This is a genomic window from Phenylobacterium sp. GW823-FHT02A09 (assembly GCF_058797775.1).
Genome location: NZ_JBXAJZ010000001.1, coordinates 926,120 through 981,454, shown reverse-complemented (window position 1 = coordinate 981,454; position 55,335 = coordinate 926,120). Strand labels below are relative to the sequence as shown.

Here is a 55,335-nt window from a genome sequence, read left to right as displayed (position 1 = left end):
GCTGGCGGTATCGCGCGTTGCCCGCTACGAGGGGCGCATGATCCGAACCCTGTTGCTCACCGCCGCCGTCCTGGCGATGGCGGCTCCGGCCGCCGCCCAGGCGCCTGCCGCAAAGTCTCCCACAGTTGCGCCCGCGCCGTCGGCTGCGGATTGGCGCGCGCCTAATCCGGACGACCTGCTGGTCATCGACACCAACAAGGGCCGGATCATCGTCGAGATGCTGCCGGAGGCGGCTCCCGCCCATGTGCAGCGGGTCAAGGAACTGACCCGCGCGGGCTTCTATGACGGCCGCAGCTTCTTCCGGGTCATCGACGAGTTCATGGCTCAGACCGGCGATCCCGAGGACCGCGGCACCGGCGGAAGCGACAAGCCGGACCTGACGCAGGAGTTCCTGTTCCGTCTGGGCCCTGACGCCGGCTTCGTCCAGGCGGCCGACCAGAACGTCGCCCAGGTCGGCTTCATCAAGTCCCTGCCGGTGAAGAGCCAGAGCCCGATGCTGATGGCGATGACCGCCGACGGCAAGGTGTCCGCCTGGCCGCTCTACTGTCCGGGCGTCGCCGCCATGGCCCGCGGGCAGGGCGAGGACAGCGCCAACAGCCAGTTCTTCCTGATGCGTCAGACCTATCCGTCGCTGGAGCGCCGCTACACCGGATGGGGGCGGGTCGTGTCGGGCCTCGACGTCGTGCGCGCGATCAAGGTCGGCGAGCCGGTGGCTCCGCCGCAGGACAAGATGGACAAGGTCCGCATCCTGGCCGATATCCCCGCGTCTGAACGCCCCAAGGTGCGCGTGATCGATCCCAACAGCGCCTGGTTCAAGGCCGAGATCGAAAGCGTCCGCGCCCGAATGGGTGAGAATTTCTCGGTTTGCGAGATCAAAGTCCCATCGGAGGTGAAGTGATGGACCCGGAAAACACCCTTATCCTGACCCTCGACACGGGCCCGGTGACGATCAAGCTCCGCCCCGACCTTGCGCCCGGCCACGTCGAGCGCATCAAGGAGCTGTCGCGCGAGGGCTTCTACGACGGCGTCGTGTTCCACCGCGTCATCGACGGCTTCATGGCCCAGGGCGGCGACCCGACCGGCACCGGCACCTCGGGCTCGGACAAGCCGAACCTGCAAGCCGAATTCTCGCGCGAGCCGCACGTGCGCGGCGTCTGTTCGATGGCCCGCACCTCGGCGCCGCACTCGGCCAACAGCCAGTTCTTCATCTGCCTGGATGACGCCACCTTCCTCGATGGCCAGTACACGGTCTGGGGCGAAGTGGTCGAAGGCATGGACGCCGTCGACGCCCTGCCCAAGGGCGAGCCGCCGCGCGCTCCGGGCAAGATCCTGTCCGCCCGCGTCGCCGCCGACGCCGCGTGACGCCGACCCTGGAAGCGGCGTATGCGCAGCCGCATCGCCGCTACCACACGCGGGCCCACATCGAGCAGTGCTTGGCGCTGCTCGATCAGGTCCCCGACCTCACTGACACCGAGCGCCAGATTCTGACCTATGCGATCTGGTGGCACGACGCCGTCTACGACCCGGCGGCCGCGGACAACGAGGCCAAGAGCGCGCAGATGGCCAAGGCCGATCTGCGCGACTTCGACGTTTCGATCCACGCCCGTGAGGAAGTCGCCCGGCTGATCCTGCTGACCGCAGGCCATGAGGTCGAAGACGAAGATCGGCTCGGCGAACTGCTGGTCTCCATCGACCTGGCGATCCTCGGCGCGCCGGCCGACCGCTACGACGCCTATGCGCGTGCGGTCCGTGAAGAGTACGCCCACGTCCCGGACGACCGCTGGCGCAAGGGCCGCGCCGGCGTGCTGCAACGCTTTCTCGATGCGCAGGTTATCTTTCCCGATCCGGCGTTCGCCGAATGGCTGGACGCCCAGGCGCGGGACAACCTGACGCGGGAACTCGCGTCGCTCAGCTAGGAGGCTCCGGTGGCGCGACTGAAGGTCTTCGTCACCTCGGACGGCTTTACCGACTACGTCGTGGCGGCGACCTCGCGGGCCAAGGCGCTCGCGGCCTGGGGTGCGCATCAGGACCTGTTCCAGACGGGCGGCGCGCGCGAGACGGATGATCCCGACCTCGTGACCGCCGCCAGCGCTCAGCCCGGCCAGGTGCTGCGCCGGCCTTCGAAGGTCACGCCGCTCATCCCCAAGCGCCAAGCGGCTGCGAAACAGCCTGCGCCGCCGCCCAAGCCCGCGCCGCCGAAGAAGCCCCGAGGGCCGACGCCGGCGCAACTGCGCAAGGTCGCCGACCTCGAGGCCGAGCTCGAGGGCGCCGCCGAACGCCACGCCGCGGAGCTGGCGCAGATCGCGGCCGAGAAGCGTGCGCTGGAACTGCGGCGCGACGACAGCGAGAGCAAGTTCCTGAACCGCCGGGCGGAACTTCGCGAGGCGCTGCGCAAGGCCCGACTAGCCCTAAGGTGACGGCGCCAGGATGACGATCACCGGATAGTGGTCCGAGCCCAGCAACGGCCCGCGTTCGACCCGGACGGTGCGCCATCCCGGCCCGGCATAGACATGGTCGATCGGCAGCAGCGCGAATGGCAGGCCCATACCCGCTGGGCCGCGGTCGGCGGGCCAGGTGAACAGCCCGCGGGTCCGCCGCTCCAGTCCGAAAGCCGCGTCCTCGCGCCGACGGCTAAACGACCAGGGCGTGGAGTTGAAGTCGCCCGACAGGATCAGGCGGTCCTTGGGGAAGCGGCCGAGCAGTCCGGCGATGACCCGGCCCTGGGCCTGCTGCCAACCGCCATAGATCGGCCAGGTGTAGTGCGTGCCGAAGACGCTGAACTCGCCGTACTCGTCGCGAAAGGTGGCGCCGGCGATCGGCGGGCGGATGTTGTCGGCCCCCGGCGGAACCGGGACGTCGTTGGCGACGGGCTTGGCCTTTGACAGGATCATCACGCTGCAGTCGCCGCAGCTGACGTGATAGCCGTCGAAGGCGCGCTTGAGGACCGGAGCGATCACGCTGGCCTCTTCGACCACCAGGATGTCTGGGTCCTGCGCGCGCAGCCACTGAACGGTCTCGGCTTTGCGGCTGTTGCGCTCCCAGGCGTTGAACTGGATCAGTTTGATCTGTCCGGGCGCGTTGCTGTCCGCCGGCGGGCTGACGGGCCGCAGATATTCCGGGACGATCAACGCGGCAAAGGCGGCGATTGCGATGGTCGAGACGGCGGCGAGGAGCAGCCGCGCGCCGCGCCGCTCGAACAGCAGGCCGTAGACGGCCGGGACCAAGGACAGCGCGAGCAGCATTGGCGCGAAATGCGTGAGGACGTCGAGCCGCACGCTCCAGCGGCCGCCGTGCGCGGCCAGCGCCCAGGCCGCGCAGCCGAATGCGGTCAGGGCCATCAGGCTGGTGATCAGCAATCGAAGCGAACGCATCGGCTAGTTCTGCTTTGGAGCCAATACGGCCACGACAGGATAGTGATCCGAGCCCAGGCGCGGACCTCGGGTGACCGAGACCGTGCGCCAGCCCGGTCCGGCATAGACATGATCGATCGGCAGCAGCGCAAGGCCGAACGGGCCGTTCGCCGGATAGGTCGCCAGCGCACGCGTGCGACGCTCCATGCCGAGGGCGGCGTCTTCGCGGCGGCGGGAGAACGACCACGGCGTGGAATTGAAGTCGCCGGCCAGTATGAGCCGTTCGGGCGGGCGGTCTTTCACGAGTTCCTGGAGACGGGCGCCGTTCTCGGCATGGGTCCGAAGGTCGGTCGGCCACACATAGTGGACGCCGACGACGGTGAAATCGCCGTTAGCGTCGTCCAGGTGAGCGATGGTCACGGCGGGGCCCAGCCCCTTGCGGCCGCGCCGCGGCGCCTCGATCTGCTTGGCGGGCGTGCGCGTGAAAATCGCCACCTCGCAGGTCTTGCCGCAGGCCATCTGCCGCCCAAGCCGTTGGGTGACCGCCGTCTGGAACACAGCGCGCGAATCCTCGACGACCAGCACGTCTGGATCCTCGGCCGCCAGCCACGCCAGGCGCTGGTCCAGACCCTGGCTGTCGCGGGCGGCGTTGAACTGGATGAGCTTGATCTGGCCCGCAGAGCCCGGCGGCAGGATGGGGCTCTGCGGGCGCATGAACTCCGGCAGCATCAGCGCTAGGCCGCCGATCACCGCGGCGGCCCCGAGCAGCGCCGGCGCCAGCCGCCGATGCGCGAAGATCGCCGCCGTCAGCGTCAGCGCGCCGCCGGCCAGATAGAGCGGCGCAAAGTGTGTGAGGACGTCGAGCCGGTCGCTGAAACGACCGCCTTGCGCGGCGATGGCCGCTGCCGCGGACAGCGCGCCAAGCGGTAGGACGACGCCGCGGAGGACGAATCGCACGAGGCTCATGGCGCGAGCTTACACGCGGCCACGCTTGACGGGTGCGCTGGCCCGTGCGCTTCAAGCGCGTCCATGCAGCTCTCCGACTTCGACTTCGAACTTCCCGACGACCGCATCGCCCTGCGGCCGGTGACCCCTCGCGACTCCGCACGCATGCTGCTGGTGTCGCAAGGCGCGCCGCTACAGGACCTGACGGTCGCTGATCTGTCCGCGCAACTGCGCGCGGGCGACGTGCTGGTGCTCAACGACACCCGGGTGATCCCAGCGCGGCTCAAGGGGCGGCGCGTCCGCGAGGGCTCGAACGTGGCGGTCGAAGCCACCTTGCACAAGCGGTTGTCGCCCTCGCGATGGTCGGCGTTCATGAAGCCCGGAAAGAAGCTTGCGCCAGGCGATCGGGTGCGGTTCGGCGCGACCGACGACCGCGCCTGCCTGTTGGGCGTCCTCGACGCCACGGTGATCGAAAAGGGCGAGGGGGGCGAGGTGACCCTAGGCTTCGACTTGGCCGGGCCCGACCTCGACGCCGCGATCGCCGAGCGCGGCGCCATGCCGCTGCCGCCCTACATCGCCGCCAAGCGCGACGAAGACGCCCAGGACAAGGCTGACTACCAGACCGTCTATGCCGACGAGGAAGGCTCCGTCGCCGCGCCGACCGCAGGCTTGCACTTCACCCCGCGGCTGCTCGACGAGCTCAAGGCGATGGGCGTCACGCTGCAGTTCGTGACGCTGCACGTGGGGGCCGGCACGTTTCTGCCGGTGAAGACCGAAAACCTGTCGGAACACCGCATGCACGCCGAGTACGGCGAGGTCGGCGAAGCCACGGCCGCGGCGCTCAACGCGGCCAAGGCGGCAGGGGGCCGCATCGTCTGCGTCGGGACCACCTCTCTGCGTCTGATCGAGAGCGCCACCGGCGAGGACGGCGTGGTGCGGCCCTTCGCCGACGAGACGGCGATCTTCATCACCCCCGGCTATCGCTTCCGCGCCGCCGACGGGCTGATGACCAACTTCCATTTGCCGAAATCGACCCTGTTCATGCTGGTCAGCGCGTTCGCCGGCCAGGAGACGATGCGGGCGGCCTACGCCCACGCCATCGCCGATGGCTACAGGTTCTATTCCTACGGCGACGCCAGCCTGCTCTGGAGAGCCAACTAGTGGCCGCATTCCCCTTTGAGATCGCCGCGACCGACGGCGCAGCGCGCACCGGCGTGCTGAAGACCTCGCGCGGCGATATCCGCACCCCGGCCTTCATGCCCGTCGGCACCGCCGCGACGGTGAAGGCGCTGACGGTCGATCAGGTGCGCTCGACCGGCGCCGACATCATCCTGGGCAACACCTATCACCTGATGCTGCGGCCCACGGCCGAGCGGGTCGCGCGCCTGGGGGGCTTGCACAAATTCATGCGCTGGGACCGGCCGATCCTGACGGATTCAGGCGGCTTCCAGGTCATGTCGCTGTCGAAGATCGCCAAGGTCACCGAGGAGTCGGTGGCGTTCCAGAGCCATATCGACGGCTCCAAGCACGTGCTCACGCCGGAAAGATCGATCGAGATCCAGGCCGATCTGCTGGGCTCCGACATCGTCATGCAACTCGACGAATGCGTGGCGTGGCCGGCGGAGGAGGGGCGTGCGCGCCAGGCGATGCAGCTCTCGGCCCGTTGGGGCAAGCGTTCGAAGGACGCGTTCGGCGCGCGTGACGCTCAGGCGTTGTTCGGCATCCAGCAGGGATCGACCTTCGAGCACCTGCGTAAGGAATCGGCCGAGCGCCTGATCGAGATCGGCTTCGACGGCTATGCGCTAGGCGGGCTCGCGGTGGGCGAGGGGCACGAGGCGATGTGCGAGGTGCTCGACTACGCGCCGGCCATGCTGCCTGCCGACCGGCCCCGCTACCTGATGGGCGTCGGCAAGCCGATAGATCTCGTGGAAGCAGTAGCCCGAGGCGTCGATATGTTCGACTGCGTGCTGCCCACCCGTTCGGGCCGCCATGGCCAGGCCTGGACCTGGGAGGGCGCGATCAACCTGAAGAACGCCCGCTTCGCCGAGGACGACACGCCGCTCGACGAAGCCAGCGACTGCCCGGCCTCGTCGCACTATTCGAAGGCCTATCTGCACCACTTGGTGAAGGCCGAGGAGATCCTCGGCCAGGTGCTGCTCTCCTGGCACAACATCGCCCACTTCCAGGCCCTGACCGCGGCCATGCGGGCGGCTATCGCCGAAGGGCGGTTCGAGCAGTTCCGCCGCGACTTCAAGGCCCGTCAGCGCACCGGGTAGCGGGGCTTCAATTCCTGGGACTTCACCGGCGTGCCCGTGAGCGTGTGCGACGGCGTCGCCGGCGGCGGGCAGCCCCGGGCCTCGCCCAGACCCTTCAGATAGGCGCGGCGCACGCCGCCGGCGGTGATGGCGGCCGTGACCATGCTGTCGTGGCGCTCGGCGCCGGAGAGCTTGCGCACCCATCCTCGGAAGGGAATCACGTCGGAGGCCAGGCCGGCCATGGCGCCCAGCGCCGCGCCTTTGCCGCGATCCATCAGGTCGTCTTCGTCCACGGCGGGTTCGTCCAGATCCGCGCCCAGCGCGCCGTTCAGCGGCAGGACGGCTGCGGCGATGGCTTCGCACGTCGCCGCGTGAGGCCGCTGATAGGGGTCGGCCATCGCCTCAAGCAGCACGGTCGGGATCTTCGTCTGCAGCAGGTTGACGTCGCGCAGCGGCGCCGAAACGGCCCCCTGCATGCTTTCGCGTTTCGCCTCGGACGTCGTCTGGATCTTGGCCGAGCCGTCCGCCGGCGCGGTGACGCAGCCGCCGACAAGCAGAAGCGGAATCAGGGCGGGAACAAAGTTGCGCATGGCGGCGATGCTAAGGGCAGGGAGAACCTGTTGGAAAGCTGCAGCAGCGCTCTTGCTCCGGGCAGGCCGCCCGCATATGGTCCGCGCCTCTTCGCAGCCGCCCCCTGGGCCGCGGCGACGTGGGCCGGTAGCTCAGTGGTAGAGCATTCGACTTTTAATCGAATGGTCGTGAGTTCGAACCTCACCCGGCCTACCAATCTCTCCGCATCCTTACCGGTCGCCTGCACGCGCTCAGGCCGTGCGTGCTCAAGCCTGCTCAGGCTTTCGCTCGGCGGTGTAAGAAAAACTATATTGTCGATGGGGGCGCTGGGAATTAGCCAGACGCCCTGACCGGACGCAGCGAACTTGGCGTCTCGGCGTTAATGCGTCTGAACCGGGGCTGTAACGATGACGGCGACCACGCCGACCGAACGCGTCGCGTCACGAGGGCCGCTGATCCGGCGGCGCTCGGCGATTCCCGGTTTCTCCCTCACGATGGGGCTGACGCTCGCGATCCTGTCGCTGATCGTGCTGATCCCGTTGTCGGCCGTGGCGCTGAAGGCCTCAGAGCAATCGGCCTCGGAGTTCCTGCAGGCGGCCTTCAACGAACGGGCCCTGACGGCCTATCGGCTGTCGTTCGGGGCCGCGCTGATCGCTGCGCTGATCAACGGCGTGTTCGGGCTGCTGACGGCCTGGGCGCTGGTCCGTTATCAGTTTCCCTTCAAGAGCCTGGTGAACGGGATCATCGATCTGCCGTTCGCCCTGCCGACTGCGGTCGCCGGCATTGCGCTCGCCACGCTCTATGCGCCGAACGGCTGGATCGGGGCGCTGCTGGTCCCGGCCGGGATCAAGGTCGCCTACACGCCGCTGGGGGTGATCGTCGCCCTGACCTTCATCGGCCTGCCGTTCGTCGTGCGGACGCTGGAACCGGTGATGCGCGACCTCGCCGCGGACGTCGAGGAAGCCGCCGCCAGTCTCGGCGCCACACGCTTCGATACGATCGCGCGGGTGATCCTCCCGGCCCTGGGCCCGGCCTGGCTGACGGGCTTCGCCCTGGCCTTCGCGCGCGCGGTCGGTGAGTACGGCTCGGTGATCTTCATCGCCGGCAACATGCCCTACAAATCCGAGATCGCGCCGTTGCTGATCATCATCGAGCTCGAACAGTACGACTACGCCGGCGCGGCGACGATCGCGGTGGTCATGTTGTCGGTCTCGTTCCTCATGCTGTTCGTCATCAACGCCATCCAGGCCTGGGCGCGGAGGCTCGCCGCATGAGCCGGCTACGCCACCCGACCGAAGATCCGCCCTGGGCGAAGGCGCTGGTCCTGGCGATCGTCGCCGCCTTCCTCGCCTCGGTGCTCGTGCTGCCGATGGTCTCGGTGTTCTTCGAGGCCCTGCGCAAGGGACTGCCCGCCGCCCTGGAGGCGATCGGGACCGAGGACGCCCGCGCGTCGATCAAGCTGACCTTGATCACCGCGGCGATCACCGTGCCGTTCAACATCGTGTTCGGGGTCTGCGCCTCGTGGGCGATCGCCAAGTTCGAGTTCCCCGGCAAGCCGTTCCTGATCACCCTGATCGACTTGCCGTTCTCGGTGTCCCCCGTGGTCGCCGGCCTCATCTACGTGCTGGTGTTCGGCGCCCAGGGCTGGTTCGGGCCCTGGCTGATCGATCACGACATCAAGATTATTTTCGCAGTGCCCGGCATCGTGCTGGCGACGATCTTCGTGACGTTCCCCTTCGTCGCCCGCGAGCTGATCCCGCTGATGCAGGAACAGGGCGTGGACGAGGAGGAGGCCGCGGTCTCGATGGGCGCCTCGGGCCTGCGGACCTTCTGGAGCGTGACGGCGCCGAACATCCGCTGGGGCCTGCTCTACGGCGTCCTGCTCTGTAACGCCCGGGCGATGGGCGAGTTCGGGGCGGTTTCGGTGGTGTCGGGGCACATCCGCGGCCTGACCAACACCATGCCCCTGCATGTGGAGATCCTCTACAACGAGTACGATTTCGTCGGCGCCTTCGCCGTCGCGGCGTTGCTCTGCTTCCTGGCGGTCGTCACCCTGGTGCTGAAGACCCTGCTTGAAATCGCTCAGCCGCCGTCGCGGCCGGGCCGTCATTGATCGCGAGACGCTGCAAATGACCATTTCCATCCGTTCGGTGGAGAAGACCTTTGGGCGGTATCCGGCGCTCAACAGCGTCAGCCTCGAGATCGCCGACGGCGAACTGCTGGCGCTGCTCGGCCCGTCGGGCTCGGGCAAGACCACGTTGCTGCGCGTCATCGCCGGTCTCGAGTTCCCGGACAGCGGTCAGGTTCTCTACGGCGATCAGGACATGACCTATGCCGGCGCCGCTGAGCGCCGGGTCGGCTTCGTGTTCCAGCAGTACGCCCTGTTCCGGCACATGACGGTCGCCAAGAACGTCGCCTTCGGCCTCGACGTGCGCAAAGGGGCCACCAAGCCGAGCAAGGCCGAGATCACCCAGCGGGTGGATGAATTGCTGCGGCTGGTCGAGCTCGGCGAATTGGGCAAGCGCTATCCGGCGCAGTTGTCGGGCGGCCAACGCCAGCGGGTCGCCTTAGCCCGAGCCCTGGCCGTGAACCCGAGCGTGCTGCTGCTCGACGAGCCCTTCGGCGCGCTCGATGCGACCGTCCGCAAGTCGCTCCGCAAGGAACTGCGCCGCATCCACGACGCCACCGGCGTCACGACCATCTTCGTCACCCACGACCAGGAAGAGGCGCTGGAACTGGCTGACAGGGTCGCGATCCTCAATCAGGGCGCAATCGAGCAGGTCGGGACCCCGCAGGAGATCCACGACAATCCGTCCGGCGCCTTCGTCGCCGGCTTCGTGGGGGAATCCAACCGCATCGAAGGCGAGGTGAAGGCCGGCCGGTTCCGCAATGGCGACGTTCAGTTCGCCGTCGCCGGCGTCGCCGACGGCGCGGCGGTGGCCTATGTGCGGCCCCACGAGCTTGTGCTGTCGCCGGCGGAGGACGAAGCGAGCTTCGGCTTCGTCGCCAACCACATCGCCCCGCAGGGCGCCGTCGCGCGGATCGACGGCACCACGCCGGGCGGCCTGCGGCTGGAGGCGGCCTTCGCGCGACAAGCGGTGGCTGAACTGAGGCCCGGCGCGAAACTCAATCTCTCGGTCGGCCGCGCCTACGTGTTCCCAGGCTAGCGGCGATGGGCGAGCCGTTCGTTCGCCTCTTGGGATCCGGCGACCTGGCCGTACTAGGGCAGGTCGCCGTCGACGTGTTCGACAAGGCGGTCGACCCGGCGCTCTGGGCGGAGTTTCTCGCCGATCCCAGACACCACCTGGCCGTGGCGATCGATGGCGATGTGGTCGTGGGCTTCGCGTCGGCGGTGCACTACGTACACCCGGACAAGCCGCCCCAACTCTGGATCAATGAGGTCGGCGTCGCGCCGACCCATCAGCGGCGAGGCCTGGCGCGGGCCCTGCTGGACGCGTTGCTGGCAAAAGGCAGAGCCCTGGGCTGCTCCGAGGCCTGGGTGCTGACCGACGAAGACAACGCCGCGGCCAGGGCCACCTACCGATCCGCGGGCGGGGACGAAACCACCGGCGTGGTCATGGTGACCTTTCCCTTCGACTGACCGGCTATTGCTGCTGTTGCTGCTGTTGCTGGTCGTAGGCGGGGACGCCGGCCGGCCGTCGTCGGCCGCCGCGCGCGAAAGAGGGTTGCGCCATGCGGATGAACTCCGGCTCGGTCGGCGCAGTGCGGGCGCGTCGCACGGAGACACCCACCGCGAGCTGGCTTTCGGCGTCGCCCTTGTAGACCCCGCGCGAGGGAGGCACGTCGTTGTAGTCGCGGCCGACGGCGGCGGCGATGTGGCGCTCGCCCGCGAGCACGTTGTTGGTCGGATCAAAGCCGATCCAGCGCAGCGACGGCAGGAAGACCTCCACCCAGGCGTGGGTGGCGTCCGGGTCGGACCGGTCGCCAGCCTGCCGGTCGGTGAACAGGTAGCCGGAGACGTACCGGGCCGGAACGCCCCAGCCGCGGCAGATCGCGATCATGATGTGGGCGAAGTCCTGGCAGACGCCGCGCCCGGCGCCGAGCGCCAGGTCGATCGGGCTGTCGGCATGGGTGACCCCAGGTTCGTAGTCGAACGAGGTGTAGATGGTCTCCGACAGCGCGCGCACCGCGTTGAGCGGATCGCGCCGCCGGAGCTCGTCCAGGCCGTGCTCGGCGGCGTAGGTGCGCAGCGCGTCGGTTTCCACCGCGAAGCCGCCGAGCGTCAGGAAGTCGAAGTTTTCGCCGCGCACGAAGTCGCTGCGCAGACGGTCCCATTCGCCATGGTCGAGCGCCTCGGGCAGGGCGGGCGGCGCCTGCGTCTCCACGGCGGCGTTGGCGACGATGCGCAGCCGGTCATGTGGATGGGGGACGTCGAAATGGTAGACCGCGTTGCCGAAGGGATCGGCGTAGGAGAACAACTGCGCGGCCGGATCGATGTCGAGGTCGAAGGAGACCAGGCGCTGGCGGGCGGCCTTTTGCGGCTGCATCCAAACCTCCATGACGCTTTCGCGCACGGGTTCGGCGTAGTGATACTGGGTGACGTGCCGGACTTCGAGAAGCATGCAATGGGGTCCTAGGCCGGCAGCCGGGTTTCCAGGGAATAGGCGACGAAGGTGTCGTAGATCGACTGATGCAGAGCCGCGCAGTCTTCCAGCACGCTGGAGATCAGCCCGCTGGCGCCGTCGTGCTCGTCGATGTCCGCGTACTGCAGACGCGCGCGCAGGCGGCCGGCCAGGCGCTCGGGCGGAGAATGTCCCCCAGCGTCCGCATGACGCGCGGCCGTGCTGAGATACTCCTCGATCCGCGCGGTGCAGAAGCGCATCGAGCGCGGGAACTCCTCGTCGAGCAACAGGAACTCCAGCACCTTGCGCGGCTGCACGTCGGCCGTGAAGCGGCGCAGGTACGGCTCCAACGCGCAACTCATCCGCAGCACCCCCATCAGGGCCATGTGGTCTTCCGGGGCGCGGCGCAGACCGAAGCAGGCTTCGAGCAAGCGCCCGATGAGTTGAGCGCGTTCAAGGTACACGCCGAGCAGCAGGAAGCGCCAACCTTCGCCATGGCTCATCGTCGCGTCGGCGGCGCCCTTGAACAGGTGCAGGTCGGCGATGATGTCGTGCATGAAGGCCGAGGGGCCGTCTCCGAACGCCCGAGTCGCATCGCCGGCCGTGACCCGGAGGTGCAGCATGTTGAGCCGCTCCCAGGTTTCGGTCGTGATCTGGTCGCGGACCTGCCGGGCGTTTTCTCGGGCGAGCGCCAGCGACGAGACGATCGAGCCGCCGTCATGCCGGTCGAGCGCCAGTGCCAGGGCGAGCTGGTAGGGATCGTCCGCCCGGTGCAGCTCGGTGTCGCCGACGGCTGACAGCACGATGCGCGAGACCAGCCCTGCGGCTTCGTTGCGATCGAGCGTCGCGTTGAGCATGACGTCGCTCAGGCGGCACAAGTGCTCGGCCCGTTCGACGTACCGACCGATCCAGTAGAGACTGTCGGCCACACGGGCGAGCATCATGGCTGGGCTCCTGTCGGGGTGGATTCCAGCACCCAAGTGTCCTTGGAGCCGCCGCCTTGGCTCGAGTTCACGACCAGCGACCCCTTCTTGAGGGCCACCCGGGTCAGGGCGCCTGGCGTCACCACGATCTTGTCGCCCGACAGGATGAAGGGGCGCAGGTCGACGTGCCGCGGCTCGATCTCGCCATCGACGAGGCAGGGCGCCGTCGAGAGCTGGATCGTAGGCTGGGCGATGTAGTTGGCGGGGTCGGCGGCGATGGCCGTGGCGAACGCTTCGCGCTCCTTGCGGCTGGCGTGCGGTCCGACCAGCATGCCGTAGCCGCCCGATGCGCCGACCGCCTTCACCACCAGCTTGTCGAGATTGGCCAGCACATGCGCCAGCTGAGTCGGCTCGCGACAGAGATACGTCTCGATGTTCGGCAGGATCGCGTCCTCGCCGAGATAGTAGCGAATGATCGCCGGGACGTAGGCGTAGACCGCCTTGTCGTCGGCGACGCCGGTGCCGGGCGCGTTGCAGATCACGACGTTGCCGGCCCGGTAGGCGTTGAACAGGCCGGCCGACCCAAGCGCCGAGTCCCGGCGGAAGGTCAGGGGGTCGATGAAGTCGTCGTCGACCCGCCGATAGATCACATCGATCCGTCGCAGACCGGTCGTGGTGCGCATGTAGACCATGTTGTCGTGCACCACGAGGTCGCGGCCCTCGACCAGCGGGCATCCCATCAGCCGGGCGAGATAGGCGTGCTCGTAGTAGGCCGAATTGTAGACCCCGGGGGTCAGCACGACGATCTGCGGGTTGGGCCGCCAGTCCGCGGCCATGCTTTTCAGCGTGCTGAGCAGCAGATCCGGATAGCGGTCGATGGATCGCACGCCCGCCTCGCGGAACGAGCCCGGAAAGGTGCGCCGCGAGGCCTCGCGGTTGGCCAGCATGTACGAGACGCCCGATGGGACGCGCAGATTGTCCTCCAGCACCGCAAAGGCGCCGTCCGGCTGGCGAATGAGGTCGGATCCGCAGACGTTGGCATAGGCCTCATGCGGCACGTAGAGGTTCTGCATCTCCCGTCGATAGGAGGGCGCGCCCAACACCAGCTCGCGAGGCACCACGCCGTCCATCAGGATCTGCTGCGCGCCGTAGATATCGGCCAGGAACATGTTCAGCGCGCGCAGGCGCTGGGTCAGTCCGGCCTCGATCCGCTCCCATTCGGCGCCCGGTATGATCCGCGGCAGCAGGTCGGTCGGGATGATCCGCTCGGTGCTGCTCTCGCCGCCGTAGACGGTGAAGGTGATGCCCTGGAGCAGGAAGTAGCGTTCCAGCGTGCGCTGGCGCTCGGCCATTTCAGCCGGGGCCAGAGTCGCGATGCGCTGATGCAGGCCTGCATAGTGGTCGCGCACGCCGCCGCCGCCGGTGAGCATTTCATCGTAGGGAACCGCGGGCGGTTGGACCGCCGGCGCGCCCGTTGTGCAATCAGGGTCCTGGGTCGCCACGCCGTACTCCACCCGCCAGCCCTTTCCTGCAGTTCGCTGGGAAAAGCTTAGGAAAGGCGGGCGCGATTGAAGCGCGAAATCCGACCCAGCCGTCGCGCCCCGCGTGGGCGCCCACGAATTGTGCAGATTGGCGCCTGCGCGTGTGGCGCCTTCATCTATCGGTGGTGGGTGACAGGCGAGCGCGACGCGGGCTACACCGATGGACGGGGCGCATGTGAAAGGATTGGCGTGGGACGATTGGTCGTCGCGGTCGCCGCCTCGGCGGCCATTTGTGCGTCTGGAACGGCTCGGGCCGAGTCTCCGCGCGCGACCATCGAAGGACAACTCGACGGCGACCTGCGCGAGGCGATCGTCCGCGCCGTCGGCGAAACAGACAAGCCGATCTCCAACCGCTTTGAAGCCCGACGCCGGGCCAATGAGGCCGGTGAGGACGCGATCGCGGTGCTGCGGTCCGAGGGCTACTACGCCTACGAGGTGGATCCCGACGTGGGCGATGGCGACCCGCCGACGGCTATCGTCCGGGTCACGCCCGGCCCGCTGTTCACCCTCTCTGATCCGCAGATCGACTGGATTGCGCCGGAGCCGATCGAAAGCGTCCGCCAGTCCGGCGAGGTGGTGATGGGCCTGGCCACCGGTGCTCCCGGTCGCGCGGTCGACGTCATCAACGCCGAAGGCCGCATCGTCGCGGCGGTCCAAAAGCGGGGTTATGCCGACGCGGCGGCCCAACCGCGAGAGGTCATCGTCGATCACGCCGATCGTACCGTCCAGCCGACCTACAAGATCGCGGCGGGCGAACTGGTGCACCTGGGCGGGCTGAAGATCGTCGGCGAGCGGGGGCGTAGCCGCCCGGGCTGGCTGGAGAGCTTGGCGCCGTGGAGGCCGGGCGAGGTCTACGATCCCGAAGACGTCGGCGAGCTGGAGCGCAGGCTGCTAGACACCGGGGTCTACGACTCCGTCACCGTCTCGTTGGCCCCCAAGGATCAGGCCGAGCCCGATGGGCGGCGACCGATCCTGCTCAGCTTGGCCGACCGCAAGCCACGCACGCTGGAACTGGGGGCCAGCTATTCGACCACCGAGGGTTTCGGGGCCGACGCGCGCTGGACTCGCTACAACGTCCTTGGCCGGGCGGACACGCTGGCGCTGCTGGCTCGGGTCTCAAACATCGATAGTCGGTTGGGGGCCGAGTTGACCCTGCCGCATTGGCGACGGCCGCAGCAGACGTTCAAGGCGGGGGGCGGGGCCTATTCTAACCGCACCGACGCCTATGACGAAACCGGGGTCGGCATTCGTGCTGACGTCACCCGGCGCTTCAGGAAGACGTCGTACCTGACGCTTGGCGGGTCGCTCGACTACGGCTCGGTCGAGGAGAAGCAGACCATCCAGGTCTCTTCTCTGGGAGATCGACTTCTCACTGTGGCGGGCCTGGCCGCCGGCGCCCTCGATCGTTCAGACGATCCGCTGGATCCCAAGCGTGGCTGGCGTCTCGACGTGCGGGCCGAGCCGACCTACCTGATCGGCGACGAGAGCATGGCCTATCTGAAGGTCCAGAGCCAAGGCACGGTCTACGTGCCAGTGGACGCCAAGGCGCGCACGGTGATCGCGGGGCGCGTCAAGGCCGGGGCGATGATCGGCGGCAGCATTCCCGAGGTGCCTGCGTCCCGCCGGTTCTACGCCGGCGGCGGCGGCTCGGTGCGCGGCTACGCGTTCCAGGCCATCGGCCCGCGCGACATCGACAACACGCCGGAGGGCGGCATCTCGCTGCTGGAGACGTCGCTTGAGCTGCGCCAGAAAGTCGGCGAGCGCTGGGGCGTCGTCGCGTTCGTGGACGCCGGCGCGGTCGGGACCAACGAGTTTCCCACCGGCGACGACTTCAGCGTCGGCGTCGGGATCGGCGTTCGCTACGATCTCGGCTTCGGCCCGATCCGCGCCGACATCGCCGTGCCGCTCGACAAGCGCGAAGGCGACCCGGCGTTCCAGATCTATCTCAGCATCGGGCAGAGCTTTTGACCGAGACGCCGAACGAGATCGAAGAGGCGCCGTCCGCGCCGAAGAAGAAGGCCCGCCGGCGATGGGGCCTGGTCGTGCTTGTGGCGTGCGCTCTGCTCGTCGCCCTGGCCGCCGCCGCCCTGCTCACAGGACGCTACGGAGCGCTGTCGCCGCAGGGTCGGTCGATCATCGAGACGCGGGCCAACGGCCTGAAGGTCGGTCGGTTCGGAAGGCTTTATCTCGAAGGACTGAGCGGCGACGTATGGCGCGACTTCAGTGTCCGCAAGGTCGAGATCCGCGACCCCAAAGGGGTCTGGCTCGAGGGCCGCAATCTCCGCCTCAAGTGGGTGTTCGGCGATCTCCTGCAGCGGCGATTCCACGCCACCGACGTTACAGCCGCACATCTGGTCGTCTATCGACGTCCGGTGACCGAGCCCAAGCGGCCCTCGGAGGGCATGCCGATCGACATCGTCATCGACCGTGCAAGCGGCCGGGTCGAACTGATGCCGGAGTTGGCGCGGACCCGCGGGGTCTACGATGTCGAAGCCTCGATTGAGCTCATGCGCCGCAATGGCGGCCAAAAAGGCGCGGCGAAGGCGGCCAGCGTTCTGCACCCCGGCGATCACCTGGACGCTAAGTTCGACTTCGGGGGCGGCCGGCCGCTGGTGTTGGAGGCCGACGCGCGCGAGGCCCAAGGCGGCGCGCTGGCCGGGGCGCTCGGTCTTGCGCCTGATCAGCCGTTCCTGCTGCACGTCCGCGCCAAGGGCGAAACTTCGACCGGCCGGTTCTCGGCCATCGCCGAGAGCGGCGCGACCCGGCCGGTGGACGCGTCGGGCGTCTGGGGTCCGGAAGGCGGTTCGGCGCAAGGGCGCGTCGAGCTGGCCGCCTCGACCCATACGCAGGCGCTGGTCGCGAGGCTCGGCCCCCAGGTTCAGTTCGTGGTGACGGGCGCCAAGGCCGAGCAAGGCCTGTTCGACCTGCAGGCTGAGCTGACCTCCGACAACGTGGCGGTGACCGCCAAGGGCAAAGCGAACATCGGCGAGCGCCGGACGGGGCCGCAGGGCGTGGCGCTGACCGCCTCGGCGCGGGAGCTGTCGAAGGTTACCGGCGGCCCTTCCATGGGCCTTGGCCGCGTCGATGGCGTGCTGACCGGGACGCTGGACGATCTGTTGTTCGCCGGAACCGCCGACGTCGCCCGTCTGAAGCTGGGACAGTACGACCTCGATCGCGTCTCTGGGCCGTTCCAGTTGACGCGCAAGGACAAGGTCCTGGCGATCGAGGGGCGGCTTGCCGGCGCAGGCGGGCGCGGCTCAGGGCTGGCCGCGGCGCTGCTGGGCGCGCGGCCGACGGCCGTGATCGACGGGGCGCGGCTGGCGGACGGCCGCTTGATGCTGCGCAAGGTCGAGGCGACCGGCGCCGGGCTCAAGGTCGACGCCAGCGGCGGCCGCAGCCTGCTGGGCGGCCTCAACTTCAAGGGCACGGCGGCGTTCTCGAACCTGGCGGCGGCGCGGGCCGGCGCCAGCGGCGCGCTCGCCGCCGACTGGTCGGCGAGCCAAGGCGGGGCCGGCAAGCCGTGGGCCCTGAGCCTTGACGCCAAGGGCGCGCGGTTCGCGTCCGGATTCTCCGAGCTCGATCGGTTGCTCGGTCCCACGCCTAGCCTACAGGCCCGTGCCGACGTCGCCGGCCGAAAGGTCTCGATCACCCGCGGCGCGCTCGACGGGGCGGCGATCAACGCGACCACCGCTGGGGTGCTCGACGAGGCGGGCGACATGCGCTTCAAGCTCGACTGGTCGGCCAACGGGCCGTTCCGCGCCGGCCCGGTCGAGATCACCGGCAAGGCCAGCGGGACGGGCGCCGTCACCGGCAAGCTGTCGTCGCCGCGCGCGGACCTGCTCGCGGACATCGAGGCCATCGACCTGCCGCGGCTGCCGCTCAAGGACGCCAAGCTGACCCTGAGCTTCATGCGCGGGACGGGCGCCTCCAGCGGCGTCGTCTCGCTGAAGGCGGCCAGCGAGTTCGGCCCAGCGGCGGCGCACTCGGCCTTCAGCTTCCCGCGGGGCGGGGTCGACCTGTCGGACCTGTCGGTGGACGCCGGCGGGCTGACCGCCAGCGGCGCGGTGTCGCTTCGCAAGGCGACCCCTTCGGCGGCGGATCTCAAGGTGCGCGTCGTCAAGGGGGCCTTCCTCGATGGCGGGGTGATCGCGGGGACGGTGAAGATCGTCGATGCCTCAGGCGGCCCACGCGCGACGCTGAACCTCACCGCCAACGATGCGGTGCTGCCGGGCTCTCGCTTCGCGGTCCGCAACGGAGCCATCACCGCGGACGGACCCCTGGCGCGACTGCCCTATCAGGCCCGTCTGCAGGGCGTGTCGTCCAGCGAGCGCTGGCGCCTCGAGGGCGGCGGCACGCTGTCGGCGCAAGATCCGGGCTACGAACTGACCTTCGCCGGCGACGGCGCCTACGGCCGCCGGAACATGAAGACCGTCGAGCCGGCGGTCTTGCGCTTCGGCGGCGCAGAGCGCAGCGCGCGTCTGCGGCTGGTCGCTTCGGACGGCGGGCGCATCGATCTCGATGCGAGCCTCGAAAAGGACGCCGCTGACATCCGCGCGCACGTGCAGAACCTGGGGCTCGGTCTGGTGAACGCTGACCTCACGGGCCGGGCCGACGGCACGCTGACCCTGACCGGGCGTGGCGGCCAGCTGGACGGAACGCTGGAAGCCAAGCTGGACGACGCCCGGGGTCGTGGATCGCCGCGCGAGCAGGGCCTGGACGGCGTGCTGAAGGCGAAGCTGTCCGGGGATTCCCTCGAACTCGACGCCGCGATGACCAACGAGCATGGCCTGCGCGCCAACGCCGAGGTGGTGCTTCCGACCGAGACCAGCGCCAGTCCGTTCCGCATCGCCATCGCCAGAACGCAGCCGATGCGCGGCAAGTTCTTCGCGGACGGGGAGGTCAAGCCGCTCTGGGACCTGCTGGTCGGCGGCGAACGCGAGCTGGCCGGCCACGTGCAGATGCAGGGCACGCTCAGCGGTACGCTCGCCGACCCGCGGGCCGTGGGGCAGGCCGAGGTCGACAACGGCCGCTTCTCCGACGGCGCGACGGGGCTCGTGCTCACCGACGTCACGCTGCGCGCGACGCTGGCCGACAATGCGGTCAACATCGTGCAGGCGACCGGGGCGGACGGGCATGGCGGCTCCCTGGCGGGATCCGGCCGGCTGAGCCTGCTCCGCGACGGGGCCTCGACCTTCAAGCTCGACCTGAAGAATTTCCGGCTGATCGACAATGATCTCGCGACTGCTTCGGCGTCGGGTCAGGCGACCCTCGACCGCGCCGCCGACGGCAAGGTGCGGCTGGCGGGCGACCTGACCATCGATCGCGCCGACGTGGCGGCCAAGCTGACCGGCGGCTCCGGCGTCGTGAACATGGACGTCATCGAGCGCAACAAGCCGGTCGACATCTCCGGTTCGCTGCAGCCGGTGGCGAGCCGCGGGCCGGCGATGACGCTCGACGTCACGCTCAAGGCGCCGCGACGGATCTATCTGCGTGGCAAGGGCCTGGACGTCGAGCTGTCGCTCGACGCCAGGGTCGGCGGCACAACGGCGCGTCCGACGCTGTCGGGCACGGCGCGGGTCGTGCGCGGCGAGTACGACTTCGCCGGCAAGCGCTTCGAGTTCGACGACCGCGGCGTGGTCTATCTGGCGACATCGCCGCAGGCGATCCGGCTGGACCTGTCGGCGACACGGGACGATCCCTCGCTGACCGCCGTGGTGCGCATCCGCGGAACGGCGGCCAAGCCGGAGATCACCCTGACCTCGGTGCCGACCCTACCCAACGACGAGGTGCTGTCGCAGGTGTTGTTCGGGCGCTCGGCCTCGCAGCTTTCGCCCCTCGAGGCCGCGCAGCTGGCGTCTGCGCTGTCGTCGCTCGCGGGCGGCGGCGGTTTCGACGTCGTTGGCAACCTGCGCACGTTTGCGGGTCTCGACCGTCTGTCGCTGGCCGGCGGCGACGAGTCCGGCGTCACCGTTTCTGGCGGCAAGTATCTGACCGACGACGTCTATCTCGAGATCACCGGGGGAGGGCGCGACGGACCGTCCGCCCAGGTGGAGTGGCGACTCGGCCGCAACCTGTCCATCATCTCGAAGCTGGCCAGCCAGGGGGACGGCAAGCTCGCGGTTCGCTGGCGCAAGGACTACTGACGATGCGACGGCTGATTTCGGTTCTTCTGGCGCCCCTGGTGCTGACGGCATGCGAGAAGCCGCTCACGGCGCCAAGCAATCCGGGTGTCTGCTGGCGCATGGTCGAGGGCATGAACGGCAAGCCCGACTTTCGGCCGATCGCGCCGAACATCGACACGCTGGAGAACTGCGCGGTTCGCCTTGAAGGCCTGCGGATGACGACTGGGCTGCCGATGACGGGCGCCTTCCAGGGACGCTTCATCTACGTCACCGACGAGGAGATCAGCGTCGCCTCGGGCCCCAAGGCGCAGCGCTATCGCGTGTTCACGCCCGCGGCGCGACTCGAGGTCCAGAAGGGCATCCAGACCCTGCTGGACCGGGAGAAAGCCGGCGGCTAGCCGGCCGCCTGCCGACCGCCGCGCTCCGCATAGGCCTGCGTGCCGCAGGTGAAGATGCGGTCGCCCGGCGCCATCGCGTCGATGGCGATGTCCTCGGCCCCGTTGAGCCGTGCGTAGATCGCCGAGAAATCGGCCAGCGTCGTCTCGCGCAGCGCCTTCAGCGAGGGGATGACGAAGTAGACCTGCTGGAAGTCGTCGATCCGGTAGGGGGTGCGCATCACCCGCTCCAGGTCGAAGCCGATCCGGTTGGGGGAGGGATCGTCCAGCGCGAAGATCGATTCAGAGCGGCTCGAAACGATGCCGGCCCCGTAGATGCGCAGGCCTTGCGGAGTTTCCATCAGGCCGAACTCGACCGTGTACCAGTAGAGCCGCGCCAGATTGTGCAGTTGCCCGCGGCCGAGCGCCTTCAGCCCGCCCTCGCCATAGGCCTGCATGTAGTCGGCGAAGATCGGGTCGGTGAGCATCGGCACGTGACCGAAGACGTCGTGGAAGACGTCGGGTTCCTGCAGGTAGTCGAGTTCGTGCGGCTTGCGGATAAACCGGCCAGCCGGAAAGCGCCGGTTCGCCAGGTGGTCGAAGAAGACGTCGTCCGGCGCCAACCCGGGGACGGCGACCACCGACCAGCCGGTCAGTTTGCGCAGTTCCTCGTTGATGCGCTCGAACTCGGGGATGCCGCCGCGATGCAGGTCGAGCGCGTCCAGGCCCTTCAGAAAGGCGTCGCAGGCGCGGCCCGGCAGCAGCTGCGCCTGGCGCTCATAGAGCGTCGTCCAGACGTCATGCTCGGCCTGGGTATAGCTCGCCCAGTCCTGGTCGATGGTCCAATCGGCCCGGGCTCCGGGCGGCGGGGTGGTGTTGAAACCGTCAGCGCTCATGGCCCGTACAATGGGCGCGTCGGCGCGAAACTTCCGTTCGAACTATGCCGAAAAATCGGGGTTCGGCGGATAAAGATTGCGTGCGGGAGGTGTCGAGTGGAACGCCCTTGCCGTCAGGCTAGTGGCTGATCCGCGGGCGCAGCACGTAATGCCCTTCCTCGAAGGATTCGAAGATCAGCGCCGCCTGCGGGTGGCCCACCGGCTCGCCGCTGTCGTCGGGCATGAGGTTCTGCTCCGAGACATAGGCGACGTAGGCGTTCTCCTCGTTCTCGGCCAGCAGGTGGTAGAACGGCTGATCCTTGCGCGGGCGGATTTCCTCGGGGATCGACAGCCACCATTGCTCGGTGTTGGCGAACGTCGGGTCGACGTCGAAGATCACGCCGCGGAACGGATAGTGCCGGTGACGGACCACCTGTCCGATGGCGTACTTAGCCAGACGCGCTTCGGTAAGCACCGCCGGAGGCGCCACCAAATCTCGTCCGCTTTTTTCGATTCGAGCGTCCATAAAACCGACTCTAGACCCCGGCGCCTAACTGGGAGGTGAACGTACTGTTCCTCGATCGCAGTGCAAGTGCGCGCCTTCCGAGAGGCGAGCGGCCTTGCTACAGTCGCCTGTGAAACGAGGCGCCGGCGTCGGCGCCTGCTAGGGACGGATGTCGGTCCATGAGGGTGGCGCTGTTGAGCGCGTTCGGGCGGAACGTGCTCCAAGGCCTTGAAAAGCAAGCGTTTTGGTCGCCGTTCCGGTGACCGCCACGCTTGATCGGATTGCGGATTCCGGTTCCCGGAAAACCCAGGTCGCGCCCTCGGCGGATTCGCCGTGCTACGGCGCGCTCGATCTGGGTACGAATAATTGCCGCCTGCTCATCGCGACCCCTATGGGGCGAGGTTTTCGCGTCGTAGAGGCCTATTCGCGCATCGTTCGGCTCGGCGAAGGCCTGTCGCAGACGGGGCGACTATCTGACGCAGCCATGGAACGCGCGCTCGCCGCGCTGAAGGTCAGCGCCGAGAAGGTGCGCCGCCGCAAGGTGGTCAAGATCAAGGCCATCGCCACCCAAGCCTGCAGGGCCGCGGACAACGGCGCGGAGTTCGTGGCGCGGGTCGCCGCCGAGACCGGCCTGAATCTTCAGATCATCACGCCGCGGGAAGAGGCGCACCTGTCGGTGGCGGGCTGTCTCAACCTGCTCGACCGCCAGGCGCAGGCCGCGCTGGTGGTCGATGTCGGCGGCGGTTCGACGGAGCTTTCCTGGGTCGACCTGACCGCAGGCGGTTTGGAAACCGAACTCGGCAAGTTCTCGGCCTCGCAACTCCCGATCAAGGCGTGGCTGTCGATTCCGATCGGCGTGGTCACGCTGGCGGAGCGCTTTCCGGAGGGCGAGCGGGCGACCGAGGCCTGGTACCGGGGCATGGTCGACGCCGTGAAGCGCGAACTGGCGGAATTCCGGCACGCGGACGAGTTGCGGCCGGTGTTCGACGCCGGCGCTGCGCATCTGGTTGGGACATCCGGCGCGATCACCAGCCTGGCGGGGATGCACCTTGGCCTGCGGCGTTACGATCGCAGCGTCGTCGACGGGATCTGGATGAGTCGGGCCGAATGCGACGCCGCAGCCCAGATGCTGCTCGAGCTCAGTCCCGAGGAGCGTGCCGGACAGCCCTGCATCGGGCCCGATCGCGCTGACTTGGTGCTGGCCGGCGCTGCGATTCTGCAGGCCGTGCAGGAACTCTGGCCGTGCACGCGCGTGCGCGTCGCCGACCGCGGCCTGCGAGAAGGCATCCTGATGTCGCTGATGTCGGGGGCCGGGAAACGCAAACGCCGGCGCCGCCGTCGGCGCGGCCGTGGATCGGGCGCGGGTTCCGCTGTAAACGCTTCCGAATGAGCGAACCTCCCCGCAAGCGCATGGTCAAACCGCCGTCCGGCGGACTGGAAGAGGGGCGGGGCAAGCCCGCTCGCCTGAAGACGGCCAAGGATCGCACGCCGTCCCAGCAGGCTTGGCTGAATCGCCAGATCAACGACCCGTTTTCGGCCAAGGCCCGCGCGCACGGTTATCGCAGCCGCGCGGCCTACAAGATGACCGAGCTCGACGACCGCCTGAAGCTGCTGAAGCCTGGCGCGCGGGTCATCGACCTCGGCCTGGCGCCCGGCGGCTGGACGCAGGTGGCCATCGAGCGCGGCGTCACCAACATCGTCGGCGTCGACCTGTTGCCTGTCGATCCGCTATCGCCCGCCCACATCCTAGAGATGGACTTCACCGATCCGGCGTGCGGCCCCAAGCTCATCGAGTTGCTGGGCGGGCTGCCGGACGTCGTGCTCTCGGACATGGCTCCAAACACGGTGGGCCATAAGCGCACCGACCACTTGCGGATCATGGGCTTGATCGAAGCTGCGGCGGAATTCGCGATCAGCGTGCTGAAGCCCGGCGGATCCTTCGTCGCCAAGGCTTTTCAGGGCGGAGAAACGTCCGAGGTGATCGCCGAGCTCAAGCGGCACTTCACCGATGTGAAGAACATCAAGCCCAAGGCCAGCCGTGCGGACTCTTCGGAAGTCTATCTCGTGGCGACGGGGTTCAAGGGCTAGGCGGCGGCTGCGTCATGCCGCCCTCCGCGGCCAACCACTGACGAAACTGCTCGAGTGGACGGCCGCCCGCGCCCGGGGAAGCGATCATCGCGAAAGCGCTCTCCGCTCTCCGGAAGCCCATCGGCGCGACCAGACGGCCTGTGCGGACATAGTCGGCGACCAGCGGCCAGGAGATGACCGCGGCCCCCAAGCCCGCGATCGCAGCGTCGATGGCGAAGTGCAGGTGCGCGAAGGGCTGCTCGGGGGCAGGGGCAAGCTCGACCCCGGCTAGCGCCGCCCAGATCGCCCAGCCTTGCGGATGGGTCTGGGCCATCAGCCGCGGGGCCTTCAGGGGATCGGCGGCGAAGCGTTCGGCCAGGGCGGGGGCCAACACCAGCCCGAGGTGATTAGGAATGAAGGCGGTCGTCTCGGGCGTCGACAGGCGGCTGGTCGGCACGATCCGAACCACGGCGTCGGCTCCACGGTAGGACGTCGCGTGCGACGGCAACTCCGCCAGTTGCAGGTTCACGGTCGGGTGCGCGGCGCTGAACCGCGCCAGCCGCGGGATCAGCCACTTCACTGAGACGCTGGCGTTGACGGCGATCAGCAGGTCCTCGCCGCCGGCCCGGACCTGCCCGACGGCGGTGGCGATCTGATCGAAGGCCGAGGTCAGCGCCGGCAGCAACCGGCGACCCGCTTCGGTCAGTTCCAGCCGATGCTTGGGCCCGCTGAACAACCGAACGCCGAGTTGGTCTTCGAGCGCCTTGACCTGGCGGCTGACCGCGCTGTGGGTGACGCTCAACTCGTCGGCGGCCAGCGTCGCCCGGCCGGTGCGCGCCATCGCCTCGAAGGCCCGCAAGGCGTTCAGCGACGGAATAGCCCGCGATGTGAGATTTTCGAACATCGGGGGTCGAATATATCGTTTTCCTCAAAAGGCCAATTGCTTCAGAAGCTCGCCATGTCAGGAGAGCCCAACCAGTCGCGACCGCCGAAGCTGCTCGTCACGCTGATCTTGGGCCTTGGCCAGATCGTCGCCTTCGCCTCCAGCTACTACCTAATGGGCGCCCTGGGCGACCCGATCGCCCGCGATCTTCATCTTGCTCCGACCGTCTTGTTTGCGCTGACGTCAGCGTCGCTCGCAGTGTCGCCGATCCTCTCGACCGCCGCCGGCCGCTGGATCGATCGGCGAGGCGGCAAGGTCGTTCTGCTGGCCTCGAACGTGATCTTCGCGCTAGCGCTGGCGCTCCTTGGATGGGCGCCTGACGTGATCGGCCTTGGCCTGGGCATGGCGGTGCTCGGCCTGGGCATGACCATCGGCATGTACGGCACGCCCTTCGCTATTCTGGTGTCGCTCTATGGCGAGGAGGCCCGTCGGCCGATCACCGGCGTGGCGGTGCTGGGCGGATTGGGTTCGGCCGTCGGTTGGCCGGTCACCGCCTGGCTCGCTGAAACCTGGGGATGGCGAGGCGCCTGCCTGGCCTGGGCGGCTGTGCACCTGCTGGTCTGCCTGCCGCTGGTCGCCGTAGTCACGCCGAAGATCCTTGCGCACGCCCGTCATGCGACTGACCAGCCCGCTGAGCCCGTAGTCTGGGATCGGCGGATGATCCAGCTCGCCACGATCTTCGCCTGCGCCTGGTTCATTTCCAGCGCCATGGCCAGCCATCTGCCCAGGCTGTTGGCGAGCTTCGGGCTCACCCCCGGGCGTGCGGCCATGGTCGCCGGCTTGGTCGGCTTTGCGGCCGTCGGCGTGCGCCTGGCCGAGTTCACAGTCTTGCACCGCGTGCCGATCCTGATCTCCACGCGGCTGGCGACCCTGCTGCATCCCACGGGCGCATCGTGCCTGGCGGCCCTCGGCGCCAAGGCCGCGCCGCTGATGGCGCTGGGGCAGGGCGGCGGCAACGGGATGATCACCGTCGCCAAGGGCGTCTTGCCGCTCACGCTCTTCGGGCCCGCAAACTATGGCTACCGCTCAGCCCTGTTGTCGCGCCCGGCGCTCGTATTGCAGGTGGCCGGCCCGGCCCTCTACGGCCTCGCGCTGGCCGAGTCGCCGACCTTGGCCCTGGCGCTGTCGTCGGGGCTCTGCCTGGTCATGTTCGCCATGACTTTCGGCCTTCAAACCCGATCCCAACCCCAAAAGGAGCACGCTGCGGCATGATTACGCTCGAACCGGCCCTTGCCGGAAGCGCCCGAGAGGGCTTATACGCGGCTCGCAAAATGGAGCCTTACATGGACATTCGCGAAGGTCTCACCTTCGACGACGTTTTGCTGGAACCGGGTGCGTCCGACGTGATGCCTACCCAGGTGGACACCGCCACCAAGTTCACTCGCGAAATCAGTCTCAACATCCCCCTCGTGTCCTCCGCCATGGACACGGTCACCGAAAGCCGCCTAGCCATCGCCATGGCCCAGGCCGGCGGTCTGGGCGTGCTGCACCGGAACCTCACGGTCGAGGAGCAGGCCGATCAGGTCCGCGAGGTGAAGCGCTACGAAAGCGGGATGGTCATCAATCCGCTGACCATCAATCCGGAGACCACGCTGCGCGAGATCCGCGAGATCAAGGCGCGCCGCAAGATCTCGGGGTTCCCGGTCGTCGAGCCGGGCACCGGCAAGCTGGTCGGCATCCTGACCAACCGCGACATGCGCTTCGAAGGCCGCGACGACATCCCGGCCCGCGAACTGATGACCAAGGACAACCTGATCGTCGTCCGCCAGGGCGTCAGCCAGGCTGAGGCCCGTGAACTGCTGCGCAAGCACAAGATCGAACGCCTGATCGTCGTCGACGACGACTATCACGCGGTCGGCCTGATCACGGTCAAGGACATGGAGAAGGCCCAAGCCTATCCGTCCGCGGCCAAGGACGCCCAGGGCCGCCTGCTGGTCGGCGCGGCCTCGACCGTCGGCGACGCCGGCTACGAGCGCTCCATGGCGCTGGTCGACGCCGGCGTTGACGTGGTGGTTATCGACACCGCCCACGGGCACAACGCCGACGTCGCCAAGGCCGTCGGCCGCCTGAAGCGCGAAACCAACCGCGTCCAGATCGTCGCCGGAAACGTCGCCACTTACGAAGGCGCGCGGGCGCTGATCGACGCTGGCGCCGACGCCGTGAAGGTCGGTATCGGTCCGGGTTCGATCTGCACCACGCGGATCGTCGCGGGCGTCGGCGTGCCGCAGCTGACCGCCATCGCCGACGCCGTCCGCGCCGCCAAGGGCACCGACGTCCCGGTCATCGCCGACGGCGGGATCAAGTACTCCGGCGACCTCGCCAAGGCGCTCGCCATGGGCGCCCACGTGGCCATGATGGGCTCGGCCTTCGCCGGCACCGAAGAGGCCCCAGGCGAGGTGTTCCTGTACCAGGGTCGGTCCTACAAGGCCTATCGCGGCATGGGTTCGCTGGGCGCCATGGCCAACGGCTCGGCCGACCGGTACTTCCAGAAGGAAGTCTCGGCGCTGAAGCTGGTGCCCGAGGGCATCGAGGGCCAGGTCGCCTACAAGGGGCCGATCGGGGCCATCCTGCACCAGATGGTCGGCGGCCTGCGGGCGGCGATGGGCTATGTGGGCGCCGGCGACCTCGAGACCTTCCGCAACAAGGCGCGGTTCATCCGCATCACCGGCGCGGGGCTCCGTGAGAGCCACGTCCATGACGTGATGATGACCCGCGAGGCGCCGAACTATACGAGCCCGGTCTGATGACCATGGCCGTCGAACTGCAGCTGCTGGGCGTGGCCGTGATCATCGGTCTCATCCAGATGCTCTGGGCGGCGGCCGCGGCTCGGCGCCAGCAGGGCCTGAAGTGGGCGGCCGGATCGCGGGACGAACCGCGGCCGATCGCCGGGGCGGCGGCGCGGCTCGACCGCGCCTTCGCCAACTTCAAGGAGACGTTCCCGCTGCACGCCGTGGCGGTGATCGTCGCCTACCTGGCCGCCAAGCTGGGCGACCTGACGCTGTGGGGCTCAAGCCTCTACGTGGTCGGGCGCGCCCTGCATCCGATCGCCTACGTCCTCAACGTCCCGTACCTGCGGACCCTTGTCTGGTCCGTCGGGTTCGCCGGCACCCTGGCGGTCGTGGCCGCCATCTTCCTTTGACCGTGAGAACAGCCCTTGCGTGACGGCGGACGCCTCTCCGCAGCCATCGAGATCCTCACCGACGTCGAGACGCGCCACCGGCCTGTGAAGCTGGCGCTGAAGGCGTGGGGGGACGCCTCCCGGTTTGCGGGTTCGAAAGACCGCGCCTGGGTCTCGGGCCTGGTGCTCGACGTCCTGCGCCGCCGCCGTTCGCTGGCCTGGCGCATGGGCGACGACAGCCCCCGGGCGGCGGTGTTCAGCGCTCTGCACGTGCTGTGGAACTGGCCGATCGAGCGGATCGCCGAGGCCGCCGCCGACGCGCCGCACGGACCTGGCGAGCTGAGCGAGGCCGAGCGTTCGGCCCTGGTGCAGCCGCGCGATCTGGCCGATGCGCCGCCGTCGATCCGCGGCGACTATCCGGAGTGGCTGCAGCCGTCGTTCTCGCGGGCCTTTGGTCACAACGCAGCCCTCGAGGGGGCGATGCTGTCGGAGCGCGCGCCGGTGGACTTGCGGGTCAACACCCTCAAGACCGACGCCGATCAGGCGCTGAAGGCGCTCGCGCCGCTCAACGCCGAGCCGACCGGCGTGCTGCCCAACGCCCTGCGCATCGCCGCGCCCGATCCTAGCCAGCGCAGCCAGTCGCTGGAAGCCGTTCCGGCCTTCTCCAAGGGTTGGTTCGAAGTCCAGGACCTGGCCTCGCAGATCGCCGCGCAGGCGGCAGGAGACATCGCCGGCAAGCAGGTCCTCGACCTCTGCGCAGGGGGCGGGGGCAAGACCCTGGCCCTGGCCGCGGCGATGGCCAACAAGGGCCAGATCTACGCCTACGACAGCGAGGCGCGGCGGCTGGCCGACACCGTTCGCCGCTCCGAACGCGCCGGCGTGCGCAATCTCCAGGTCCGCTCGCCGATCTACCCGGATGCGCTGAAGGGCCTCGACGGCAAGATCGACGTGGTCTTCATCGACGCGCCCTGCACCGGCACGGGCGCCTGGCGGCGCCATCCCGACACCAAGTGGCGGCTGAAGCCGGCGACCTTGGCGCAGCGCACGGCCGACCAGGACGCGGTGCTCGATCACGGGGTCCAGTTCGTGAAGCCCGGCGGGCGGATCGTCTACGTCACATGCTCGGTGCTGCCCGAGGAGGACGAAGACCGCGTCGCGGCCTTCCTCGAACGCTGGCTGGATTTCCGCGTGATCCCGGCCACCCAGAACCCGCATCTCGCCTCCCACCTCACGGCGGAGGGTTACCTTCGCCTTTCGCCCCGCAGCTCGGCCACCGACGGCTTCTTTGTCGCCGTGCTTGAGCGCGCCAAATGGACCCCGCAATGACCCAGCCCGCCCACGAGAAAGTCCTGATCGTCGATTTCGGCAGCCAGGTGACCCAGCTCATCGCTCGCCGGGTCCGCGAGAGCGGCGTCTATTGCGAGATCCACCCCTTCGACAAGATCGACGAGGTGCTCGGCGGCTTCTCGCCCAAGGCGGTGATCCTGTCGGGCGGCCCGGCCAGCGTGCACGAGGACGAGAGCCCGGCGGTTACCAAGAAGGTCTTCGAGCTGGGCGTGCCGGTGCTGGGCATCTGCTACGGCGAGCAGACCATGTGCGCCGAGCTGGGCGGCCGGGTCGAACCGGGCACGACCCGCGAGTTCGGCCGCGCCGAGATCGAGATCGTCAAGGAGAGCCCGCTGCTCGACGGCCTGGGCGGGATCGGCCACCGCGAGGTCGTCTGGATGAGCCACGGCGACAAGGTCACGGCCCTGCCGATGGGCTTCGAGGCGGTGGCGGTGTCGGAGGGCTCGCCCTTTGCGGTGATCGCCGACGAAGGCCGTCGCTACTACGGCATCCAGTTCCACCCGGAAGTGGCGCACACGCCGCGCGGCGCGCTGATGCTGCGCAACTTCGTCCACAAGATCGCCGGCCTGAAGGGCGATTGGACCATGGCGGCGTTCCGCCAGGAGATGGTCCAGAAGATCCGCGACCAGGTGGGCGAGGGCAAGGTGATCTGCGGCCTGTCGGGCGGGGTCGACAGCTCAGTCGCCGCGGTGCTGATCCACGAGGCGATCGGCGATCAGCTGACCTGCGTGTTCGTCGACACCGGCCTGCTGCGCAAGGACGAGGCCACGCAGGTCGTGACCATGTTCCGCGATCACTACAACATTCCGCTCGTACACGTTGACGCTGGTGATCTTTTCCTCGGCGAGCTGGCCGGGGTTTCGGACCCGGAGACCAAGCGCAAGACCATCGGCAAGCTGTTCATCGACGTCTTCGACAAGGAGGCGGCGAAGATCGACGGGGCCAACTTCCTTGCCCAGGGCACGCTCTATCCGGACGTCATCGAAAGCGTCTCGGCGCGCGGCGGGCCGTCGGCGGTGATCAAGAGCCACCACAATGTCGGCGGTCTGCCCGACTACATGAAGCTCAAGCTGGTCGAGCCGCTGCGCGAACTGTTCAAGGACGAGGTGCGGGTGCTGGGCGTCGAACTGGGCCTGCCGCCGCAGTTCGTCGGCCGCCATCCGTTCCCCGGCCCCGGTTTGGCTATCCGCATTCCGGGCGAGATCACCCGGGAAAAGGTCGCGGTCCTGCAGCAGGCCGACGCCATCTATCTCGAGGAAATCCGCAAGGCCGGGCTCTACGACAGCATCTGGCAGGCGTTCGCCGTATTGCTGCCGGTTAAGACGGTAGGGGTGATGGGTGACGCGCGGACTTACGAGGACGTTCTGGCCCTGCGGGCGGTGACCTCGACCGACGGTATGACGGCCGACTTCTTTGAATTTCCTTGGGAAGTTCTCGGCCGCTGCGCCACCCGGATCATCAACGAGGTGCGCGGCGTCAACCGCGTCGTCTACGACGTGACCTCCAAGCCGCCCGGCACGATCGAGTGGGAATAGGCGGCGAGCGGCAGGTTTAGCCTGCCGCCCTCCACAAAGGCGCCGTCAGCTCGGTTTCGACCAGGTTGAGAGGACGACCTGCTGCTCGGCCTGCTCGTCGTTTCGCAGCGTCAGGGTCCAGGTTCCGGCCGCGACCGCCCGCTTGGCGTAGATCGACCGGAACAGCTGGCCGGCCGCGGGCGTATCCTTGAGGTTCTCGCCCACGACTGCGCCCTGGTCGTCGCTGAGCGTCGCCGACACCGCGCTCGCCGCGATGAAGGTCATACCGAAATCGCTCGCCGCCTTGACGGGGAGGGCGACCCTCAAGGTCTGGCCGGGCGCGAGCTTCACGATCTTCGAAAAGTCCGGCGCGAAGGCGTCTGTCTGGTCGGCGGCGTCAAAGCTGAAGGCGGCCGCGTCGAGCGCCGAGAGCTTGATCGGCTTCTGCCTTGCCGGTCCGATCGCGAGGCGCGGTTTGGCGAACGAGGAGAACACCTCGGCTGTGGCCATGTCGGTGTGGAACACGCTCTGCTGTTCGGTGTCGGTGATCGCCCAGGTCGCCGACGGCACGGTCACCACGCTGTCGTTCTCGTCGTACATGTAGCAGACGGCGGGAAGCGGATTGCCGGCGAGGATCGAGAACTCGACGCCTTTGCGTTCGGTGTGAACGGCGTTGAACTGCGCCACCACGCTCGGCCGCAGTTCACGCAGCGCGTCCATTGACTGGCCGGCGGTCTCCAGCGGCGCGCTGATCAGGTCGGCGCAGCGACTGCCCATGTTGGGAGTGCCGAGCATGACCAGATGGGCGACCTGCGGCTTGCCGTCGGGATAGGTCGGCATGGTCGCGTGGATGTAGCGCCGGCTGATCAGGCCGCCCATCGAGTGGGCGACGATGTCGACGTGCCAGGCGTTGCGGTCGCGCTGGGCGTACTTCACGTACAGGCCGAGCTCGATGGCGTTCTGGGCGATGGTGTTGGTCGGATCGGTATTGGCGAGCGTCTCGCCGGTGCGCATCCGGCCATGCTCGGGCTTCTCGCCGACCGGAAAGGCCTTCCAGTCGTAGGAATGGCTGACGGTCAGAATGTTCTGCCAGACTTCCCACGCCCTCCAGGTGGACCACAGGCCGTGCACGAGCACGAGCGGCTTGGGCGCGACTTTCAGGTTCTGCGTCTTGTCGTCGACCTTCTTTCCGGCGTCTTCGAGTTCGGTCCTGATGCGCTGGACCAGGCGTGGCCGGCCGTCGTCGTACCAGGCGTAGCCGGAGGAATCCCACTTGAACGACACTTCGGCCTGCTCGCCGGCCGGGACCATGACCGAGAGCTCTTCGATCAGGCTGTCGGGCTTGGCGCCGTCCCACCTGTCGCCCTTGTAGGTCTCGCGGAACTTGATCGTGGCCGACTTCTCGTCGGGGCCGTCGTTGGCGACGGTCGCCGTCACGCGGACGATGTTACCGTCGATCGTGCCCCGCTGCTCGACGATCTCCTGCCAGGCGTCCCAGGTCGGAAACTTCATGTCCTCGAACTTGACGTCGACCAGGCGCAGCGCGCCGCCGCAGCGACGCAGGTTCCATCTCAGGGTCTCGGTGACGCCGTAGGCCGACGTCGAGTAGCTGCCGTTCAGTCGGTCGGGATCCGAGGTGAGGACGCGATCCTTGCCGCTGCTGCCGAAGCTGTAGCCGTTTATTGTCGTCGGCATGTCGGCGATCGACTGGTTCACGCCCTGCTTGGGCGTGCATTGGCCGCTGTAGCTCGACGAGTTCGAACCCGACACGGTCCCCTGGATGTCCGGCAGGCCGACGCTGACGCGATAGGTCCCGTCGGAATCCAGGCCGACATGCACGTCCGCCTCCAGTCCCGCGGCGTTTCCTTGGGTCTTGGTCTCGCTGACGAAGTTGCCGGACATGGCGCGAGGGGTGCGCTCGTGAGGACAGATGTATCGATCCTGGGCGGACTTCGTTTCGGTCGAGACCGACGTCAGGCTGATGGCGGCCTTGCCGACGCTGTAGTCCGCCTCAGGCGCCGGGCGGACGGAGACTTGGGCGACATAGTCGTAGGTCATCGACCAGTTGCGGGTCTCCGTGCCCTTGCCGGTGACGCGCTGCTCGGTCTTGGCGTCGCTGTTGGCCTGGTTGCGCGTGTACTGGATGGTCCCGGCCCATCCGCTCGAGCATTGGGCGGCTTGCGCGGCCAGCGGGATGGCTGTCGACGACAGCAACGATGCGATTGCGAGGGCCGGCAAGATACGCAAGGCGCTTCTCCAGGTTTCCGTGTCCGCCGCATCGCGCGGGCGGCTGGGAAGCTGAAGCGGCGTTCTACGAACTGGGCGATCGGCGGGACGAAACCGCCCAGCGCCGACGAACGGCGGGCGAAGGTTCAGCCCGCAGGCTTGCGGCGGGCAGGGCGCTGCTGGAGGACGTTGCGCATCGCCAGGCTGGAATGGATGCGAGCGACGCCCGGCAGCCGCGAGAGGATGTCGGTATGGATCGCCTCGTAATCGGCGGTGCTCGCGCCGGAGACCCGCAGGATGTAGTCGACGTCGCCGGTCATCAGGTAGCACTCCTCGATCTCGGGATGCTCGCGCACGGCGGCTTCGAAGCGGCGTAGGTACTCCTCGGTCTGCTTCTCGAGGGTGAGGCGTACGATGGCGATGATCCGCCCCTCGGACTCCGGGGCGGCGACGATCGCGGTGTAGCCGCGGATGACGCCGCGTTCTTCCAACATTCGGATGCGGCGCAGGCAGGCCGACGCCGACAGCCCGACCTCGGCGGCCAGTTCGCTGTTGGGCCGGCGGCCGTCCAGCCGAAGGAGTCGGATCAGGCTGCGGTCGATGTCGTCGAGAGCGATGGTCATGTGTTGCTTGGCCGTGCAAGAAAGGTGCGCAGATCGCTGTGTAGTCGTCGAACATACGACGATGAGGCGAAACGTTCGAATAATCTTCGAGTAGCCTCTAGCGCGCCGACAGACGGGAGGCGAGCGATGGCGAATTTGGAGGATCCGGCCGAGGCCCTGGCGGGCGGGCGCCTGACCATCGACCTCGCCGCCTTGCGCGCGAACTATGTGCTGATCGCAGAGCGCGCTGCGCCGGCCCGCGCCGCCGCGGTCGTGAAGGCCGACGCCTATGGCCTCGGCGCCGAGCATGTCGTCCGCGCCTTGGCGGAGGCCGGCTGCCGCGACTTCTTCGTGGCGGTGATCACCGAAGCCCTGGATCTAGCGCGCCAGCTGCCGACGGATGCGTGGCTCTATGTCCTCAACGGCTTGCCGCCGGGCGCGGAAACCGCCTGCGCCGCAGCCGGCGTCGTGCCCGTGTTGAACTCGGTCGGCCAGGTCGAACGCTGGCGCGCGGAGGCCAAGCGACGCGGGGTTCGGCTGGCGTGCGTCGTCCAGGTCGACAGCGGCATGTCACGGCTGGGCCTGGCGCCCGGCGACATCGACAAGCTTCCCGCCGGCCTGACCGACGACGTCGAGGTTTTGCTGGTGATGAGTCACCTGGCCTGCGGCGATACGCCGGGCGCGGCGACGAACCAGGAGCAACTGGCGCGTTTCGAGGCCCTGGCCGATCGCATTGGGCCCGGCCTGCCGCGCTCGCTGGCCAATTCCGCGGGCGTGTTCATCGCTCCGGAGTTCCGCCAGGACCTCGTGCGCCCGGGACTGGCGCTGTACGGCGCGGCGCCGATCGAGGGTGCTGCGAGCCCCGTGCGGCCCGTCGTGCGGCTGGAGGCGCGGGTGATCCAGCTAAGGGCGGTCGAAGCCGGCGCCGGCGTGGGCTATGGCCTGACCTATGTCGCGCGGGAACCGCGGCGGCTGGCGACCGTCAGCGTCGGCTATGCCGACGGCTGGCCGCGGCGGCTGGGCGGCCGGGCCGCAGCTTACTTCGGCGACGTGCGGTTGCCGATCGTCGGTCGGGTGTCGATGGACAGCATGACCCTGGACGTCAGCGATCTGCCGGACGGGGCGCTGGCCGAGGGCGACTATGTCGAGCTGATCGGGCCGCGTCAGACGTTGGAGGCTGTGGCGGCCGGCGCTGAGACCATCGCCTATGAAATCCTGACCGGGCTGGGGAAGCGCTGCTCGCGCACCTACCTGACCCAAGACGCGCGCGCGGAGATCGACGCATGAAGGTGGCAGTCCTGGGCGGCGGCGTGATCGGCGTCACCTCCGCCTACTATCTCGCCAAGGCCGGTCACGAGGTGACGGTGCTGGAGCGCCAGCCGGGCCCGGCGCTGGAGACCAGCTTCGCGAACGCCGGCGAGATTTCGCCCGGCTACGCCTCGCCGTGGGCCGGGCCGGGCATCCCGGCCAAGGCGGTGAAGTGGCTGCTGATGGAGCACGCGCCGCTGATCCTGCGGCCCAAGCTCGACGCGGCGACGATCGGCTGGCTGCTGTCGATCCTGCGCAACTGCACCGAGACGCGCTACGCCCTCAACAAGAGCCGGATGGTGCGGCTGGCCGAGTACAGCCGCGACCTGCTGGTCGCGCTGCGGGCGGACACCGGCATCGCCTATGACGAGCGCAGCCGCGGCACGCTGCAGCTGTTCCGCACCCAGGCGCAGATGGACGGCATCGGCAAGGACGTCGAGGTGCTGAAGTCCTATGGCGTGCCCTACGAGGTGCTGGATGCGGCGGGCTGCGCCGGCGCCGAGCCCGGCCTGATCAACGCGCTGGAGCCGATCGTCGGCGGCCTGCGGCTGCCCCATGACGAGACCGGCGACTGCTTCAAGTTCACCAATGCGCTGGCCGACCTCGCCAAGGGGCTGGGCGTTGAGTTCCAGTTCGACACCGCCATCGCCGGACTGCGCAAGGAGGGCGACAAGATCGCCGCCGTGCGGACCAGCCACGGAGAGATCACCGCCGACGCCTTCCTGGTGGCGATGGGCAGCTATTCGCCGGCCCTGGTTCGGCCGTTCGGGATGAAGCTGCCGGTCTATCCGGTGAAGGGCTATTCGATCACCGCCCCGATCCTCGACCCCGAGCGCGCGCCGGTCTCGACCCTGCTGGACGAGAGCTACAAGGTGGCGATCACCCGGCTGGGCGATCGCATCCGGGTCGGCGGCATGGCCGAGATATCGGGCTTCAACAACGACCTGCACCCGCGCCGGCGGCGGACGCTGGAGCACTCGATGCAGAGCCTGTTCCCCGGCGCGGGGGACGCCGCGGGGGCGAGCTTCTGGTCGGGTCTGCGGCCGATGACCCCGGACGGCACGCCTGTGGTCGGTGCGACGCCGATCGGCAACCTCTACCTCAACACCGGGCACGGCACGCTCGGCTGGACGATGGCCTGCGGATCAGGGCAGGTGATCGCCGACGTGATCAGCGGCGCGGCGAGCGCCATCGACACCCGGGATCTGGCGATCTCGCGATATTCAAACTGAGAAGGAAATGAGCCCCATGGCGATCGAACGCATCGAAGCCGGCCCCCGCATGAGCCAGGCTGTCGTCCACGGCGACACCGTCTATCTGGCCGGCCAGGTCGGCGCGCCGGGCGAGAGCGTCACCGTCCAGACCCAGCAGGTGCTGGCCCAGATCGAAAAGCTGCTGGCGCAGACCGGCACCGAGAAGTCGAAGATCCTGACCGCCACCATCTGGATGGCCGACATGGCCGACTTCGCCGAGATGAACGCGGTGTGGGACAAGTGGGTCGACGGCAAGGACGCCCCGGCCCGCGCCACCGGCGAGGCCAAGCTGGCGACCCCCGACTACAAGGTCGAGATCATCATCGTCGCCGCCCGCTAAGGCGCCGCGATCGTGACGCGAGGCCCGGTGGAGCGATCCGCCGGGCCTTTTCTTTTGCGCGGCGACCGGACGGGGTTAAGTCGGGCGGATCAACTCCAGCGCGGATTCGAACGATGAGCACCACGATCTACGGCATCAAGGCGTGCGACACGATGAAGAAGGCGCGCACCTGGCTGGACGACCATGGCGTGACCTACGGCTTCCACGACTACAAGGCGGTCGGCATCGACCGCGCGAGCTTGGAGCGCTGGGCCGGGCAGGTCGGTTGGGAGGTGCTGCTGAACCGCTCGGGCACGACGTTCCGCAAGCTGCCCGACGCCGACAAGGCAGACCTGAACCAGGACAAGGCCATCGGGCTGATGCTGGAGCAGCCGTCGATGATCAAGCGTCCGGTCCTGGACGTGGACGGCGAGCTGCTGGTGGGCTTCAAGCCCGACGCCTACACGGCGAAGTTCAGTTAGATTGAGGCGGGGGCCAACATGAAGAACATTTCATGCGCCCACCTGCATCCGTACGCTTAGGCCGGCGCCTCTTCCCATCAGAACGGGGCCGATGAGCCACCCGCACTGAGAGAAGGAAGAGCACAATGGAAGGCATCCTGGTCCCACTAGGGTTCTTCGCAATGGTCGCCGCGATCGTCATCGTGCCGCGATATCTGAAGAGCCAGGAGCGTCAGAAGCTTCAGGAGACGCTGCGCGCGTCGATCGAGAAGGGTGCCGAGCTGCCGCCCGAGGTCGTTCAGGCGTTGACCAGCGACGTGAAGGCGGCGCCCTCGCCCTATCGCGATCTGCGCGCCGGGATCATCTGGCTGGGCGTGGCGGTTGGATTTGCGGCGCTGGGGGCGGCGGTGTCGTTCGAGGAGCCGGACGCGCTGTACCCGATGCTGGGCGTGGCGGCGTTCCCGGGCTTCATCGGCCTGGCGCTGATCGCGCTATCGTTCATCTCCCGCGGCAAGTAGCCGGCGAAGGGGAGGGGAAAGCCCCTGATGTCGGGCTCTCAAAACAACAGGCTGACAAGCGCCCACGACGTGGAGCTGGCCGCGCTGGCCGCGGCGGGCGACCGCGCGGCGTTCGGCGAGTTGGTCCGCCGGCACGGCTCGGCGGTGCGCGGCCTGCTGCGCCGGATGGGCGCGCCGCCGGCCGAGGCGGACGACGTGGCGCAGGACGCGTTCCTGACCGCCTTCGAACGGGTCGGCGAGTTCCGCGGGCAGGGCACGTTCGTCGCCTGGGTCCGCAAGATCGCGGCGCGGGCCTATCTGCGCCGGCTGCAGCGTGAGCGGAAGATCGCGGCGCTGACCGCGGCGGACGATGCCGAGGACGTCGCCGCGACGCCCGACGCCGCCGGCCGCATGGACCTGGACGACGCCTTGCGGGGGCTGGGCGCGGCGGAGCGGATCTGCGTGTCGATGTGCTACGGCGCGGGATTGTCGCACGCGGAAGCCGCCGACGCCTTGAATCTGCCGCTTGGAACGGTCAAGTCGCATGTCAAACGTGGTCTGGAGAAGCTCAGAGCGCGACTGGCGCCGGCCGACGGCGCTCCGCTTGAAGGGAGGCGCGGGAATGGCTGAGCTCGAATTCGAGCGGCGTCTTGAACGCCTCTTCGCCGAACCGCCGGCCTTCTCGGACGAGAAGGCCTTCGCCGTGTCGGTGGAGCGCAAACTGAACCGAGGCTGGAACATCCGGCGCTGGATCATCGGCGCGGCGGGCTTGGCCGGCGGCGTCATCGGCGCGAGCCAGCTGATCATGTCCAACTTCGTCCATCAGGTGGAGAACGCGTCGGAAGGATCCACGCGCCTGCTCCAAGCCGGGGTGCAGCAATTGGCCCCGCGCTCGGATCTGCTGGCAGCGCTGCCGGCGGGCTCATCCGTGGTATGGATCGCCAGCGGAATGGCGGTGCTCGCCATCGGCTTCGTGGTGACCCGAGTGTTCGAGGAGTTCTAGCCATGTCGGCTCAGCGTCAGGAAACCGTTCGGCGGATCGCCGCCCCAGATATCGCCGCGCGCAAGGGCGGGGTGCCCGTGGTGTGCCTCACCGCCTACACCGCCCCGATGGCCGAGCTGCTGGACGAGCACTGCGACCTGCTGCTGGTCGGCGACTCGCTGGGCATGGTCGTGCACGGCTTGCCCAACACGGTCGGCGTGACGCTGGAGATGATGATCCTGCACGGCCAGGCGGTCATGCGGACGTCGAAGCGGGCGATGGTGGTCGTCGACATGCCGTTCGGCTCCTACGAGGGCTCGCCCGAAGTCGCCTACGCCAATGCGGCGCGGGTGATGAAGGAGACCGGCGCCCAGGCGATCAAGGTCGAGAGCGGTCCCACCGTCGTCGAGACCATCGACTATCTGGTCAAGCGCGGCATTCCGGTGATGGGCCACGTCGGCCTGCGCCCGCAGGCGGTGCACGTCGACGGCGGCTTCAAGGCCAAGGGCAAGGGCGGCGACGAGCGGGCCCGCATCCTGCAGGAGGCCAAGGCCACCGCCGAGGCCGGCGCCTTCGCGGTCGTGGTCGAGGGCGTGGCCGAGGGCCTGGCTCGCGAGATCACCGAGGCGATCTCGGTCCCGACCATCGGCATCGGCGCCTCGGCCGGCTGCGACGGCCAGATCCTGGTCACCGACGACATGCTCGGCCTGTTCGACTGGACCCCGAAGTTCGTGCGTCGCTACGGCGACCTGCGCGGGGAGATCAGCAAGGCGGTCGCCGGCTATGCCGACGACGTCCGCGCCCGCCGCTTCCCGGGACCGGCCGAGATCTACTTCGCCAAGGCCGGCTAGAGCCGCCTCAGACCCGACACGTCCAGCCCCGGTTCGAACAGGATCCGGGGCGAGACGTGCAGCGCGGTGATCAGCGCGTGCATCTGCGTCGAGGGCAGGCGCAATCGGCCGTGCTCGGCCATCGACAGCTGCGCATGCGGAATTCTCGCCCGGTCGGCGAGATCGTCCAGCGCCAGGCCCCTGGCCTCGCGGACGGCTTTCAGTCTCCGGCCGACGGCTTCGAGGTCCGCGCTGACCGGAGGCAGCGATATGATCATCGCCGGTCCTCCCTGATGGGTGGAGCTTAGGACCAATCAGGCGGCCGGCCCAATCAACTTATCCTATTGAATAGATAGATGGTTTCAATGCTGCGGCGCCGTTCTGTCGCGGCATGCCTGGCCGGAATGGTGCGTTATGGCGAGGCTTTGAACTGTCGCAAAAACAATTCGCTACGTTCGAATGCTAATGTGAAGCGCATTGCGGGCGACTGACGCCGAACGGACAGGCGATGTGTGCTTGCGTCCTCGCAGCAATGCGAAATCCGGTTTCGCGGGCGCCCGAACGCGCTCTAGTTTCAGGCCGATGGCCAAGCTTCTGAACGTGATCCGGGCGGCCGGCGCCCAGACGACCGTGCGTATCCTGCTCGCGCTGGTGGCCGGCCTGATGGTCGGCGCCGCGCTGGCCGAGCATCCTTCGATCGACAAGATCATCGCCGTCGCCGATCCGATCGGCGGGCTGTGGCTCGACGCCCTGCGCATGACCATCGTGCCGCTGGTGTTCTCGCTGCTGGTGGTCGGCGTGTCCTCGGCGGCCGGCACCGCGGCGGCGGGCGGCACGGCGGCGCGGGCGCTGGGGCTGTTCGGCGCGCTGCTGCTGACCAGCGCGCTGTTCTCGGCGCTGGCGGTGTCGGGCGTGCTGGCGGCGTGGCCGGCGCCGCAGGCGGCGGTCGCCGGGCTGCGCGAGGCGGCGGGCCATTCGGCCCAGAAGGTGCCGGACTTCCCGACCATGGGCGCGTGGCTGCGCGCCTTCATCCCGACCAACCCGATCGAGGCCGCGGCCGAGACCAACATGGCGCCGCTGGTGGTGTTCGCACTGCTGTTCGGGCTGGCGCTGACCCGGATCCGCACCGAGCTGCGCAGCGGACTGACGAACGTCTTCCAGGCTGTGATGGACACCATGCTGGTGCTGGTCCAGTGGGTGCTGCTGGTCGCGCCGATCGGGGTGTTCGCGCTGGCGCTGATCGTCGGGGCCAAGGCCGGGTTCGGCGCGGCCGGGGCGCTCGGCCACTACATTCTGATCCTGTCGGGGGTCTGCATCTCCGTGGGGCTGCTGTCCTATCTGCTCGCCCTGGCCGCCGGCGTGCCGCTGCTGGCCTTCGCGCGGGCGGCGGCCCCGGCCCAGGCGGTGGCGTTCTCGACCCAGTCCTCGATCGCCTCGCTGCCCGCGATGATCGCCGGCACGCGCCAGCTGGGCGCGTCCGAGGCCAGCATCGGCGTCGTGCTGCCGCTGGCGGTGTCATTGTTCCGGATCACCAGCCCGGCGGCGAACCTCGGCGTGGCCATCTATTGCGCACATGTCTTCGGCGTGCCGCTGAATGCGGCCTTGCTGGCGGCCGGGATCGGCGTGGCCGCGGTGATCAGCCTGGCCTCGGTGGGGCTGCCCGGCCAGATCACCTTCTTCACGACCACCGGGCCGATCTGCCTGATCATGGGCGTGCCGCTGGAGCTGCTGCCGATCCTGCTGGCGGTGGAGACCATTCCGGACATCTTCCGCACCGTCGGCAACGTGACCGCAGACATGGCGGTGACCTGCCTGGCCAAGGGCGTCGAAGGGGGCGCCAAGTGACCCGGGCGGTGAAGCCGGCGGCGCCGGCGCGCGGGCGGCGCAAGAAGGGCGAGGGGCCCGATCTGCGCAAGGCGATCCTCGACGGCGCCGAGCAGCTGTTCGCCGCGCATGGCTTCTATGGCGTGACGACCCGTCAGGTGGCGGCTGAAGCAGGCGTCGATACGGCGCTGATCCACTACTACTTCGGGGCCAAGCGCGACCTGTTCGACGCGGTGTTCGCGCGGCGCGCCGAGATTCTCAATGCGGTCCGAGTCGAGGCCATGGCGGCGTACGAGGCGCAGAGCGGCGGCGCGATGACCCCGCGCGGCGTCGTCGCGGCGTTCATCGAGCCGTTGATCGAGATGTCGCTGACCGGCGAGCCCGGCTGGAAGAACTATTTCCGGCTGGTGGCGCTGGTGAACAACACCCCGGCCTGGGGCGGCGAAACGATGCACCACTATTTCGATCCCGTGGTCCACCAGTTCATCGACACCCTGCGCCGGGTGATGCCGCAGGCGCAGCTGCCGGATCTCTACTGGGGCTACCAGTTCCTGACCGGGTCGATGATGTTGGCGCTGTCGGAGACGGGCCGGATCGATCAGCTGTCGGAGGGGCTGTGCCGCTCGACGGATCTGGCGGCCGTGCGCGCGCGGCTGTTCGACTATTGCGCGGCCGGCTTCGAAGCGATCGTCGCGCCGCGGCCCTGAGCGCGGCCTGCGGCGACGGTCCGCCGTTGCAGCCGCGCGCCCACCGCTATAGGTTCCGCCGCTCTGAACACTAACGCCTATTCGCGCGGAGTCCCCCGACGTGGTCGATGTCTTTGATGAAGTCGAGGAGCAGCTTCGCTCCGAGCGCTACAAGTCGATTGCCCTGAGGGTCCTGCCGATTCTCGGCGGCGTGCTGGTGGTGGCGCTGGTCGCCGCCCTGGCGGTCTGGGGCTATCAGCATTTCCGCAGCCAGGCGGCGGCCGAAGCGTCCGAAAAGTACGCGCAGGCGATCGAGGCGTTCAACGCTGGGCGCCGCGACGACGCGATCCGGCTGTGGGGCGAGGTGGGGCAGGGCTCCTCCAAGGCCTACAAGTCGCTGGCCCTGCAGCACCTGGGCGGCCTGAAGATCGCCGACAACAAGACCGCCGAGGCGGTGAAGCTGTTCGACGAGGCCGCCGAAGCCGCGCCGAACAACATCATCGGCGACGCCGCCCGCCTCAAATCCGCCTTCGCCTTGCTCGACACGGCTCCCTACAAGGATATGGAGGCGCGCCTGACGCCGCTCACCGAAGAAGGCCGTCCCTACCGCGCCGAGGCGCGCGAGGCGTTGGCTTTTTCCAAGCTGATGGCCGGCGACCTGGCCGGCGCGCGCAGCGACTTCACGGTGATCGGTCTGATGGCCGACGCCGGAGAGGCGTCGCGCCAGCGTGCGGAAGCGGCCAAGGCCCTGATCGATTCCGGCTCGGCCAAGGCCCTGCCGGCGACCGTGAAGGCCGCCATGGCCCTGCCGCCGCCGGTGCAACTGCCGCCCGGCGCCGTCCCGCCGGGGCTCGCGCCCCAGGGCGCCCCGCAACAGGCCGCCCCGCAACAGTCCGCCCCCGGAGCCCAATGACGTCCATGCGCCGTACCAGCCTCCTCGCTCTGTTCCTGGCGGCGAGCGTCGCCGTGACCGGCTGCTCGACCGTCAATCGGCTCAATCCGTTCAATAAGGGCGATGAAGGCCCGCAGGAAACCGCTTCCGAGGGCGAACGCATCGCCATCGTCGCGGCCGACCAGACCCTGGAAGTCGCCGAGGCCCTGAAGGGCGCCGACTTCTTCCTGCCGACTCCGGAAGTGAACACCAGCTGGTCGCTGCCGGGCGGGTCGCCCGAGCAGTCGATGGGCCATGTCGAGGCCGGCGGCAGCCTGTCGATCGCCTGGAAGCGCGGCTTCGGCGCCGGTTCCGATCGCGGCGCGCACGTGACCGCCACCCCGGTCGCGGCCAACGGCAAGATCTATGTCATGGACGGCGAAGCGTCGGTCTCGGCGTTCGACGCCCAGTCGGGCGCGCAGCTGTGGCGCACCAACCTTCGTCCCGATTCCAAGCGCGACAAGGAAGCCTTCGGCGGCGGCCTGGCCCTGGCCGACGGGAAGCTCTACGTGACTTCGGGCTATCGTTTCGCGGCCCAACTCAACGCCGACACCGGCGCCGTGACCTGGCGCACCAGCACCGAGCAGCCGATCCACGCGGCCCCGACCGTGTCGGGCGGCCGGGTGTTCACGGTCGCTGTCGACAATACCCTGCTGACCTTCGATGCGGCGACCGGCGCGACCGGCTGGACCTACCAGGCGCTGTCGGAATCGGCGCGGATCCTGGCCGCCTCCAGCCCGGCGGTGTCGGGCGACACGGTCGTGGCCTCGTTCGGCTCCGGCGAACTGGTGGCGCTGCGGGCGGGCAACGGCAACGACCTCTGGAACGAAGCGCTGAGCCGCGCGAACCGCAATAACGCGCTGTCGGAAATCCGCGACATCCCGGGCCGTCCGGTGATCTATCAGGGCGACGTGTTCGCGGTCAGCCACTCGGGCGTGTTCGCCGCGACCGACCTGCGCTCGGGCCAGGCGCGCTGGAGCCTGCCGGTGACCGGCATCACCTCGCCGTGGCCGGCGGGCGACGTCGTCTACGTGGTCTCCAAGGCCGGCGAAGTGATCTGCGTGGCGCGCGAGAGCGGTCAGATCTACTGGATCACCGACCTGGGCAAGGACCGCGAGTCGAACGGCGGCGGCTTCATGGGCATCGGCAAGAAGAAGTTCACGACGCGGCCGATCTGGTCGAGCCCGCTGCTGGCCTCCAACAAGCTGATCGTGGCCGGCTCGACGGGCGAACTGGTCGCGCTCAACGCCAAGACCGGCGCCGTCGAGAACACGGTGAACCTCGGTTCGCCGACCCTCATCAGCCCGATCGCCGTCGCTGGCACGGTGTATGTTGCGACCGACAAGGCGCAACTGATCGCGCTGCGCTAAGCGGAACCTGATCTAGATGCCTATGCGGCTCGCTATCGTCGGACGGCCCAATGTCGGCAAGTCGACATTGTTCAACCGACTGGCGGGTAAGAAGCTCGCCATCGTCGACGACCAGCCCGGCGTCACTCGCGACCGGAAGTTCGCGCTTGGCCGGATTGGCGACATCGACCTGGAGCTCATCGACACCGCCGGCTTCGAGGACGTCACCGACGACAGCCTCGAATCGCGCATGCGCCAGCAGACCGTGACCGCCATCGAGGAGGCGGACGTCGCGCTGTTCGTCGTCGACGCCCGCGAAGGCGTGACGCCGATGGACGAGGTGTTCGCCGAGCTGCTGCGCAAGCACGACAAGCCGGTGATCCTGGCCGCCAACAAGGCCGAGAGCAAAGCGTCGGAAATCGGCGTCAACGAGGCCTTCGGCCTGGGCCTCGGCGAGCCGGTGGCGATCTCGGCCGAGCATGGCGAAGGCATGGCCGACCTCTATCAGGCGCTGCTGGCGGTCTGGCCTGAGGTCGACGACGAGCACGAGGACGAGGACGGCGAAAAGCCGATCCGTATCGCCATCGTCGGCCGCCCGAACGCCGGCAAGTCGACCCTGGTCAACAAGATGATCGGCGAAGACCGCCTGCTGACCGGTCCCGAAGCCGGGATCACGCGCGACGCCATTCCGGTCGACTGGACTTGGGAAGGCCGCCCGGTGCGGCTGGTCGACACCGCCGGCCTGCGCCGCAAGGCCAAGGTCCAGGAGAAGCTCGAGAAGCTGTCCACCGGCGACACCATCCGCGCGATCACCTTCGCCGAGGTGGTGATCCTGGTGATGGACGCGACGCACCCGTTCGAGATCCAGGACCTGCAGATCGCCGACCTCGTCGAGCGCGAGGGACGCGGCTTGGTCTACTGCCTGACCAAGTGGGACCTGATCGAGGACCAGGGCGCGACCCTGAAGGCGCTGACCGAGGAGGCGGGCCGGCTGCTGCCGCAGCTGCGCGGTTCGCCGGTCGTGGCGCTGTCGGCGGAGACCGGACGGCACCTGGACCGGCTGATGCCGGCGGTGTTCAAGGTGCACGGCGACTGGTCGACCAAGGTGAAGACCCGCGACCTGAACGACTGGTTGAAGATGGCGCTTGAGCGGCACCCGCCGCCCGCCGTCGGCGGCCGCCGCGTGAAGCCGAAGTACATGGCGCAGATCAAGGCGCGCCCGCCGACCTTCGTGCTGTTCGCGAGCCGGGCCGACCAGCTGCCGGACCACTATCGCCGCTATCTGATCAACTCGCTGCGCGAGAGCTTCGAGATGCCCGGCGTGCCGATGCGGCTGACGGTCAAGTCGAACAAGAACCCCTATGCCGAGGGCGAGGAGAAGGGCGGGCCGGCGCCGAAGTCGTCGGTGCCGACGTTTGCGCCCAAGCTGGGCAAGAAGGTGGTGACGCCGAAGGGCGTGGCGGCTGTGCGCGCCAAGGCGGCGGGCGCGGCTGCGGCGGTCGAGGTCGTCGACAAGCCGAAGCCCAAGGTGAAGCCGAAGACCAAGCAGGTGGCGCCCGGCAAGGCGAAAGTCGGCGCGGGCCCCACGCCGAAGGGCCGCGCCGCCAAGCTGAACCGCCCCGGCGTCAAGCCGAAGCGAGCGTCCCGGCCGACTTCCACTCGTCGAAGCAAACATTAGCCTTGGGCAGGCCCAGCTGGGCCTGCGCCAATTCCACGATCAGCGGACCGATCTCCGACGGGTGCGGCAGATCCATCGGGTCTTCGCCGGGCATGGCCTCGGCGCGCATCTTGGTGCGCATGGCGCCCGGATCGATCAGCGCCGCTCGGACGGACGTGTTCTCCAGCTCGTCGGCCCAGGTGCGCACCAGGTGCTCGACAGCGGCCTTGGTCGCCCCGTACGCGCCCCAGAACGCCTTCGGGCGCTCGACGCGGCCGGACGTGAAGAACAGGCCGCGACCGGCGTCGGACTCGCGCAGCAGACGTTCGGTCGAACGGATCAGACGATAGGTCGCCGTCAGGTTGGCGCTGACCACGCGGTCCCAGATCGGCGGGTCGATGTGCGAGACCGGCGTCAGGCCGCCGAGGATCGCGGCGGCGTGCACCAGGATGTCCAGGCGCTGGAAGCGCTGGTGGATGGCCAGGCCCAGGCCGTCGATGTCGTCGCCCTTCAACAGGTCGAGCGGCACCAGGGTGGCCGGCTTGCCTGTGGCTTCCTTGATCTCGTCGTCGAGCGATTCCAGCGCGCCTTGGTTGCGTCCGACCGCGATGACGTGAGCGCCGGCCTTGGCGAGCGCCAGGGCGCACTCACGGCCGATGCCGCGGGTCGCGCCGGTGACCAGGGCGATGCGACCGTCGAGGGGAAGGGACTCAGTCATGACTTGGCTCTTGAAGCGGACGTTGGGCGTAGCGCTGCGCCAGCACGGCGCAGAGCATGAGTTGGAACTGGTGGTACAGCATCACCGGCAGAAGCACGAACCCTACCGTGGCGGCCGGGAACAGCACGCCGGCCATCGGCACGCCGGCCGCCAGGCTCTTGTTGCAGCCGGCGAAGGCGATGGCGATCTCGTCTTCCTTGGGGAAGCCGCGCACGCGCGCGATCCAGATCATGAAGCCCAGCGAGATCGCCAGCAGCGCGATGCAGACCAGGATGATGCGGGCGAGGTCAAAGGCCGAGACCTTCGACCAGATGCCGGCGACCACCGCGCCTGAAAAGGCGTTGTAGACCACCAGCAGGATCGAGAACTTGTCGACCAGGCCCAGCGGCTTGGCGTGGCGCGTGATCCAGCCGCCGATCCAGCGACGCAGGATCTGGCCGGCCAGGAACGGGGCCAGCAGCTGCAGCAGAATGGCTTCAAAGGACGACAGCGAGAGGCCGCCGCCCTCGGCGCCCAGCAACAGCCCGACCAGCAGCGGGGTGATGAACATGCCCAGCAGGTTGGAGACCGAGGCCCCGCAGACCGCGGCGGCGACGTTGCCCTTGCCGATGGCGGTGAAGCCGATCGCCGACTGGATGGTCGAGGGCAGGCAGGCCAGATAGATCAGGCCGGGAGCGAGGGCCGCGGGCACGATCCAGCCTGGCAGGGCCGAAGCGCCGAGACCGAGCAGCGGCCAGAGGACGAACGTGGTCGCCAGCACCAAGCCGTGCAGGCGCCAGTGCAGCAGGCCCTTGATCACCGCCTCTTGGCTGAGCTTGGCGCCGTGCAGGAAGAAGACCAGCGCGATCCCGGCCTTGGTGAGGTCCGAGACGACGGGAGCGGCGGCGCCGCGCGCCGGCAGGATGGAGGCGAGCACCACCATCCCGACGATCGCGGCGATGTACCAATCCAGGCCGAGGGACTTCAGCCGGCCCTGGAGGCTGGCGCGCGCAACGGCGCCCTTGGCGTCAGTCACGCCTCAACCCTTTGCGTAGGAGCCTTTCCCGGAGGAAAGGCTGCAGTCGCCGCTCACGCGTCGACCAGGAACGACAGCTGACGGTCGGCGCCGTCGTTGCGTCCCTCGGCGATCTCGCGATCCAGCAGGCGGGTCGGATAGTCGCCGGTGAAGTAGTGGTCGGTGAACTGCGGGTTGGCAGGGTCGCGCGGGGCGGCCTGCATGGCCTCGTAGAGCCCCTCGACCGACAGGTAGCCCATCGAGTCGACGTCGAGGATCTTGGCGATCTCTTCGACCGACTTGTTGGCCGCCAGCAGGTGCTCGCGGTCGGGCATGTCGATGCCGTAGTAGTCAGGCCACTTGATCGGCGGCGAGGCCGAGCGCAGGTGGACCTCGGCGGCGCCGGCCTCGCGGACCATGCGCACGACGCGGACCGAATTGGTGCCGCGGACGATCGAGTCGTCGATCAGCATCACCCGCTTGCCGGCCAGGACGTTGCGGTTCGGCGAGAGCTTCATGCGCACGCCCAGCTCGCGGGCGCCCTGGGTCGGCTGGATGAAGGTCCGGCCGACATAGTGGTTGCGGATGATGCCCATTTCGAAGGGCACGCCGGTTTCCTGGGAGTAGCCGAGCGCGGCGGGCACGCCGGAGTCCGGCACCGGCACGACGACGTCGACCGGAACGTGGCTTTCCTGGGCCAGGCGACGGCCCATGCGCTTGCGCACGTCGTAGACCGAGCGGCCGTTCACGACCGAGTCCGGACGGGCGAAGTAGACGTATTCGAAGATGCAGGGACGCGCGCGGGCCGCCGGGAACGGCTTCATGCTGCGGATGCCCTTGTGGTCGATGACCACCATCTCGCCGTGCTCGACGTCGCGGACGAACTTGGCGCCGATCATGTCGAGGGCGCAGGTCTCGGAGGCCAGCACCGGCTTGCCGTCAAGGTCGCCGAGCACCAGCGGGCGGATGCCCAGCGGGTCGCGGACGCCGATCAGCTTCTTGTTGGTCAGGGCGACGAGGGCGTAGCCGCCTTCGATCTTGGAGAGCGCGTCGACGAAGCGTTCGACGAACTTGGCCTTCCGCGAGCGGGCCAGGAGGTGAAGGATCACTTCCGAGTCCGAGGTCGACTGGAAGATCGCGCCCTCGGCGACCAGCTGCTCGCGCAGGGTCAGGAAGTTGGTCAGGTTGCCGTTGTGGGCCAGGGCGACGCCGCCGGCCTCGAGGTCGGCGAACATCGGCTGGACGTTGCGGATGAAGCTGCCGCCGGCCGTGGAATAGCGGGTGTGGCCGATGGCCGAGTGCCCGGGCAGCCGATCGACCAGGTCCGGGCCGGCGAAGGCGTCGCCGACATGGCCCATATGGCGCTCAGTATGGAAGCGCTGGCCATCGAAGACCGCGATGCCGCAGGCCTCCTGGCCGCGGTGTTGGAGGGCGTGCAGACCCAGCGCGGTGACGGCCGCCGCGGCGGCGGTGTCGTAGACGCCGAACACGCCGCACTCGAGGCGCGGGGTATCGTCGTCAGGATCGCGAAAGGTCGGCTGGCGCCATCGATCTTGATCCTGAGTCATCGGGATTTCTCCACCAGATCGTCGAGCCTGCGTCGTTCGCGCGGGTCATAGCCTTGGGCGTCCGCAGAGTCACCCCGGTCCGTCGCCGAACCTTCACGAACTGCGTCTCCAATCGAAGGCGCAAGTTTACCAGCCATGTCTAAGCCCTTGGGCGCGAAGGCCTTTAGCGCTTTGGCCGCCGCGCTGGTCAGAGGATAAAACGCCGCACCTGTCATCCATCCCGGAACCCGGTCCGGCGGAGTCGCCGCCTGGAAGGCCAAAAGCATGGCTCCCAGGACCACGAGCGCGCGCACGAGGCCGAATCCAAGACCGATGGTGCGGTCCAGAACGCCCAGTACATGGGTGCTGTGCACGCCGCGCACCATGGCCCCGCCGGTGATGCGCAATGTCGCATAGACCACGACGAAGGCCGCGAGCCCGGCGACCACCGCTCCGGCCCAGGGCGGGTCCTCCAGCAGGCTGCGGCCGATGGGGGCGGTCCAGCGCAGGCCGAACACCGCGATGACGGCGGCCAGCACGAAGGAGAGTGCGCGCACCATCTCGCGGGTCGCGCCGCTGAAAAAGCCGACGGCGGCCGAGATCAGCATGATCGCCAGGACGATGATGTCGAACCAGGGCAATCCGGCTACTCCCACTGACATTCGCCGATGCGCCGGATGGCGTCGGCCAGCCGGGGCGCGCCGATGGCCTTCATGGCGTCGCCGCCGTCGAGTCCTTGCGGCCCAAGCACGCGCTTGAAGCCGAGCTTGGCGGCTTCCTTCATCCGGGAATCCATGCGGCTGACCGAGCGGATGTCTCCTGACAGGCCGATCTCGCCGAAGACGACGCAGTCCTGGGGCAAGGCCTCGTCGAGCGCCGAGGAGGCGAGGGCGGCGGCGGCGGCGAGGTCGGCGGCCGGTTCGGTGACCCGCAGCCCGCCGGCCACGTTTAGATAGACGTCGCGGTCGCCGAGCGAGAGGCCGCAGCGGGCCTCCAGCACCGCCAGCACCATGGCCAGGCGTCCGGAGTCCCAGCCGACGACCGCGCGGCGCGGCGTGCCGTAGGCCGACGGCGCGACCAGGGCCTGGAACTCGACCAGCACCGGGCGCGAGCCCTCGATGCCGGCGAACACCGCCGCCCCCGCCGCCCGTTCGCCGGAGGTGTCGAGGAACAGGGCCGAGGGATTGCGCACCTCGCCGAGGCCGGCGTCGCCCATCTCGAAGACGCCGATCTCGTCGGTGGCGCCGAAGCGGTTCTTGGTCCCGCGCAGGATACGGAACGGATAGCCGCGCTCGCCTTCGAAGGTCAGCACCGCGTCGACCATGTGCTCGACCACGCGGGGGCCGGCGATCGCGCCGTCCTTGGTGACGTGGCCGACGAGGATCATGGCCACGGACTGCTTCTTGGCCAGGCGAACCAGTTCGCCGGCGGCCGCGCGGACCTGGGTGACCGAACCGGGCGCGGCCTCGTGGGCGTCGCTCCACATGGTCTGGATGGAGTCGATGACGACAAGGTCGAACTTCTCGCGCTTGAGACTGTCGAGGATGTCGCGCAGCGAGGTCTCGGCGGCGAGCCGCACCGGCGCGTCGGCCAGGCCCATGCGCTGGGCGCGGCCGCGAACCTGCTCGATCGCCTCTTCGCCGGAGATGTAGGCGCAGCGCACGCCGCGACGCGCGGCGTTGGCGGCGACCTGCAGCAGCAGGGTCGACTTGCCGACGCCGGGATCGCCGCCGAGCAGGATGGCCGAGCCCGGCACGACGCCGCCGCCGCAGACACGGTCGAACTCGTCGACGCCGGTCGAGATGCGGGGCGGGGCGGGGACCTCGTCTTCCAGGCCCTGGAAGTTGATGCCGCGCGCGCGGCTGGCCTTGCTGGGCGCCAGGGCTCCCGGCGGACGGCTCTGGACTTCTTCGGCCAGGGTGTTCCAGGCGCTGCAGGCGGGGCACTGGCCGGCCCACTTGCTCTGCACCGCGCCGCAGGACTGGCAGACATAGACGGCGCCGTCGCGGGCCATGCGAACTCCGTGATTCGTAACAAATGCGCAGTCTAGCGAGGCTCGCGGTTCAAGTCCGTCGCCCCGAAGTTGGCGTCCGTCGCACGGCATGAGATAGATTCGCGTTACGCGAGTAGGGCGATGGGTTTTCCAAGGGCTGGAGGCGTAGATGAGCGCAGTTGAACCGGGGGCCGCGACGTCGGGCCTGGTCGAGCGAGTTAAGTCGATCCTGTTGAAGCCGGGCGCGACCTGGGACGTGATCGACACCGAACCGGCGACGACCGGCGGTCTTTTCAAGAACTACGCGGCCATCCTGGCGCTGATCCCGGCGATCTGCGGCCTGATCGGCGGGGCGGTGATCGGCGGCGCGTTCGGGATCAAGACCCCGATCCTGTTCGGAGTGGTCGGCGCGATCGTCGGTTATGTACTGAACCTGGCCATGGTCTTCGTCATGGGCCTGATCATCGACGGACTGGCGCCGTCGTTCGACGGCCAGAAGAACCAGGTGCAGGCGATGAAAGTCGCCGTTTATGCGAGCACCGCCGGCTGGATCGCCGGCGTGTTCGCGCTGATCCCGATGCTCGGGCTGCTGGGGTTGCTGGGCTCGCTGTACGGCCTCTACCTTCTCTATCTCGGCCTGCCGAAGCTGATGAAGGCGCCGCAGGAGAAGGCGTTCGGCTACACCGCCGTGGCGGTCGTGGTGGCCATCGTCCTGTCGATCGTGATCACCGCGGTGATGGGCGTGGTCGGCGGACTCGGCATGGCCGGGATGGGTGCGGCCGGCGCGCTCAGCTCCAACACCGTTCAGATCGGCGACAAGTCTGTGGACCTCGGCAAGCTCGAGGAGGCCTCCAAGCAGATGGAGGCGGCCGCTAAGCAGATCGAGAGCGGCGAGGCGCCCGAGGCGGTGCAACCCGACGTCCTGAAAGCCTACCTGCCCGAGGGAGTCGCCGGATACGCGCGGACTGAACTGACTACGGGGTCGGGGGGCGCGGCGGGCGTCGCCGGGTCGCAGGCCGAGGGCGTCTACACCAAGGGCGACGCCAAGATCCGGCTCAGCGTCACCGACCTGGGCGCGGCCGGGGCCCTGGCCGGGATGGCCAGCGCCTTCAACATGCAGTCGTCCAGCGAGTCGAACGGCAAGTACGAGAAGATCGGCAAGGTCGACGGGCGCATGACGCAGGAGTCCTACGACAAGGCCAGCAAGCACGGGCAATACAGCGTGCTGGTCGGCGATCGCTTCATGGTCGCCGCCGAAGGCGAGGGGGCCAGCGTCGATGATCTGAAGTCGGCGGTGGCGGCGGTCGGTCCGGCCAAGCTGGAAGCCCTGTCGAAGGGCTAGAGCGCGCCGAGATAGACCCGCTCCGCCCGGCCGCCGAGGCGCACGAGGCATTCGTGCGCCACGGTGCCGGCGGCGGTCGCGATGTCGTCGATCAGCACGTTCGGGCCCAGCAGCTCCACATAGTCGCCGATCGCGGCCGGCGACGGCCCGAGATCGACGCCGATCAGGTCCATGGTCACGATCAGGACGTCCCGCCGCGCGCCGGCGTACCAGGCATAGCCGCCGCGCTGCGAGGCGCGGATGACGCCGTCGGCGTAGCCGGCGCCGACCACGGCCATGCGGATCGGGCGATCGGCGACCAGGCGCGAGCCGTAGCCGACGATTTCGCCGGGCAGGATGTTCCGGATGTAGAGGATCTTGGCTTCGAGCCGGGCCACCGCCTTGAGCCGCGGATCCGGCCGCTCCTCCGGTCCGCCGCCGTAGAGGCTGATCCCGGGCCGGATGATGTCGGCGCGGTAGTCAGGGCCGAGCATGATGCCCGCCGAGGCCGCAAAGCTGGCGCGGGCGTCCGGGAACAGCGGCCGCACCTGGTTGAAGCGCTCAAGCTGCAACGCATTGCGGGCGTCGGCGGGATCGGTCGCCGAGCCGAGGTGGCTCATCAGCACCTGGACGTCGAGGTGGCGCAGCCGGTCGGGCGAGGCGGCGAGCGCCCGGGCATCTTCCAGCGTGACGCCCTGGCGGTTCATGCCGGTGTCGACCTGAAGCACGATCGGCAGCCGCCCGACCGTGGCGGCGTAGGCGTTGGCGGCTTCGATCTGGGGCAGGCTTTCGAGCACCGGGGTCAGGTCGGACGCCGCCAGCCGCGGTCCGTCGCCGGGCAGGAAGCCATCGAGGACGTAGATCGCCGCCGGACGTTGGGGACCCAATTCGGCCCGCAGCGCCACGCCTTCCGACAGCCTTGCGACGTAGAAGGCGCGCGCGCCTTCCGCCCACAGCCGGCGGCCCACCGGCCCGGCGCCCAGGCCATAGCCGTCCGCCTTGATCACCGGCGCAGCGTCGGCGCCCGGTGCGGCGTCGCGCAGGACGGCGAAGTTGTGCGCGAGCGCGTCGAGGTCGATGGTCAGGCGCGCGGGAGTGGAGGAAGACATCGCCTGTCCCATAGCCGAGGCGGGCAGGCGGCGCGAGGCCAAGCCTATTCCGATCGGTGAAGAGGGCTTGCCCGACGGTTTAGTCGTCGGAGGTGTAGAAGTGACTGTGCGCCAGGTTGCCGAACTTGGTGATGTCTTCGTTGAACGACAGCTTCACGGTGCCGATCGGGCCGTGACGCTGCTTGGCGATGATCACGTCGGCGGTGCCGCGGACCTTGTCCATCTCTTCCTGCCAGGTCAGGTGCTCGGGCGTGCCTTCGCGCGGCTCGGAACGGCCGAGGTAGTAGCTCTCGCGGTAGATGAACATGACCATGTCGGCGTCCTGTTCGATCGAGCCCGATTCCCGCAGGTCGGAGAGCTGAGGACGCTTGTCCTCCCGGTTTTCCACCTGACGCGAGAGCTGCGAGAGCGCGATGACCGGCACCGCCAGTTCCTTGGCCAAGGCCTTCATCGACTGGGTGATCATCGAGACTTCCTGCACCCGGTTGTCGCTCTTGCCGTCGCCGCCGGTGACCAGCTGCAAGTAGTCGATGACGATCAGGTCGAGCCCGTGGGTCCGCTTAAGACGGCGGGCGCGGGCGGCCAGCTTGGCGATGGTGATGCCGCCGGTGGCGTCGATGAACAGCGGCGCGTCCTGGATCTCCAGCGCTGCGTCGCGGATCCGGCCGAATTCCAGGGCGTCGATCTCGCCCTTGCGGAGCTTGTCGCCGGAGACGCCGGACACTTCGGCGAGCAGACGCATGGCCAGCTGGTCGGCGGACATTTCGAGCGAGAAGAACGCCACAACGCCGCCGGAGACGGTCTTCTTGGTGCCGTCGGGCTGGGGCTCCCAGGCGTAGTGGCGGGCGACGTCGAAGGCGACGTTACAGGCCAGCGAGGTCTTTCCCATCGACGGACGAGCCGCAAGGATCAGCAGGTCGGAGGGGTGCAGGCCGCCGATCTTGCGGTCCAGGTCGGCCAGGCCGGTCGAGATCCCGGCCAGGCCGCCGTCGCGGGCGTGGGCCTCGGCCGCCAGGGTGACGGCGCCGTGAACGGCTTCGGAGAACGGGACGAAGCCCTGATTGTTGCCGCCGGCTTCGGCCAGGGTGAACAGCTGGGCTTCAGCGGCCTCGATCTGGTCGCGGGCGGATCGGTCGGCGTCGCCCTGCTGGGCGGTGAGGGCGATCTCCCCGCCGATGCGGATCAGGTCGCGGCGCAGAGCCAGGTCGTAGATGGCGCGCGAGTAGTCCGGGGCGTTGGCGGCCGGCGGAGCGCGATCGACGAGATCGGCGAGGTAGCGGATGCCGCCCAGCTCCTCGAACGCAGGGTCACGGTTGAACTGCTCGGCCAGCAGGATCGGCTCGGCCAGCTGGCCCTTGCGGACCGCGGATTCGAGCGAGGTGAACAGCCGCTGGTGGAACGGTTCGTAGAAGTGGCGGGCCTGCAGGAAGTCGCCGAGCCGCTCGAAGGCGGCGTTGTCGTACAGCAGGACGCCGAGCAGGGCCTGTTCGGCCTCGATGTTCGCCGGCGCATGCGGGATCGCGGCGTCGTTCTGGGCGGGGCGGAGATCGAGGGCTGGGACGATGGACATCGGTTTACAGATACCTAACCCGGAGGGGGGCGGTCTGCGCCGATGTCAGGGGAACCCACAGGAGAAATGTCGCCCCTGTGGATAGCTCGTGAACGACAGCGGCGCAGGGCTGGATAGCCCTGCGCC

Annotated in this window: 53 protein-coding genes and 1 tRNA gene; 35 read left to right on the top strand and 19 right to left on the bottom strand. The window is 68.7% G+C overall.

Annotation, left to right across the window (positions count from 1 at the left end):
* Positions 1–37: 37 nt before the first annotated feature.
* Genes AC1Q87_RS04905 through AC1Q87_RS04890 form a run of 4 tightly spaced genes read left to right on the top strand, consistent with a single transcriptional unit; the run spans position 38 to position 2,417 of the window.
* Complete coding sequence (locus AC1Q87_RS04905) at positions 38–898, top strand: peptidylprolyl isomerase (protein WP_492607847.1); 861 nt, start codon at positions 38–40, stop codon at positions 896–898.
* Positions 898–1,362 carry a peptidylprolyl isomerase gene (locus tag AC1Q87_RS04900; RefSeq protein ID WP_436061630.1) on the top strand — a complete coding sequence of 155 codons (465 nt, stop codon included), beginning with the start codon at positions 898–900 and terminating at the stop codon, positions 1,360–1,362. Before AC1Q87_RS04905 ends, AC1Q87_RS04900 begins: the two co-directional genes overlap by 1 nt.
* Entirely contained in the window at positions 1,359–1,916 is a 558-nt protein-coding gene (locus AC1Q87_RS04895) for an HD domain-containing protein (RefSeq protein ID WP_492607846.1), read from the top strand. Before AC1Q87_RS04900 ends, AC1Q87_RS04895 begins: the two co-directional genes overlap by 4 nt.
* A gap of 9 nt (positions 1,917–1,925) precedes the next feature.
* Positions 1,926–2,417 carry a hypothetical protein gene (locus AC1Q87_RS04890; protein ID WP_492607845.1) on the top strand — a complete coding sequence of 164 codons (492 nt, stop codon included), beginning with the start codon at positions 1,926–1,928 and terminating at the stop codon, positions 2,415–2,417.
* Here the strand turns inward: AC1Q87_RS04890 and AC1Q87_RS04885 are convergent.
* Complete coding sequence (locus tag AC1Q87_RS04885) at positions 2,409–3,371, bottom strand: endonuclease/exonuclease/phosphatase family protein (RefSeq protein WP_492607844.1); 963 nt, start codon at positions 3,369–3,371, stop codon at positions 2,409–2,411. The two genes, AC1Q87_RS04890 and AC1Q87_RS04885, sit on opposite strands and share 9 nt — an antisense overlap.
* A 3-nt stretch (positions 3,372–3,374) precedes the next feature.
* Positions 3,375–4,316: an endonuclease/exonuclease/phosphatase family protein gene (locus AC1Q87_RS04880; protein WP_492607843.1), complete on the bottom strand. Its 942-nt coding sequence runs from the start codon at positions 4,314–4,316 to the stop codon at positions 3,375–3,377.
* Positions 4,317–4,379: 63 nt separating this feature from the next.
* Here AC1Q87_RS04880 and queA point away from each other — a divergent pair, with 63 nt between their 5' ends.
* Both queA and tgt read left to right on the top strand, forming a co-directional pair.
* Entirely contained in the window at positions 4,380–5,456 is a 1,077-nt protein-coding gene (queA, locus tag AC1Q87_RS04875) for a tRNA preQ1(34) S-adenosylmethionine ribosyltransferase-isomerase QueA (RefSeq protein WP_492607842.1), read from the top strand.
* A complete protein-coding gene (tgt, locus tag AC1Q87_RS04870) occupies positions 5,456–6,571 on the top strand; it encodes a tRNA guanosine(34) transglycosylase Tgt (RefSeq protein WP_492607841.1) in 1,116 nt (371 codons plus the stop codon). The genes queA and tgt overlap by 1 nt, the downstream gene beginning before the upstream one ends.
* Here tgt and AC1Q87_RS04865 read toward each other — a convergent pair.
* Positions 6,556–7,140, bottom strand: coding sequence for a hypothetical protein (locus AC1Q87_RS04865; RefSeq protein WP_492607840.1), 585 nt, complete (start codon positions 7,138–7,140; stop codon positions 6,556–6,558). The genes tgt and AC1Q87_RS04865 overlap by 16 nt on opposite strands.
* Before the next feature lie 121 nt (positions 7,141–7,261).
* Between AC1Q87_RS04865 and AC1Q87_RS04860 the strand changes: the two genes are divergently transcribed.
* The 5 genes from AC1Q87_RS04860 to AC1Q87_RS04840 all read left to right on the top strand — a co-directional run bounded on the left by AC1Q87_RS04860 (position 7,262) and on the right by AC1Q87_RS04840 (position 10,721).
* Positions 7,262–7,336, top strand: a tRNA-Lys gene (locus AC1Q87_RS04860).
* A 191-nt stretch (positions 7,337–7,527) separates the two neighbouring features.
* Positions 7,528–8,394, top strand: a complete 867-nt coding sequence (gene cysT, locus AC1Q87_RS04855; RefSeq protein ID WP_492607839.1) for a sulfate ABC transporter permease subunit CysT — start codon at positions 7,528–7,530, stop codon at positions 8,392–8,394.
* Entirely contained in the window at positions 8,391–9,233 is an 843-nt protein-coding gene (cysW, locus tag AC1Q87_RS04850) for a sulfate ABC transporter permease subunit CysW (protein ID WP_492607838.1), read from the top strand. Before cysT ends, cysW begins: the two co-directional genes overlap by 4 nt.
* A 16-nt stretch (positions 9,234–9,249) precedes the next feature.
* Positions 9,250–10,287 (top strand): sulfate/molybdate ABC transporter ATP-binding protein, encoded by a 1,038-nt coding sequence (locus AC1Q87_RS04845; RefSeq protein ID WP_492607837.1) that lies wholly within the window; start codon positions 9,250–9,252, stop codon positions 10,285–10,287.
* 5 nt (positions 10,288–10,292) lie between these two features.
* Positions 10,293–10,721 carry a GNAT family N-acetyltransferase gene (locus tag AC1Q87_RS04840; RefSeq protein ID WP_492607836.1) on the top strand — a complete coding sequence of 143 codons (429 nt, stop codon included), beginning with the start codon at positions 10,293–10,295 and terminating at the stop codon, positions 10,719–10,721.
* Positions 10,722–10,725: 4 nt separating this feature from the next.
* On the opposite strand, the gene AC1Q87_RS04835 is transcribed toward AC1Q87_RS04840, so the two are convergent.
* Genes AC1Q87_RS04835 through AC1Q87_RS04825 form a run of 3 tightly spaced genes read right to left on the bottom strand, consistent with a single transcriptional unit; the run spans position 10,726 to position 14,056 of the window.
* Positions 10,726–11,703 (bottom strand): transglutaminase family protein, encoded by a 978-nt coding sequence (locus AC1Q87_RS04835; RefSeq protein WP_492607835.1) that lies wholly within the window; start codon positions 11,701–11,703, stop codon positions 10,726–10,728.
* 11 nt (positions 11,704–11,714) lie between these two features.
* Positions 11,715–12,647 carry an alpha-E domain-containing protein gene (locus tag AC1Q87_RS04830; protein ID WP_492607834.1) on the bottom strand — a complete coding sequence of 311 codons (933 nt, stop codon included), beginning with the start codon at positions 12,645–12,647 and terminating at the stop codon, positions 11,715–11,717.
* On the bottom strand, positions 12,644–14,056 hold the full coding sequence (locus tag AC1Q87_RS04825; RefSeq protein WP_492608270.1) for a circularly permuted type 2 ATP-grasp protein: 1,413 nt from the start codon (positions 14,054–14,056) through the stop codon (positions 12,644–12,646). The genes AC1Q87_RS04830 and AC1Q87_RS04825 overlap by 4 nt, the downstream gene beginning before the upstream one ends.
* A 300-nt stretch (positions 14,057–14,356) precedes the next feature.
* On the opposite strand from AC1Q87_RS04825, the gene AC1Q87_RS04820 reads away from it, so the two are divergent.
* Genes AC1Q87_RS04820 through AC1Q87_RS04810 form a run of 3 tightly spaced genes read left to right on the top strand, consistent with a single transcriptional unit; the run spans position 14,357 to position 20,687 of the window.
* Positions 14,357–16,135 (top strand): autotransporter assembly complex protein TamA, encoded by a 1,779-nt coding sequence (locus tag AC1Q87_RS04820; RefSeq protein WP_492607833.1) that lies wholly within the window; start codon positions 14,357–14,359, stop codon positions 16,133–16,135.
* Positions 16,132–20,310 carry a translocation/assembly module TamB domain-containing protein gene (locus AC1Q87_RS04815; protein WP_492607832.1) on the top strand — a complete coding sequence of 1,393 codons (4,179 nt, stop codon included), beginning with the start codon at positions 16,132–16,134 and terminating at the stop codon, positions 20,308–20,310. Before AC1Q87_RS04820 ends, AC1Q87_RS04815 begins: the two co-directional genes overlap by 4 nt.
* 2 nt (positions 20,311–20,312) lie before the next feature.
* Positions 20,313–20,687: a hypothetical protein gene (locus AC1Q87_RS04810; RefSeq protein ID WP_492607831.1), complete on the top strand. Its 375-nt coding sequence runs from the start codon at positions 20,313–20,315 to the stop codon at positions 20,685–20,687.
* Here AC1Q87_RS04810 and phhA read toward each other — a convergent pair.
* Both phhA and hspQ read right to left on the bottom strand, forming a co-directional pair.
* Positions 20,684–21,559 (bottom strand): phenylalanine 4-monooxygenase, encoded by an 876-nt coding sequence (gene phhA, locus AC1Q87_RS04805; RefSeq protein ID WP_492607830.1) that lies wholly within the window; start codon positions 21,557–21,559, stop codon positions 20,684–20,686. The genes AC1Q87_RS04810 and phhA overlap by 4 nt on opposite strands.
* Before the next feature lie 118 nt (positions 21,560–21,677).
* A complete protein-coding gene (gene hspQ / locus AC1Q87_RS04800) occupies positions 21,678–22,013 on the bottom strand; it encodes a heat shock protein HspQ (RefSeq protein WP_436063569.1) in 336 nt (111 codons plus the stop codon).
* A 310-nt stretch (positions 22,014–22,323) separates the two neighbouring features.
* Between hspQ and AC1Q87_RS04795 the strand changes: the two genes are divergently transcribed.
* The gene (locus tag AC1Q87_RS04795) at positions 22,324–23,433 is read left to right on the top strand and encodes a Ppx/GppA phosphatase family protein (RefSeq protein ID WP_492608269.1); all 1,110 of its coding nucleotides are present in this window, start codon (positions 22,324–22,326) and stop codon (positions 23,431–23,433) included.
* The gene (locus AC1Q87_RS04790) at positions 23,430–24,131 is read left to right on the top strand and encodes an RlmE family RNA methyltransferase (RefSeq protein WP_492607829.1); all 702 of its coding nucleotides are present in this window, start codon (positions 23,430–23,432) and stop codon (positions 24,129–24,131) included. Before AC1Q87_RS04795 ends, AC1Q87_RS04790 begins: the two co-directional genes overlap by 4 nt.
* Here the strand turns inward: AC1Q87_RS04790 and AC1Q87_RS04785 are convergent.
* Entirely contained in the window at positions 24,121–25,014 is an 894-nt protein-coding gene (locus AC1Q87_RS04785; RefSeq protein WP_492607828.1) for a LysR family transcriptional regulator, read from the bottom strand. The two genes, AC1Q87_RS04790 and AC1Q87_RS04785, sit on opposite strands and share 11 nt — an antisense overlap.
* 54 nt (positions 25,015–25,068) lie before the next feature.
* Here AC1Q87_RS04785 and AC1Q87_RS04780 point away from each other — a divergent pair, with 54 nt between their 5' ends.
* The 5 genes from AC1Q87_RS04780 (at position 25,069) to guaA (ending at position 31,053) form a co-directional block, all read left to right on the top strand.
* On the top strand, positions 25,069–26,265 hold the full coding sequence (locus AC1Q87_RS04780; protein WP_492607827.1) for an MFS transporter: 1,197 nt from the start codon (positions 25,069–25,071) through the stop codon (positions 26,263–26,265).
* A 71-nt stretch (positions 26,266–26,336) separates the two neighbouring features.
* On the top strand, positions 26,337–27,797 hold the full coding sequence (gene guaB, locus AC1Q87_RS04775) for an IMP dehydrogenase (RefSeq protein WP_492607826.1): 1,461 nt from the start codon (positions 26,337–26,339) through the stop codon (positions 27,795–27,797).
* A complete protein-coding gene (locus AC1Q87_RS04770; RefSeq protein ID WP_492607825.1) occupies positions 27,797–28,192 on the top strand; it encodes an MAPEG family protein in 396 nt (131 codons plus the stop codon). The genes guaB and AC1Q87_RS04770 overlap by 1 nt, the downstream gene beginning before the upstream one ends.
* Positions 28,193–28,207: 15 nt before the next feature.
* Positions 28,208–29,497 carry an RsmB/NOP family class I SAM-dependent RNA methyltransferase gene (locus tag AC1Q87_RS04765; protein ID WP_492607824.1) on the top strand — a complete coding sequence of 430 codons (1,290 nt, stop codon included), beginning with the start codon at positions 28,208–28,210 and terminating at the stop codon, positions 29,495–29,497.
* Positions 29,494–31,053: a glutamine-hydrolyzing GMP synthase gene (gene guaA / locus AC1Q87_RS04760; protein ID WP_492607823.1), complete on the top strand. Its 1,560-nt coding sequence runs from the start codon at positions 29,494–29,496 to the stop codon at positions 31,051–31,053. The genes AC1Q87_RS04765 and guaA overlap by 4 nt, the downstream gene beginning before the upstream one ends.
* 45 nt (positions 31,054–31,098) lie before the next feature.
* Here the strand turns inward: guaA and AC1Q87_RS04755 are convergent, their stop codons facing one another.
* Both AC1Q87_RS04755 and AC1Q87_RS04750 read right to left on the bottom strand, forming a co-directional pair.
* Positions 31,099–33,279: an esterase/lipase family protein gene (locus AC1Q87_RS04755; protein ID WP_492607822.1), complete on the bottom strand. Its 2,181-nt coding sequence runs from the start codon at positions 33,277–33,279 to the stop codon at positions 31,099–31,101.
* 125 nt (positions 33,280–33,404) lie between these two features.
* Positions 33,405–33,881 (bottom strand): Lrp/AsnC family transcriptional regulator, encoded by a 477-nt coding sequence (locus tag AC1Q87_RS04750; RefSeq protein ID WP_492607821.1) that lies wholly within the window; start codon positions 33,879–33,881, stop codon positions 33,405–33,407.
* 126 nt (positions 33,882–34,007) lie between these two features.
* On the opposite strand from AC1Q87_RS04750, the gene alr (AC1Q87_RS04745) reads away from it, so the two are divergent.
* From alr (AC1Q87_RS04745) to panB, 8 genes are all read left to right on the top strand, one after another.
* Positions 34,008–35,147, top strand: a complete 1,140-nt coding sequence (alr, locus tag AC1Q87_RS04745; protein WP_492607820.1) for an alanine racemase — start codon at positions 34,008–34,010, stop codon at positions 35,145–35,147.
* Positions 35,144–36,400 (top strand): D-amino acid dehydrogenase, encoded by a 1,257-nt coding sequence (locus tag AC1Q87_RS04740; RefSeq protein WP_492607819.1) that lies wholly within the window; start codon positions 35,144–35,146, stop codon positions 36,398–36,400. The genes alr (AC1Q87_RS04745) and AC1Q87_RS04740 overlap by 4 nt, the downstream gene beginning before the upstream one ends.
* A gap of 16 nt (positions 36,401–36,416) precedes the next feature.
* Positions 36,417–36,761, top strand: a complete 345-nt coding sequence (locus AC1Q87_RS04735) for a RidA family protein (RefSeq protein WP_492607818.1) — start codon at positions 36,417–36,419, stop codon at positions 36,759–36,761.
* A 113-nt stretch (positions 36,762–36,874) separates the two neighbouring features.
* Positions 36,875–37,222 (top strand): ArsC family reductase, encoded by a 348-nt coding sequence (locus AC1Q87_RS04730; protein WP_492607817.1) that lies wholly within the window; start codon positions 36,875–36,877, stop codon positions 37,220–37,222.
* Between the two features lie 125 nt (positions 37,223–37,347).
* Positions 37,348–37,719 (top strand): DUF6249 domain-containing protein, encoded by a 372-nt coding sequence (locus AC1Q87_RS04725; RefSeq protein WP_492607816.1) that lies wholly within the window; start codon positions 37,348–37,350, stop codon positions 37,717–37,719.
* A 27-nt stretch (positions 37,720–37,746) separates the two neighbouring features.
* Positions 37,747–38,328 carry an RNA polymerase sigma factor gene (locus AC1Q87_RS04720; protein ID WP_492607815.1) on the top strand — a complete coding sequence of 194 codons (582 nt, stop codon included), beginning with the start codon at positions 37,747–37,749 and terminating at the stop codon, positions 38,326–38,328.
* The gene (locus AC1Q87_RS04715) at positions 38,321–38,701 is read left to right on the top strand and encodes a hypothetical protein (protein WP_436061596.1); all 381 of its coding nucleotides are present in this window, start codon (positions 38,321–38,323) and stop codon (positions 38,699–38,701) included. Before AC1Q87_RS04720 ends, AC1Q87_RS04715 begins: the two co-directional genes overlap by 8 nt.
* A gap of 2 nt (positions 38,702–38,703) precedes the next feature.
* On the top strand, positions 38,704–39,531 hold the full coding sequence (gene panB, locus AC1Q87_RS04710) for a 3-methyl-2-oxobutanoate hydroxymethyltransferase (RefSeq protein ID WP_492607814.1): 828 nt from the start codon (positions 38,704–38,706) through the stop codon (positions 39,529–39,531).
* Here the strand turns inward: panB and AC1Q87_RS04705 are convergent.
* Complete coding sequence (locus AC1Q87_RS04705) at positions 39,528–39,788, bottom strand: helix-turn-helix domain-containing protein (RefSeq protein ID WP_492607813.1); 261 nt, start codon at positions 39,786–39,788, stop codon at positions 39,528–39,530. The two genes, panB and AC1Q87_RS04705, sit on opposite strands and share 4 nt — an antisense overlap.
* A 304-nt stretch (positions 39,789–40,092) precedes the next feature.
* On the opposite strand from AC1Q87_RS04705, the gene AC1Q87_RS04700 reads away from it, so the two are divergent.
* From AC1Q87_RS04700 to der, 5 genes are all read left to right on the top strand, one after another.
* Positions 40,093–41,355 carry a dicarboxylate/amino acid:cation symporter gene (locus tag AC1Q87_RS04700; protein ID WP_492607812.1) on the top strand — a complete coding sequence of 421 codons (1,263 nt, stop codon included), beginning with the start codon at positions 40,093–40,095 and terminating at the stop codon, positions 41,353–41,355.
* Positions 41,352–42,041 (top strand): TetR/AcrR family transcriptional regulator, encoded by a 690-nt coding sequence (locus AC1Q87_RS04695; RefSeq protein WP_492607811.1) that lies wholly within the window; start codon positions 41,352–41,354, stop codon positions 42,039–42,041. The genes AC1Q87_RS04700 and AC1Q87_RS04695 overlap by 4 nt, the downstream gene beginning before the upstream one ends.
* Before the next feature lie 100 nt (positions 42,042–42,141).
* Positions 42,142–42,933 carry a tetratricopeptide repeat protein gene (locus AC1Q87_RS04690; protein WP_492607810.1) on the top strand — a complete coding sequence of 264 codons (792 nt, stop codon included), beginning with the start codon at positions 42,142–42,144 and terminating at the stop codon, positions 42,931–42,933.
* Positions 42,930–44,321 (top strand): PQQ-like beta-propeller repeat protein, encoded by a 1,392-nt coding sequence (locus AC1Q87_RS04685; RefSeq protein ID WP_436061590.1) that lies wholly within the window; start codon positions 42,930–42,932, stop codon positions 44,319–44,321. The genes AC1Q87_RS04690 and AC1Q87_RS04685 overlap by 4 nt, the downstream gene beginning before the upstream one ends.
* A gap of 16 nt (positions 44,322–44,337) precedes the next feature.
* The gene (der, locus tag AC1Q87_RS04680) at positions 44,338–45,978 is read left to right on the top strand and encodes a ribosome biogenesis GTPase Der (protein ID WP_492607809.1); all 1,641 of its coding nucleotides are present in this window, start codon (positions 44,338–44,340) and stop codon (positions 45,976–45,978) included.
* On the opposite strand, the gene AC1Q87_RS04675 is transcribed toward der, so the two are convergent.
* Genes AC1Q87_RS04675 through radA form a run of 5 tightly spaced genes read right to left on the bottom strand, consistent with a single transcriptional unit; the run spans position 45,926 to position 51,230 of the window.
* Complete coding sequence (locus AC1Q87_RS04675) at positions 45,926–46,675, bottom strand: SDR family NAD(P)-dependent oxidoreductase (protein ID WP_492607808.1); 750 nt, start codon at positions 46,673–46,675, stop codon at positions 45,926–45,928. The genes der and AC1Q87_RS04675 overlap by 53 nt on opposite strands.
* The gene (locus AC1Q87_RS04670; RefSeq protein WP_492607807.1) at positions 46,668–47,690 is read right to left on the bottom strand and encodes a bile acid:sodium symporter family protein; all 1,023 of its coding nucleotides are present in this window, start codon (positions 47,688–47,690) and stop codon (positions 46,668–46,670) included. Before AC1Q87_RS04670 ends, AC1Q87_RS04675 begins: the two co-directional genes overlap by 8 nt.
* A 53-nt stretch (positions 47,691–47,743) precedes the next feature.
* Positions 47,744–49,237, bottom strand: coding sequence for an amidophosphoribosyltransferase (gene purF / locus AC1Q87_RS04665; RefSeq protein WP_492607806.1), 1,494 nt, complete (start codon positions 49,235–49,237; stop codon positions 47,744–47,746).
* On the bottom strand, positions 49,234–49,857 hold the full coding sequence (locus AC1Q87_RS04660; RefSeq protein WP_492607805.1) for a CvpA family protein: 624 nt from the start codon (positions 49,855–49,857) through the stop codon (positions 49,234–49,236). Before AC1Q87_RS04660 ends, purF begins: the two co-directional genes overlap by 4 nt.
* Positions 49,858–49,862: 5 nt before the next feature.
* On the bottom strand, positions 49,863–51,230 hold the full coding sequence (gene radA / locus AC1Q87_RS04655; protein WP_492607804.1) for a DNA repair protein RadA: 1,368 nt from the start codon (positions 51,228–51,230) through the stop codon (positions 49,863–49,865).
* A gap of 148 nt (positions 51,231–51,378) precedes the next feature.
* Here radA and AC1Q87_RS04650 point away from each other — a divergent pair, with 148 nt between their 5' ends.
* Positions 51,379–52,551, top strand: a complete 1,173-nt coding sequence (locus AC1Q87_RS04650) for a Yip1 family protein (RefSeq protein ID WP_492607803.1) — start codon at positions 51,379–51,381, stop codon at positions 52,549–52,551.
* On the opposite strand, the gene alr (AC1Q87_RS04645) is transcribed toward AC1Q87_RS04650, so the two are convergent.
* The gene (alr, locus tag AC1Q87_RS04645) at positions 52,548–53,639 is read right to left on the bottom strand and encodes an alanine racemase (protein ID WP_492607802.1); all 1,092 of its coding nucleotides are present in this window, start codon (positions 53,637–53,639) and stop codon (positions 52,548–52,550) included. The two genes, AC1Q87_RS04650 and alr (AC1Q87_RS04645), sit on opposite strands and share 4 nt — an antisense overlap.
* 79 nt (positions 53,640–53,718) lie before the next feature.
* Positions 53,719–55,209 (bottom strand): replicative DNA helicase, encoded by a 1,491-nt coding sequence (locus tag AC1Q87_RS04640; protein ID WP_492607801.1) that lies wholly within the window; start codon positions 55,207–55,209, stop codon positions 53,719–53,721.
* Positions 55,210–55,335: the final 126 nt, after the last annotated feature.

What these genes read in the sequence shown, in the direction of transcription:
- AC1Q87_RS04905 (WP_492607847.1), top strand. Translation starts at nt 38, where the DNA reads ATGATCCGAACCCTGTTGCTCACCGCCGCCGTCCTGGCGATGGCGGCT.
- AC1Q87_RS04900 (WP_436061630.1), top strand. Translation starts at nt 898, where the DNA reads ATGGACCCGGAAAACACCCTTATCCTGACCCTCGACACGGGCCCGGTG.
- AC1Q87_RS04885 (WP_492607844.1), bottom strand. Translation starts at nt 3,371, where the DNA reads ATGCGTTCGCTTCGATTGCTGATCACCAGCCTGATGGCCCTGACCGCA.
- AC1Q87_RS04880 (WP_492607843.1), bottom strand. Translation starts at nt 4,316, where the DNA reads ATGAGCCTCGTGCGATTCGTCCTCCGCGGCGTCGTCCTACCGCTTGGC.
- queA (WP_492607842.1), top strand. Translation starts at nt 4,380, where the DNA reads ATGCAGCTCTCCGACTTCGACTTCGAACTTCCCGACGACCGCATCGCC.
- AC1Q87_RS04865 (WP_492607840.1), bottom strand. Translation starts at nt 7,140, where the DNA reads ATGCGCAACTTTGTTCCCGCCCTGATTCCGCTTCTGCTTGTCGGCGGC.
- cysT (WP_492607839.1), top strand. Translation starts at nt 7,528, where the DNA reads ATGACGGCGACCACGCCGACCGAACGCGTCGCGTCACGAGGGCCGCTG.
- cysW (WP_492607838.1), top strand. Translation starts at nt 8,391, where the DNA reads ATGAGCCGGCTACGCCACCCGACCGAAGATCCGCCCTGGGCGAAGGCG.
- AC1Q87_RS04845 (WP_492607837.1), top strand. Translation starts at nt 9,250, where the DNA reads ATGACCATTTCCATCCGTTCGGTGGAGAAGACCTTTGGGCGGTATCCG.
- AC1Q87_RS04840 (WP_492607836.1), top strand. Translation starts at nt 10,293, where the DNA reads ATGGGCGAGCCGTTCGTTCGCCTCTTGGGATCCGGCGACCTGGCCGTA.
- AC1Q87_RS04835 (WP_492607835.1), bottom strand. Translation starts at nt 11,703, where the DNA reads ATGCTTCTCGAAGTCCGGCACGTCACCCAGTATCACTACGCCGAACCC.
- AC1Q87_RS04830 (WP_492607834.1), bottom strand. Translation starts at nt 12,647, where the DNA reads ATGATGCTCGCCCGTGTGGCCGACAGTCTCTACTGGATCGGTCGGTAC.
- AC1Q87_RS04825 (WP_492608270.1), bottom strand. Translation starts at nt 14,056, where the DNA reads ATGCTCACCGGCGGCGGCGGCGTGCGCGACCACTATGCAGGCCTGCAT.
- AC1Q87_RS04810 (WP_492607831.1), top strand. Translation starts at nt 20,313, where the DNA reads ATGCGACGGCTGATTTCGGTTCTTCTGGCGCCCCTGGTGCTGACGGCA.
- phhA (WP_492607830.1), bottom strand. Translation starts at nt 21,559, where the DNA reads ATGAGCGCTGACGGTTTCAACACCACCCCGCCGCCCGGAGCCCGGGCC.
- AC1Q87_RS04790 (WP_492607829.1), top strand. Translation starts at nt 23,430, where the DNA reads ATGAGCGAACCTCCCCGCAAGCGCATGGTCAAACCGCCGTCCGGCGGA.
- AC1Q87_RS04785 (WP_492607828.1), bottom strand. Translation starts at nt 25,014, where the DNA reads ATGTTCGAAAATCTCACATCGCGGGCTATTCCGTCGCTGAACGCCTTG.
- AC1Q87_RS04780 (WP_492607827.1), top strand. Translation starts at nt 25,069, where the DNA reads ATGTCAGGAGAGCCCAACCAGTCGCGACCGCCGAAGCTGCTCGTCACG.
- guaB (WP_492607826.1), top strand. Translation starts at nt 26,337, where the DNA reads ATGGACATTCGCGAAGGTCTCACCTTCGACGACGTTTTGCTGGAACCG.
- AC1Q87_RS04770 (WP_492607825.1), top strand. Translation starts at nt 27,797, where the DNA reads ATGACCATGGCCGTCGAACTGCAGCTGCTGGGCGTGGCCGTGATCATC.
- guaA (WP_492607823.1), top strand. Translation starts at nt 29,494, where the DNA reads ATGACCCAGCCCGCCCACGAGAAAGTCCTGATCGTCGATTTCGGCAGC.
- AC1Q87_RS04750 (WP_492607821.1), bottom strand. Translation starts at nt 33,881, where the DNA reads ATGACCATCGCTCTCGACGACATCGACCGCAGCCTGATCCGACTCCTT.
- alr (WP_492607820.1), top strand. Translation starts at nt 34,008, where the DNA reads ATGGCGAATTTGGAGGATCCGGCCGAGGCCCTGGCGGGCGGGCGCCTG.
- AC1Q87_RS04740 (WP_492607819.1), top strand. Translation starts at nt 35,144, where the DNA reads ATGAAGGTGGCAGTCCTGGGCGGCGGCGTGATCGGCGTCACCTCCGCC.
- AC1Q87_RS04735 (WP_492607818.1), top strand. Translation starts at nt 36,417, where the DNA reads ATGGCGATCGAACGCATCGAAGCCGGCCCCCGCATGAGCCAGGCTGTC.
- AC1Q87_RS04730 (WP_492607817.1), top strand. Translation starts at nt 36,875, where the DNA reads ATGAGCACCACGATCTACGGCATCAAGGCGTGCGACACGATGAAGAAG.
- AC1Q87_RS04725 (WP_492607816.1), top strand. Translation starts at nt 37,348, where the DNA reads ATGGAAGGCATCCTGGTCCCACTAGGGTTCTTCGCAATGGTCGCCGCG.
- AC1Q87_RS04720 (WP_492607815.1), top strand. Translation starts at nt 37,747, where the DNA reads ATGTCGGGCTCTCAAAACAACAGGCTGACAAGCGCCCACGACGTGGAG.
- AC1Q87_RS04715 (WP_436061596.1), top strand. Translation starts at nt 38,321, where the DNA reads ATGGCTGAGCTCGAATTCGAGCGGCGTCTTGAACGCCTCTTCGCCGAA.
- panB (WP_492607814.1), top strand. Translation starts at nt 38,704, where the DNA reads ATGTCGGCTCAGCGTCAGGAAACCGTTCGGCGGATCGCCGCCCCAGAT.
- AC1Q87_RS04705 (WP_492607813.1), bottom strand. Translation starts at nt 39,788, where the DNA reads ATGATCATATCGCTGCCTCCGGTCAGCGCGGACCTCGAAGCCGTCGGC.
- AC1Q87_RS04700 (WP_492607812.1), top strand. Translation starts at nt 40,093, where the DNA reads ATGGCCAAGCTTCTGAACGTGATCCGGGCGGCCGGCGCCCAGACGACC.
- AC1Q87_RS04685 (WP_436061590.1), top strand. Translation starts at nt 42,930, where the DNA reads ATGACGTCCATGCGCCGTACCAGCCTCCTCGCTCTGTTCCTGGCGGCG.
- der (WP_492607809.1), top strand. Translation starts at nt 44,338, where the DNA reads ATGCCTATGCGGCTCGCTATCGTCGGACGGCCCAATGTCGGCAAGTCG.
- AC1Q87_RS04675 (WP_492607808.1), bottom strand. Translation starts at nt 46,675, where the DNA reads ATGACTGAGTCCCTTCCCCTCGACGGTCGCATCGCCCTGGTCACCGGC.
- purF (WP_492607806.1), bottom strand. Translation starts at nt 49,237, where the DNA reads ATGACTCAGGATCAAGATCGATGGCGCCAGCCGACCTTTCGCGATCCT.
- radA (WP_492607804.1), bottom strand. Translation starts at nt 51,230, where the DNA reads ATGGCCCGCGACGGCGCCGTCTATGTCTGCCAGTCCTGCGGCGCGGTG.
- AC1Q87_RS04650 (WP_492607803.1), top strand. Translation starts at nt 51,379, where the DNA reads ATGAGCGCAGTTGAACCGGGGGCCGCGACGTCGGGCCTGGTCGAGCGA.
- alr (WP_492607802.1), bottom strand. Translation starts at nt 53,639, where the DNA reads ATGTCTTCCTCCACTCCCGCGCGCCTGACCATCGACCTCGACGCGCTC.
- AC1Q87_RS04640 (WP_492607801.1), bottom strand. Translation starts at nt 55,209, where the DNA reads ATGTCCATCGTCCCAGCCCTCGATCTCCGCCCCGCCCAGAACGACGCC.